Annotated in this window: 52 protein-coding genes (1 of these 52 running past the window's edge); 24 read left to right on the forward strand and 28 right to left on the reverse strand. The window is 58.5% G+C overall.

Translation table 11 applies throughout. The features are described 5' to 3' along the window. Positions 1 to 257 (forward strand): hypothetical protein (locus tag AEYBE204_RS40535; RefSeq protein ID WP_035441369.1); only part of this gene is annotated, 257 nt, incomplete at its 5' end. 10 nt (positions 258 to 267) lie between these two features. On the opposite strand, the gene AEYBE204_RS20990 is transcribed toward AEYBE204_RS40535, so the two are convergent. The 4 genes from AEYBE204_RS20990 to AEYBE204_RS21015 form a co-directional block, all read right to left on the reverse strand. Beyond that, on the reverse strand, positions 268 to 1488 hold the full coding sequence (locus tag AEYBE204_RS20990; RefSeq protein ID WP_155908164.1) for a hypothetical protein: 1221 nt from the start codon (positions 1486 to 1488) through the stop codon (positions 268 to 270). A gap of 130 nt (positions 1489 to 1618) precedes the next feature. After that, positions 1619 to 3976 (reverse strand): lipopolysaccharide assembly protein LapB, encoded by a 2358-nt coding sequence (locus AEYBE204_RS40170; protein WP_155908166.1) that lies wholly within the window; start codon positions 3974 to 3976, stop codon positions 1619 to 1621. A 67-nt stretch (positions 3977 to 4043) separates the two neighbouring features. Beyond that, entirely contained in the window at positions 4044 to 4799 is a 756-nt protein-coding gene (locus tag AEYBE204_RS21010) for an ABC transporter ATP-binding protein (RefSeq protein ID WP_023460320.1), read from the reverse strand. A 10-nt stretch (positions 4800 to 4809) separates the two neighbouring features. Then, a complete protein-coding gene (locus tag AEYBE204_RS21015) occupies positions 4810 to 5607 on the reverse strand; it encodes an ABC transporter permease (RefSeq protein ID WP_023460321.1) in 798 nt (265 codons plus the stop codon). A gap of 136 nt (positions 5608 to 5743) precedes the next feature. Here AEYBE204_RS21015 and AEYBE204_RS21020 point away from each other — a divergent pair, with 136 nt between their 5' ends. Together AEYBE204_RS21020 and AEYBE204_RS39285 are read left to right on the forward strand one after the other, a co-directional pair. Continuing rightward, a complete protein-coding gene (locus tag AEYBE204_RS21020; RefSeq protein ID WP_031229443.1) occupies positions 5744 to 6964 on the forward strand; it encodes an HAD-IIIA family hydrolase in 1221 nt (406 codons plus the stop codon). A gap of 87 nt (positions 6965 to 7051) precedes the next feature. Further along, positions 7052 to 10183: a glycosyltransferase gene (locus AEYBE204_RS39285; RefSeq protein ID WP_023460323.1), complete on the forward strand. Its 3132-nt coding sequence runs from the start codon at positions 7052 to 7054 to the stop codon at positions 10181 to 10183. 71 nt (positions 10184 to 10254) lie between these two features. Here AEYBE204_RS39285 and AEYBE204_RS21025 read toward each other — a convergent pair whose 3' ends face one another. From AEYBE204_RS21025 to AEYBE204_RS21055, 7 genes are all read right to left on the reverse strand, one after another. After that, on the reverse strand, positions 10255 to 11214 hold the full coding sequence (locus AEYBE204_RS21025) for a GDP-mannose 4,6-dehydratase (protein ID WP_023460324.1): 960 nt from the start codon (positions 11212 to 11214) through the stop codon (positions 10255 to 10257). 4 nt (positions 11215 to 11218) lie between these two features. Continuing rightward, entirely contained in the window at positions 11219 to 12259 is a 1041-nt protein-coding gene (locus AEYBE204_RS21030; RefSeq protein WP_023460325.1) for a dehydrogenase, read from the reverse strand. A gap of 90 nt (positions 12260 to 12349) precedes the next feature. Continuing rightward, positions 12350 to 13954: a sulfotransferase domain-containing protein gene (locus AEYBE204_RS21035; RefSeq protein WP_023460326.1), complete on the reverse strand. Its 1605-nt coding sequence runs from the start codon at positions 13952 to 13954 to the stop codon at positions 12350 to 12352. A 119-nt stretch (positions 13955 to 14073) separates the two neighbouring features. Continuing rightward, a complete protein-coding gene (gene cysN / locus AEYBE204_RS21040; protein ID WP_023460327.1) occupies positions 14074 to 15996 on the reverse strand; it encodes a sulfate adenylyltransferase subunit CysN in 1923 nt (640 codons plus the stop codon). After that, positions 15996 to 16907 (reverse strand): sulfate adenylyltransferase subunit CysD, encoded by a 912-nt coding sequence (gene cysD / locus AEYBE204_RS21045; RefSeq protein WP_023460328.1) that lies wholly within the window; start codon positions 16905 to 16907, stop codon positions 15996 to 15998. Before cysD ends, cysN begins: the two co-directional genes overlap by 1 nt. 186 nt (positions 16908 to 17093) lie before the next feature. After that, the gene (locus tag AEYBE204_RS21050) at positions 17094 to 18599 is read right to left on the reverse strand and encodes a phosphomannomutase/phosphoglucomutase (protein WP_023460329.1); all 1506 of its coding nucleotides are present in this window, start codon (positions 18597 to 18599) and stop codon (positions 17094 to 17096) included. 33 nt (positions 18600 to 18632) lie between these two features. After that, a complete protein-coding gene (locus AEYBE204_RS21055) occupies positions 18633 to 19508 on the reverse strand; it encodes a UTP--glucose-1-phosphate uridylyltransferase (RefSeq protein WP_031229448.1) in 876 nt (291 codons plus the stop codon). A gap of 253 nt (positions 19509 to 19761) precedes the next feature. Here AEYBE204_RS21055 and AEYBE204_RS0119700 point away from each other — a divergent pair, with 253 nt between their 5' ends. After that, positions 19762 to 20928 (forward strand): glycosyltransferase family 4 protein, encoded by a 1167-nt coding sequence (locus AEYBE204_RS0119700; RefSeq protein WP_023460331.1) that lies wholly within the window; start codon positions 19762 to 19764, stop codon positions 20926 to 20928. On the opposite strand, the gene AEYBE204_RS21060 is transcribed toward AEYBE204_RS0119700, so the two are convergent. From AEYBE204_RS21060 to AEYBE204_RS21090, 7 genes are all read right to left on the reverse strand, one after another. Further along, positions 20925 to 21923, reverse strand: a complete 999-nt coding sequence (locus AEYBE204_RS21060; RefSeq protein WP_023460332.1) for an SIS domain-containing protein — start codon at positions 21921 to 21923, stop codon at positions 20925 to 20927. The two genes, AEYBE204_RS0119700 and AEYBE204_RS21060, sit on opposite strands and share 4 nt — an antisense overlap. A 4-nt stretch (positions 21924 to 21927) precedes the next feature. Further along, on the reverse strand, positions 21928 to 22659 hold the full coding sequence (locus tag AEYBE204_RS21065; protein ID WP_023460333.1) for a 3-deoxy-manno-octulosonate cytidylyltransferase: 732 nt from the start codon (positions 22657 to 22659) through the stop codon (positions 21928 to 21930). Beyond that, a complete protein-coding gene (kdsA, locus tag AEYBE204_RS21070) occupies positions 22659 to 23507 on the reverse strand; it encodes a 3-deoxy-8-phosphooctulonate synthase (RefSeq protein WP_023460334.1) in 849 nt (282 codons plus the stop codon). The genes AEYBE204_RS21065 and kdsA overlap by 1 nt, the downstream gene beginning before the upstream one ends. Positions 23508 to 23585: 78 nt before the next feature. Continuing rightward, positions 23586 to 24377: a 3'(2'),5'-bisphosphate nucleotidase CysQ gene (gene cysQ / locus AEYBE204_RS21075; protein WP_023460335.1), complete on the reverse strand. Its 792-nt coding sequence runs from the start codon at positions 24375 to 24377 to the stop codon at positions 23586 to 23588. Then, complete coding sequence (locus AEYBE204_RS21080; protein WP_023460336.1) at positions 24374 to 25696, reverse strand: UDP-glucose/GDP-mannose dehydrogenase family protein; 1323 nt, start codon at positions 25694 to 25696, stop codon at positions 24374 to 24376. The genes cysQ and AEYBE204_RS21080 overlap by 4 nt, the downstream gene beginning before the upstream one ends. 96 nt (positions 25697 to 25792) lie before the next feature. Further along, entirely contained in the window at positions 25793 to 26953 is a 1161-nt protein-coding gene (locus tag AEYBE204_RS21085) for an AGE family epimerase/isomerase (RefSeq protein ID WP_023460337.1), read from the reverse strand. Positions 26954 to 26971: 18 nt separating this feature from the next. Next, positions 26972 to 27958: a serine/threonine dehydratase gene (locus AEYBE204_RS21090; protein WP_023460338.1), complete on the reverse strand. Its 987-nt coding sequence runs from the start codon at positions 27956 to 27958 to the stop codon at positions 26972 to 26974. A 74-nt stretch (positions 27959 to 28032) separates the two neighbouring features. Between AEYBE204_RS21090 and AEYBE204_RS21095 the strand changes: the two genes are divergently transcribed. Next, positions 28033 to 28578, forward strand: coding sequence for a hypothetical protein (locus AEYBE204_RS21095; RefSeq protein ID WP_155908168.1), 546 nt, complete (start codon positions 28033 to 28035; stop codon positions 28576 to 28578). A gap of 10 nt (positions 28579 to 28588) precedes the next feature. Here AEYBE204_RS21095 and AEYBE204_RS39290 read toward each other — a convergent pair whose 3' ends face one another. Further along, positions 28589 to 29539: an NUDIX domain-containing protein gene (locus AEYBE204_RS39290; RefSeq protein WP_023460340.1), complete on the reverse strand. Its 951-nt coding sequence runs from the start codon at positions 29537 to 29539 to the stop codon at positions 28589 to 28591. 293 nt (positions 29540 to 29832) lie between these two features. On the opposite strand from AEYBE204_RS39290, the gene AEYBE204_RS21100 reads away from it, so the two are divergent. The 7 genes from AEYBE204_RS21100 to AEYBE204_RS21130 all read left to right on the forward strand — a co-directional run bounded on the left by AEYBE204_RS21100 (position 29833) and on the right by AEYBE204_RS21130 (position 35602). Further along, positions 29833 to 30453, forward strand: a complete 621-nt coding sequence (locus AEYBE204_RS21100) for a ribonuclease D (RefSeq protein ID WP_023460341.1) — start codon at positions 29833 to 29835, stop codon at positions 30451 to 30453. Between the two features lie 12 nt (positions 30454 to 30465). Next, positions 30466 to 31137 (forward strand): LPS export ABC transporter periplasmic protein LptC, encoded by a 672-nt coding sequence (gene lptC / locus AEYBE204_RS21105; RefSeq protein ID WP_023460342.1) that lies wholly within the window; start codon positions 30466 to 30468, stop codon positions 31135 to 31137. A gap of 41 nt (positions 31138 to 31178) precedes the next feature. Further along, positions 31179 to 31709, forward strand: coding sequence for a lipopolysaccharide transport periplasmic protein LptA (gene lptA, locus AEYBE204_RS21110; RefSeq protein WP_023460343.1), 531 nt, complete (start codon positions 31179 to 31181; stop codon positions 31707 to 31709). Between the two features lie 3 nt (positions 31710 to 31712). Further along, positions 31713 to 32501, forward strand: a complete 789-nt coding sequence (gene lptB / locus AEYBE204_RS21115) for an LPS export ABC transporter ATP-binding protein (protein WP_023460344.1) — start codon at positions 31713 to 31715, stop codon at positions 32499 to 32501. A gap of 60 nt (positions 32502 to 32561) precedes the next feature. Next, positions 32562 to 34076 (forward strand): RNA polymerase factor sigma-54, encoded by a 1515-nt coding sequence (gene rpoN / locus AEYBE204_RS21120; protein WP_023460345.1) that lies wholly within the window; start codon positions 32562 to 32564, stop codon positions 34074 to 34076. 266 nt (positions 34077 to 34342) lie between these two features. After that, positions 34343 to 34960 carry a ribosome hibernation-promoting factor, HPF/YfiA family gene (gene hpf, locus AEYBE204_RS21125; protein ID WP_023460346.1) on the forward strand — a complete coding sequence of 206 codons (618 nt, stop codon included), beginning with the start codon at positions 34343 to 34345 and terminating at the stop codon, positions 34958 to 34960. A gap of 171 nt (positions 34961 to 35131) precedes the next feature. Next, a complete protein-coding gene (locus AEYBE204_RS21130) occupies positions 35132 to 35602 on the forward strand; it encodes a PTS sugar transporter subunit IIA (RefSeq protein WP_023460347.1) in 471 nt (156 codons plus the stop codon). Here the strand turns inward: AEYBE204_RS21130 and AEYBE204_RS21135 are convergent. Next, entirely contained in the window at positions 35599 to 36018 is a 420-nt protein-coding gene (locus tag AEYBE204_RS21135; RefSeq protein ID WP_023460348.1) for an Hsp20 family protein, read from the reverse strand. The genes AEYBE204_RS21130 and AEYBE204_RS21135 overlap by 4 nt on opposite strands. A 112-nt stretch (positions 36019 to 36130) precedes the next feature. Here AEYBE204_RS21135 and AEYBE204_RS21140 point away from each other — a divergent pair, with 112 nt between their 5' ends. Further along, positions 36131 to 36598 carry a hypothetical protein gene (locus AEYBE204_RS21140; RefSeq protein WP_023460349.1) on the forward strand — a complete coding sequence of 156 codons (468 nt, stop codon included), beginning with the start codon at positions 36131 to 36133 and terminating at the stop codon, positions 36596 to 36598. On the opposite strand, the gene AEYBE204_RS21145 is transcribed toward AEYBE204_RS21140, so the two are convergent. Then, entirely contained in the window at positions 36595 to 37500 is a 906-nt protein-coding gene (locus AEYBE204_RS21145) for a hydrogen peroxide-inducible genes activator (protein WP_023460350.1), read from the reverse strand. The genes AEYBE204_RS21140 and AEYBE204_RS21145 overlap by 4 nt on opposite strands. A gap of 130 nt (positions 37501 to 37630) precedes the next feature. Here AEYBE204_RS21145 and AEYBE204_RS21150 point away from each other — a divergent pair, with 130 nt between their 5' ends. Further along, positions 37631 to 38179, forward strand: coding sequence for a peroxiredoxin (locus AEYBE204_RS21150; protein ID WP_023460351.1), 549 nt, complete (start codon positions 37631 to 37633; stop codon positions 38177 to 38179). A 280-nt stretch (positions 38180 to 38459) separates the two neighbouring features. Beyond that, positions 38460 to 38993 (forward strand): carboxymuconolactone decarboxylase family protein, encoded by a 534-nt coding sequence (locus tag AEYBE204_RS21155; RefSeq protein WP_023460352.1) that lies wholly within the window; start codon positions 38460 to 38462, stop codon positions 38991 to 38993. Here AEYBE204_RS21155 and rimO read toward each other — a convergent pair whose 3' ends face one another. From rimO to AEYBE204_RS21170, 3 genes are all read right to left on the reverse strand, one after another. Then, entirely contained in the window at positions 38994 to 40406 is a 1413-nt protein-coding gene (gene rimO, locus AEYBE204_RS21160; RefSeq protein ID WP_023460353.1) for a 30S ribosomal protein S12 methylthiotransferase RimO, read from the reverse strand. A gap of 80 nt (positions 40407 to 40486) precedes the next feature. Then, positions 40487 to 41359 carry a hypothetical protein gene (locus AEYBE204_RS21165; protein ID WP_023460354.1) on the reverse strand — a complete coding sequence of 291 codons (873 nt, stop codon included), beginning with the start codon at positions 41357 to 41359 and terminating at the stop codon, positions 40487 to 40489. A 2-nt stretch (positions 41360 to 41361) separates the two neighbouring features. Continuing rightward, a complete protein-coding gene (locus tag AEYBE204_RS21170; RefSeq protein WP_023460355.1) occupies positions 41362 to 42135 on the reverse strand; it encodes a hypothetical protein in 774 nt (257 codons plus the stop codon). Positions 42136 to 42320: 185 nt separating this feature from the next. Between AEYBE204_RS21170 and fsa the strand changes: the two genes are divergently transcribed. Genes fsa through AEYBE204_RS39295 form a run of 4 tightly spaced genes read left to right on the forward strand, consistent with a single transcriptional unit; the run spans position 42321 to position 46320 of the window. Further along, the gene (gene fsa / locus AEYBE204_RS21175; RefSeq protein ID WP_023460356.1) at positions 42321 to 42974 is read left to right on the forward strand and encodes a fructose-6-phosphate aldolase; all 654 of its coding nucleotides are present in this window, start codon (positions 42321 to 42323) and stop codon (positions 42972 to 42974) included. A 49-nt stretch (positions 42975 to 43023) separates the two neighbouring features. Next, complete coding sequence (locus AEYBE204_RS21180; RefSeq protein ID WP_023460357.1) at positions 43024 to 43908, forward strand: SDR family oxidoreductase; 885 nt, start codon at positions 43024 to 43026, stop codon at positions 43906 to 43908. Beyond that, entirely contained in the window at positions 43899 to 45128 is a 1230-nt protein-coding gene (locus tag AEYBE204_RS21185; RefSeq protein WP_023460358.1) for a class I SAM-dependent methyltransferase, read from the forward strand. The genes AEYBE204_RS21180 and AEYBE204_RS21185 overlap by 10 nt, the downstream gene beginning before the upstream one ends. Before the next feature lie 7 nt (positions 45129 to 45135). Then, positions 45136 to 46320, forward strand: coding sequence for a glycosyltransferase family 2 protein (locus AEYBE204_RS39295; RefSeq protein ID WP_023460359.1), 1185 nt, complete (start codon positions 45136 to 45138; stop codon positions 46318 to 46320). An 8-nt stretch (positions 46321 to 46328) separates the two neighbouring features. Here the strand turns inward: AEYBE204_RS39295 and glmM are convergent, their stop codons facing one another. Next, the gene (gene glmM / locus AEYBE204_RS21190; protein WP_023460360.1) at positions 46329 to 47954 is read right to left on the reverse strand and encodes a phosphoglucosamine mutase; all 1626 of its coding nucleotides are present in this window, start codon (positions 47952 to 47954) and stop codon (positions 46329 to 46331) included. 184 nt (positions 47955 to 48138) lie between these two features. On the opposite strand from glmM, the gene glmS reads away from it, so the two are divergent. Then, a complete protein-coding gene (gene glmS / locus AEYBE204_RS21195) occupies positions 48139 to 49977 on the forward strand; it encodes a glutamine--fructose-6-phosphate transaminase (isomerizing) (protein WP_023460361.1) in 1839 nt (612 codons plus the stop codon). Positions 49978 to 49980: 3 nt separating this feature from the next. Here the strand turns inward: glmS and AEYBE204_RS21200 are convergent, their stop codons facing one another. Beyond that, positions 49981 to 51111 (reverse strand): hypothetical protein, encoded by a 1131-nt coding sequence (locus AEYBE204_RS21200; RefSeq protein ID WP_023460362.1) that lies wholly within the window; start codon positions 51109 to 51111, stop codon positions 49981 to 49983. Positions 51112 to 51317: 206 nt separating this feature from the next. Here AEYBE204_RS21200 and AEYBE204_RS21205 point away from each other — a divergent pair, with 206 nt between their 5' ends. Then, positions 51318 to 52301, forward strand: coding sequence for a class 1 fructose-bisphosphatase (locus AEYBE204_RS21205; protein ID WP_023460363.1), 984 nt, complete (start codon positions 51318 to 51320; stop codon positions 52299 to 52301). A 303-nt stretch (positions 52302 to 52604) separates the two neighbouring features. Here the strand turns inward: AEYBE204_RS21205 and AEYBE204_RS21210 are convergent, their stop codons facing one another. Continuing rightward, the gene (locus AEYBE204_RS21210) at positions 52605 to 53702 is read right to left on the reverse strand and encodes an NAD(P)/FAD-dependent oxidoreductase (RefSeq protein WP_023460364.1); all 1098 of its coding nucleotides are present in this window, start codon (positions 53700 to 53702) and stop codon (positions 52605 to 52607) included. A 128-nt stretch (positions 53703 to 53830) separates the two neighbouring features. Between AEYBE204_RS21210 and gcvA the strand changes: the two genes are divergently transcribed. Then, entirely contained in the window at positions 53831 to 54793 is a 963-nt protein-coding gene (gene gcvA, locus AEYBE204_RS21215) for a transcriptional regulator GcvA (RefSeq protein WP_023460365.1), read from the forward strand. A 137-nt stretch (positions 54794 to 54930) separates the two neighbouring features. On the opposite strand, the gene AEYBE204_RS21220 is transcribed toward gcvA, so the two are convergent. Next, complete coding sequence (locus AEYBE204_RS21220) at positions 54931 to 55938, reverse strand: cysteine synthase A (RefSeq protein WP_023460366.1); 1008 nt, start codon at positions 55936 to 55938, stop codon at positions 54931 to 54933. A gap of 245 nt (positions 55939 to 56183) precedes the next feature. Between AEYBE204_RS21220 and thrB the strand changes: the two genes are divergently transcribed. Together thrB and AEYBE204_RS21230 are read left to right on the forward strand one after the other, a co-directional pair. Beyond that, positions 56184 to 57152: a homoserine kinase gene (thrB, locus tag AEYBE204_RS21225; RefSeq protein ID WP_023460367.1), complete on the forward strand. Its 969-nt coding sequence runs from the start codon at positions 56184 to 56186 to the stop codon at positions 57150 to 57152. After that, a protein-coding gene (locus tag AEYBE204_RS21230; protein ID WP_023460368.1) for a class I SAM-dependent methyltransferase crosses the window boundary here: on the forward strand, positions 57149 to 57671 show its 5' portion. The gene runs 257 nt beyond the window's last position; only the first 523 of its 780 coding nucleotides appear in the window; the start codon lies at positions 57149 to 57151; the stop codon falls past the right edge of the window. The genes thrB and AEYBE204_RS21230 overlap by 4 nt, the downstream gene beginning before the upstream one ends.

Raw genomic sequence — 57671 nt, forward strand, 5'->3', positions numbered from 1 at the left:
CCGAGCGGAATGGACTGATCAAAGCGGCAAGCGAACAAAGCGAACGTTTTACGTTAGAGCAGGTGCGCCTAAACGCGGAAACCAGTCGCGCGATGACACTGCTCGATACCTTAAGAGCTGAACACAACGCTTTGCAGCAAAGATTGGAAGCTGTGGAGCAGGCCCGCAGCCAAGCGGAAGCGCACCTCAAATCCTATCGCAACGCCGGTTTTGGCGACTTTACAAAGTGGGCCTTTGCGCCGAGCAACAAACCATAAACGAAACGACTTAAGCCGTTTCGTTTATGCCGCGCAACTGGTCAATTTCGCGGCGCATACGCGACAATTCAGCTTCCAGGTCTCGGATGGGATCGTTATCGACGGTCACATTGATCCGGTCGTGATGGCCGAACACCTTGAAATGACGCGCTTCAGGATCGGCGTTACGGTCGTATTTTGTGTCGCTATGCATTGGGAATTCAGCCAATGCCTCATGAAGCGCCTTCGCGCCTTCTACTGGCATCAGGGGGTTGGCTTGAAACGAGGCGAGATAATTATAATCCGCCGTCCGCTGAACAGCGGCCTCTAGCCGTGAAGTCACTGCAGAAGATTTGAGACCATCGGTCAAAACAGCTGTAACGACTTCTTGGGAATCAATTGTCGCCACGAAAGCCCCTTGAAGGAAATTGTAGCCGTCACCCGGCACATCTCCTTTCAGCAAGTCTTCCAGACTGATGTTTTTCAACGCTTCCGGTTGCCCCGATGAGCCGTATAGACCGAGATGGAAATAAACCGACAATAGTCGCATATAGGCGGCAAAAACATCCAGATAGAAATCCGAGCTCAGAAACACATCGATCCGTTGGCGCGACAGGTCTGCCTCACCAAACAGCAGAGGTGAATAGGCCTGAAGGTAGGCATCGAAGATAGGAAAGCCTTCGGCAAACGGTGATCGGTAAAAAAACTGCTCCGGCGCCAGTGAGGCACATATATATTCCGATGACAGATCGAAATTGGCTAACTTTAAAAGATCTTCGCGCAAACCATAGAAGGTAATGTCGTGAATGTAGTACGGGGCTATGGCAAAGGCATTCGCAACATAAATCTTATACTCGAATATCTTTGGCCATCCTTCCGGGAGGTTGATCGTCAGGTTCGCGCCAACGACCCGCTCCAGCAAATCGTCGCCTGAGGGTCCCAGATCCGGCCTCATCTTAAGAACGAAAGCCCCCCTGGGCACAGCCTGCAAGGCGTACCACCAGGTCAGGGACTGATGCAGGGTGTGACCGACCGTTCTAAGTTTTGGCTCCTCGATCTGAACGACGCGAAAGCCGCTTTTCAGCGCGAAATCGACAATATCTGGGTTCAAATCGGATTCACGACGCCACCAGCAACATACGACTCCGTCAAGGCGACCGCTGCTCAACCAGTCACGAAGTTGCTCGAGCTTTTTCACCGACTGATCGCGATTACGCAGAAGGCCGCAAAAAATTACCCAGTTTTTACGCATGACTGTTTATTGTCCTATCCAGAGCAATATATCGAAACAAAAAATCGGCGAAGCCAAAAGTGTGAGCGGTTTTCGACGACAATATCGCGACACAAATCGAAATGATGTAGCTATTTAAAGTCATTCCGATCTAGGTTGCCAGACCCTTTGGGCCATGAAAGATGCTTTTAAACCAGCGTTTGAAAAGCGATATCCTGACTTCGGATATTTTGGAAACTTGATTTTTAGACGCTTGTCGTGACGGACTATAATTACGCCAGGTGTCATCAGGTACATTAGAAAATAGCGGTCGGTCCCCCGTACGCGCCCATTGTCCCTGCCGAAAATAAGATTGCAACTCCCAGAAGAAACTCCCCTTCACGCCGTCCGGATCTGTCTTATTCAAAACGTGTTCCATGTCCCGACTGGTAAAACACTTCAGTTCTAGAATTCCTTTAGTTAGAGGATCGAGTACAGGATACTTGTACCATCCCGCATTGAACCACTCAAATTCCTTTACGATGTAATGGTCGGCAAGGATCAATGCATTCGCATTTGCCCTCTCTTCTTCTGCCGCATAATAGGTTTTGAAATCCTCGGATCGCGCTTTCAGGCCCAGGCCTAGCTGGATCTCCATGACTATAGGCGATTCGGCGTCCACTGCCGGTACGGTCCAGTAAGATTTTAACGTCTCCACTTCACCGAACATGATCAAATCAGCAGGATGGATATCCCAGGAATATTTAGATGTAAAAATATCACTGACAATTATCTTGCGAGAATTCCCTGACACTAACACTTGAGACTTAGCTCGATTTAATATGGATGGATCGTCAAAATAGAAATCCCATCGCGCAAGCAAAGTATATTTGAACTTCAAATCCACCGCTCTTTTCAATCCGATGCTGGCCATTGAAATTTGTTTATTTACATTCCCCCTATTATCTATAGTTGGAGCATCCAGGACAATAACCTCATCAAAAACTGTATTTAATTCGGCCACTAAGGCAGATTCCGTGTTTGCCCAAACCACCGCGATGAGATAATACCCTTTAAATGTAATGCGATTTGCGCGAGCCAGTTGCAGAAATTGCGAATTTAGCATTCCTCTGAAAATGACGCATGCCTCAGTGGAATAATCAACGTCCGGATTTCTGGCATCAGGGTGCACTCCCTTAAATTTAAAATAGGCTTTATTAAAAATACCGCGTCGTTCGAACCCGGCCGAGTCAGCGGGATGGTCGCTTGTAAATATTTTCACCCCGGACTCTTTAGAAAAAATGGCCTCCTCACAAGCTTTTCCAATCGAATTTGCCACAACATGAAGTTCTTTATTATTATAAAGAATTTCAATTATGCTATTGCAAAGTGATAGTACAGATTCCTTCTCTATAAGCGCCAGTGTTTCGATATCAATTTTATTAAAAAAACTTATTAGTGATTTAAAATCAACCCCACTTCGAATAGTCGATGATAGATTTATTACAAGAATCCAGTATAAACTCTCAGAAAGAAATTCCAATTGCAATTTATGAACTTTATGAAAATAAAGCTCATAACGCTCTACAAGTATCTTCGCAGATGCAAAATCCCCCCTGCTAAAAGCAAGGCAGGCCTCTTGCAGATAACGTCTTCCATCTACAGAATTGATATGCACACTATTTGTGTACATTCTTTCAAGCTCACGCCTCAATTCGACATTCGTTACTTTATGAAAATCTATAGGCGCACCGTGCGTCAAGTAATTCAATTTAGAGCTTAAATAAATAATTACATCGAGGTCGATGGATGATTCTTTAGCAAGCTCTAAAATCTCATCACAGGCGAAGGTGCAATGCCTTTCGTAGAAAAAATTAAATGCTTTTATGAACAATCCTTTATTTGGGCAAGAAACTAAAACGTCTTTATATATACGTGACGCAAACGCTTGGTTATTATTGTCAATTATAAAATCAATTAAATATATAAATACATGAAGCCTGTCTTCCGCGCTTTCAAGTTCATATATAAGAGAAACAATATCAAGAGTTAATCTTTGAAATTTTATCCTCCCCAGTAAGAATAATTTTTTTATATTTTCTGAAAAAACACCTTTTGATTGGCAAATCGATTGCAATTCTTTCAATTCTAAATAATTATTTGTATGTTCATATATTTCAGCAAGCATTTCGTACGAAGGAACATGATTTCCGTCCACCGCAATTGCTTGCCGGCAAGTATTAACTACCCCATCTATTTTTCCGAGCTTCTTATATGATTCGGCTAAATGAAAACACATCCATACAGAATTAGGAAATTTTTCGCACGCTAAAACCAATACTTCCTCGGCTTTCGAGACCATGTCTTGGGACAAATAAAATTTGCCCAGATCACTATACGCCATGTCAAAATCAGGACACGCTGTTACAAAGGCTAAAAGTATGTCTTCAGTGGCATTTTCACCTTCTGTTGATATCAGATCTTCAACATAGGCGCGTTTATCCCACACTGTATCGCCGACAATGTTCACCCTAAACCCCCGCAAAAATAAAATGCGCCCGGATATAAATTTCCGGGCGCCATACTAAAATTATATTTTAGACAGATGTCGGCTGCTTATTTTCAAAATCCCAACCGGCGACATCACCAAAATAGGCTTGATTCCCCCCATCAAGCACCAAAACCTTATTACAAACCTCTTGGACAAGGCCCCAACTATGGGTAGCGACAACCATAATGCGCGACTTCTCAAGGACTTCGTTCATTTTAGACTTTGCCTTGTCTTGGAAGCCGGCGTCACCGGCACCAATCCACTCGTCAAGCAAGAGAATATCCGGCTCAAAGTTGGTGGAGACAGCAAATACCAGGCGCGATTGCATGCCCGCCGAGTAAGTCTTTACAGGCAGATCAACGAAAGCGCCCAACTCGGAGAATTCGATGATCTCCTCCATGCGCGAAAGAATTTGCTTGGTCGTATAACCGCGGCGCCGCGCCATATGAAGGATATTTTCGCGTCCCGTGAAGGTTGCGTCGAGCCCAAGGCCAATATCGATCATAGAGGATATGCGACCCGTTACATCGACTCTGCCAACATCGGGCTCATAGATACCGGCCAGAACGCGCAACAGGGTCGTTTTTCCGGCCCCGTTATGACCTACAATGCCCATACGGTCGCCATCAGTAAGGCGGAAACTAATGTTATCCAAGGCGCGAATGTGAATCACGTCTTGTCCGCTTTTCAGCATACGCCCGCCAATGGCCATGTTCAGAACGGCATTGCGTATTGATTGTGCTTTGATAGAATATATACAATAGTCCAGGCTTACGCCACTGAGTTCAATTTTAGCAGACATTACGCCCCCTTTAAATCCAGAACGGAATACGACGGCGATTCAAGCTGAAAAACAACAGCCAGAGCAGAACTCCTGCAACCGTTATCCCCAATGCCATCCCCCAGTACTTGGCCGGCATGAACGTGCCCAGCATAGGGGAACGCACCATTTCTATAAAGGGGTAAAAGGGATTGTAATCTACGATGAACATCTTATGCGCAGGAATCATGGATGGCCGGTACATGATTGGCGACATGAACATCACTAATTGCGATAAATAAGGAAGCAAAAACCGCAAATCCTTATACCGCGCGGAAACCATCGAAACTAACGCCCCCCACGTCAACATATTAAATACGACGATCAGCATCCCGGGAACAATCGTCCAGTGCGGCAAGGTCAGCACACGCAGGAGCGCAAGAATAATGTAAAACACGACAAGATTGTGAGCGAACAGAAACAAATTTCGCGTCACCGCCTCAAAACTATAATAAGTGAACGGGTAGGCATGATTGCTGATAATGCCGCCATTCTGTACATATACCTCAGGCGCTTCGTTAAATACATGCCCGACCAGGCTGAAGGCAATCATGCCGCTCATGATCCAAGGGAAAACGACACTTAGATCCTGATTGAACAGGGCTCCAAATACAATCGCCATCGATCCGGACATGGCAATCATGGAACCCGTGTTCCAGAAAGAGCCTAAAAGCGTTCGCTTATACTTGGCTGAAATATCGTGATAAGCTTGGTAAAGCCAGACATGAGATAGTCCAATACCAGCTCTGAGATCATTAATTGCTTTAAAAAATTGATTATTCGTCGCCATAAAACGTTCCTGACAAGGAGACCTTCCCTCGTATATGACATAGCCGTAATCGGTGCAAGGCGTCATTTCGCAGTTGCGGAACACCTTCCGCTCCACTAAGAATGCGGTTATATTTCGCGCCTATCCGGATAAATTTATGTCTTTTTCCAAACAATTGGTCGTTCTGGTCGGCGGCAAGGGCACACGCCTGGGTGAGGCGACCAAGAATACGCCCAAGCCGCTGATGCCCATTACCGATACCGATGTTTTCCTCGATTACTTCCTGCGCGCCGCCGCGCGTCAGGGGTTCGACGACATTCTCATGCTGGCCGGGCATCTGGGCGAGCAGGTTCAGGCGCGCTACGACAACCGGCGGTTCGGCGAGGCCCGCATCAGCGTCCTGATCGAGCCCGAACCGATGGGCACCGGCGGCGCCTTCCGTTTCGCCAGCGAACGCCTGGCGCCCACCTTCGTGGCGGCCAATGGCGATACCCTGTTCGATACCAATATCCGCGCCCTCGATCACGTCCTGCAAAGCGACAACAGTCTCCTGGCGGCACTGGCCCTGCGTCACGTCGACAATGCCGGTCGTTACGGTTCGGTCGATTTCGACGGCAAGCGCATCGCGCAGTTCCGTGAAAAAGACCCGACCTCCGAAGCCCAGCCGGGCCACATTAATGGCGGCATCTATGCCTTGCGTCGTGATGCCATCCTGCAACTCGACGACGGCCCCTCGTCAATCGAGGCCGACCTGTTTCCGCGCCTCGCCGCCGAAGGTCGGCTGGGCGGCCTGACCTCCACGGGTTACTTCCTCGACATCGGCCTGCCGGAAACTCTGGCCACCGCGCGAAAGGATCTGCCCGCCCAAAAGCGCGCGGCCCTGTTCCTTGATCGCGACGGGGTCATCAATATCGACACCAATTATCTGCACAAGGTCGAGGATCTCGTCTGGGTCGATGGCGTAACCGAAACCATCCGTGCAGCGAACGACCGCGGGCTGGCGGTCATCGTCGTTACGAACCAGGCCGGTATCGCGCGCGGCTATTACAGCGAAGGCGACATGATCCGCCTGCACCACCATCTTCAGGATACACTGAACAGTCAGGGCGCCTTTATCGACGGCTTCTATTTCTGCCCCTATCACGAAGCGGCGGAGATCGAGCGCTACCGCATCGCCAACCATCCGGATCGCAAACCGAACCCCGGCATGATTCTCAAGGCGGCGCTCGACCATAATATCGACCTGTCAGGCTCCCTGTTGATCGGCGACAACCTATCGGATGTCGAAGCGGCGACGCGCGCCGGGGTGCGGGGCCACCTGTTTACCGGCGGCAACCTGATGTCTTTTGTTGAAGACCAGACCGAAATCCTATTATGATCCCAGCAAGGGGGCCCGCCGCACACAGGCGCGCTTCCGACCGGATATTCCTTAAAAAAATTTCAACGATTTCATGAGCGCGGCGTAATGGCTAAAAGTCCTTCCAAGAAACCGGTTTCCAAGACGCCCAAGACCAGTGTGGCAGAAAAGCCCGTCACCGCGACTGTAGCCGTTGTGAAGGCGGTCGACGTGCCGCCAAAGCCTGAAAAGCCGGCAGCCAGGCCCGCCACCAAGACGATCAAGCTCAGAACGACCAGCCAGGCCGCGACGTCCTCCGTAAAGGTGGCAAAAGCGGAAACATCGGAGGTGGAAACCCCGGCCAAAGCCGCTCCGACGCTTGAAACAAAAACGAACGCGCCTAAGATTCCGCGCAAAACGGTCGGGATCGCGCCCAGAGCTTTCGGTGCGGGCCGTTCCGTCAAGTCCGATCTCTCGGCCGATGAGATCGAACGGCGCATGACCAACATGCGCAACCGTGTGCGTGAACTGGAAGCCTCTCATGACGCTCTGGAAGAAGAAAAGCGGATTCGTGAGCGCGAGTTGATGCAGTTGCGCACGCATGTTCATAACCTCAATCTCAGCCTGATTGCCCAAAGCCAATACACTGCCCGCGCCATTATGCTGGCCACGCCGGAAAAGTCGAAAATAGAGGTAAAGAGTTCGCCCCTTACCGATCTGGGCTGGCTTATCCGCCTCACCCTGAGCAAGGGACCGGTGCGTGCTCTGCACGATTATCGTGCAGCCACCTACCTGAAATCGCATGAGCTGTTCGACGCCAGCTATTATCAGTCTCAGCTGGATACACCGCTGACCGGCAAGGATATGCTCTGGCACTATATTACCGAAGGCTTCAATGCCGGTCTCAATCCTTCGCGCAACTTCAACGTCCGCAAATATCTGGCCTTCTATCCCGATATCAAGGCCTCGGGTGTTGAACCGTTCAGCCACTATCACCGTATCGGTCACAATGAACGCCGCGTCGCCCTGCCGTCTGCGCCGATTACGCCCATGTTCGAGGGCGACAGCGTTGCGCGCTTCTATGCGCCGCAGCCGCAGCCCAAGCCGGTCTTCGTACCCGGTTCGATCGATCTCGAAGATCGTACCGGCGAGGAATGGATCACCGCCCGCAATCCGGCGGTCGACCGCAGCACGCTGGGCCTTTACGATATCCGCCCCGACGATGCCGTCCCCATAGAAGGCGCCGTCGGCGAGGCCTTCATGGAACAGTTCGACCTGCTGGGCGAAGCGCCTGACTATGCCGGAGCGGTCGCTTACCTCAACGGTCTAAAACCTAAAGCTAAAATCGTCACCGATCCGAACGAACCGGTCGACGTCTCGATCGTCATCCCCATCTATGGGCAACTGAACTACACGCTCAACTGCTTGCACTCCCTGTTGTTGCACGAAACCAAATACAGCATGGAGATCATTATCGGCGACGACCGCGGCCCCGACGAAAGCGGTGTATATCTACCGCAACTCAACTTCATCCGTTACCTGCTGCACGACGTCAACGGTGGTTTCATTCTGAACTGTAACCGTGCCGGCGAACTGGCGCATGGCGACTGGATCGTCATGCTCAATAACGACACCCGCGTGGTGCCGGAATGGCTCGACGAAATGATCGATTCGTTCGCCCTGTTCCCCAAGGCCGGGATGGTCGGCTCGAAGCTGTTCTATTCCGACGGTTCGCAACAGGAAGCGGGCGGCATCATCTGGAAGGACGGTTCGGCCTGGAACTACGGGCGTAACGACGACCCGAACCGCCCACGCTATACCTATGCCCGTCAGATCGACTATATCTCTGGCTGCTCGATTACCCTGCCGATGAAGCTCTGGCGCGAACTGGCCGGTTTCGATCCGCATTTCTGCCCGGCCTATGCCGAAGACTCCGATCTGGCGTTCCGTATCCGTCATGCTGGTTATGAAACGTGGTATCAGCCGCTGTCGCGCATCATCCACTATGAAGGCAAGACGTCGGGCACCGACGTCACGACCGGCGTTAAGGCCTATCAGGTCATCAATAAGGACAAGCTGTTCGCGCGCTGGAAAGACGATCTGAGCACGCACCGCGAAAATGCGCACGAACCCTGGCTGGAGCGCGAGCGCACCGTGGAAAAGCGTGCCCTGATCATCGACGCGACCAACCCGACGCCGTGGATGGACGCCGGATCGGTGACGACGACCACGACGATCCGCATCTATCAGGAACTGGGCTACAAGGTGCACTTCGTCCCGCAGGACAACTTCCTGTACGAACCGCGTCAGGTGAAAGCCCTGCAACGGATGGGCGTCGAATGCGCCTATGCGCCTTATGAGACGCGCTTTTCGACCTATATGCAGAAATACGGTCACCTGTTCGATATCGTTCAGGTATATCGCTTCGGGGTCGCTGAAAAGTGCCTCGACGATATTCGCAACTACGCACCGCAGGCTAAGATCGTCTTCCACAACATGGACCTGCACTTCCTCCGCCTCGAACGCGAAGCCGAGATTTCCGGCGACGAGAAGGCCATGGCCCACGCCATGGAGGTCAAGGAAAAAGAACTGGACCTCATCTCCAAGGTCGACTGCACCATCGTTCACTCGCCGGTCGAATCGGACCTGCTGAACGAACTTCTGCCCACCGCGCCGGTCGTCATCTTCCCGTACATGACCGACTATGTTGGGACCAAGATCGGCTTCGACGCGCGCAAGGACATCATGTTCCTCGGCGGTTACGGCCACGGTCCAAACATCGATGCCGTCGAATATTTCGTCAAGGAAGTCTGGCCGTTGATAAAGGACGAGCTTCCGGAGGCGAAATATCTCGCCGTGGGGGCCAAACCGACCGACAGTATGAAAGCCCTGGCCGACGACCGCATTATAATCACCGGCATGGTCGAAGATCTGGCCCCGTGGTTCGACCGCTGTCGCGTCTTTGCCGCAACTATACGGTACGGTGCGGGCGTCAAGGGCAAGGTATCAACCTCGATGGCGCACGGCGTCCCCGTCGTCGCTACCGATTGCGCCGCCGAAGGCATGTACCTGACCGATGGCGAAAGCGTGCTGATCGCCAATACGCCGCAAGAGTTCGCCCAGAAGATCAAGAAGCTCTACAAAGACAAGAAGGGCTGGGAAAAGATGTCGAGCGACTCGCTGGCCTTCGCTCAGGAATACAATTCCTTCGATATGGGCGTCCGGACGGTCAAGCGTATTATCGACATCGTGGAGGCCTGATCTTAGAGATCAAAACCAAAAAAGGGCGGCCTCTGCAAAGGCCGCCCTTTTTATGTGCTCTGATGTCGCTCTCAGACCTTCGACAACTCGTACTCGAAGACCGTCTTGATCGTATCGCGGAAGTCGATCTGGGGCGACCAGCCGGTATCACGGGAAATCTTCTCCCGGCTGCCAAAGATAACCGCTTCATCGGTCGGACGCAGCAGCGCCGGATCGACTTCGGGCTCGAAGGCCACGCCCGCCGCCGCGCTGAACAGATCGACAATCTGAGCGATCGAAACCAACTCGTGATTGCAGATATTATAAGCCTCACCCGGATGCCCCTTGGCACCCAGAGTGAGAAGGGCGGCGATCAGGTCCTTCACGTCGAGAATGGCGCGCTGGCTCTTGAGATTGCCAACGATCAGCTTGGTGCCCCCCGTCTTCACCAGCTTTGCACAGCGGCGGGCGAAATCCGAGACGACGTCGTCACGCTTGCGTGGACCCGTCGTGTTGAAGATGCGGGCGCGCACACCGCGAATCTTGTTGGAATACCAGTATTGCAGGGTCAACAAGTCCTGCCCCACCTTGCTGACGCCGTAAGGATGCATGGGCATCAGTTCGGCGCCTTCCTTGATCGGCACGTTTTCTGGCGTCAGGCTGGCACCGTATTCGGCCGAAGAACAGGCAACGACGACCACCGGATCATAGTCGGGATCGTTTTCGCGAATGGCCTTAATCGATTCGAACAGGTTGATCGTACCGTGGACATTAACGTCGAAGGTTTCTTCCGGCTGTGCCCAGGAACGCACCGGCAGGCTTTGCGCCGCCAGATGATAGATTTCCGTCGGACGCTGCTTACGGATAAGGGCTTCCAACTGCGAACGATAGCGCACATCGATCTCGATCAGCTCGTCCTTAAAGCGGATTTCGTCGAAATTGACCGTCGGTCGGTAATAGGTGCCGACCACTTCGACCTGCTGATCCTTAAGCAGTTCGAACATATGCGACCCGACCATGCCCGCGGCACCGGTAATCAGAACTTTTCTCATTAAATTATCCCTTGCTGGTCCAGGTCGTCACGCCCTCGACGATGAGTTTCGCGATCACCGGCGTGGCGGTCGTACGCGTCTTGATAAGTTCCTGAAGCGTGTGGCGTCGGTCCGGATCGACGATGAACATGGCGAAACCGCCGCCACCGGCCCCGGACAACTTGCCCGACATGGCGCCATTGCCCAGCACAAGGCTGAATAGCTCTTCTACTTCCCGCGTCGATACGGCTGGCGATGTCCGCTTCTTGGCTTCCCAGCCGCTTTGCAGGATGTCGGCCACCTTGCGCATACTGCCGAACAGCAGCGCTTCTTTCATCTGGGTCGCTTCCAGCTTGAGCTGGTGCATGGCGTCGAGCGAACTGCCGCCCGAACTGACCGATTTCGACTGAGCATTGATGATCTTGGCCGACTCGCGCGACGCCCCGGTAAAGGTCATCAGGATCGAGGACTCAAGCTCATTATGGACGTGCGAGCGGATGCGCAGCGGGTTGACGACCACGCGCTCGTCAGCGCTGAATTCCATGAAGTTGAAGCCGCCGAAGGTGGCTGCGTACTGATCCTGACGACCGCCGCTGAGGCCGAGATCGACGCGCTCGATATCAAAAGCCAAACGGGCGATTTCGTATTCGCCGAGCGGAATGGACAGCAGTTCACAGAAGGCCGCGACCATGGCCACCACCAAAGCCGAGGACGAGCCCAGACCCGACCCCATCGGGGCATCAACGTGGGTCGACAGAACCAGCGGAATGGGCTTGCCGCCATTATACTGCGTCATGATGCGGTTATAGACGCCGCGGTGCAGGGCCAGTTTCGCCGCATCGGGGATCAGGGCGTCGCCGTCGAAACTTTCCACCGTATTGAGGTCGATCGAATTGAACACAACCTTGCCATCGGGCGACGGCTTGAGGCTGGCATAGGCATATTTGTCGATGGTGACGTTAAGGATGGCACCGCCGTAGGTGTCGCAATAGGGCGAAACGTCCGTCCCGCCGCCGGCAAGGCCCAAACGCAGCGGCGCGCGCGACCTGATGATATGGTTGAACATAAATCCCCGATCCCGGTAATTTTTAAGCGAATAAAATGTCAGGCAGAAAAATAATCTACGTTCAAGGATTAGCCAAATTCACGCCTGAATTCAATGGGCCTTGCGTCGCTCCCGACGCAATCGAATTAAGTACAGGCGCTTGCGCCGCTCCATCGCATCCTCGCGGATGACGCGGCGCAAAATCACCGGTGCGGCGGGTTCTACCGATTGGACGGGTTCCGCCTGAATGCGGGCGACGGGCAGGGTGCCGTATCCTTTCACCGGCACGCGACCGAACTGCGCCGGCGGTGAAATATAGCCGATATCCGTCAGATTACGCCGCATGATCTTGGTCATCAGCTTGGTTTCGTCGTCCTTGAAATAGCGCTTGTACCCGCCGACCTCTCCGGTCTGACGCGGCTTGTCCGCGCCCCGCGTATTTTGCGGCATGGCCTCCAGACGATGCTTTTGATTTAAGCCTCTTATCTGCTCCCCCAAAACCGGCTTGCCGAGATACTGAATCAGCAGCTTGATCATCACCTCTCCGTTCTGACGCCCATGCTCGTATTTGAGATTGAGCACCGTGCGCGGGTGCAACGTCTGAACGTGGCGCATCATGTCGATCTGCATGTTCCAGACATGGGCATACCAGGCGATGGCATAGCGCCGCTGAGCGACATCCGTCGATTCCGCCAAGGTCGCCGAAGCGAACGGCGAAAAGCGCGACTTCATCACGTCGCGTCCGTCGCGCCTGAGCAGGATCATGGCCGAGTCCGGCATCCACAGCGAGACAAGGTCGGCGATCTGCGTGTCATTCGGACATTTCAGAACGGCGTGACTGTACCAGCCGACGCCGTATTCGCGGACGACCTGCTCGCAAATGGCCGAGACAAACACCTGTTGCAACAAGGCGAGGCTGTGGGGAGCCCATATGGCGTTGCGTTCCATCGACTTGGCCGCCAGTTGACGCGAAAAGACGGCGGACTCCCGGCCGGGCGGGATATCCGTGCCAAACTCGGTCCCGCGCACATGCGATTTAAAGGGGTTGTCCCGCCAGAAGTCTTTCAACCCGCCGAAAACATACTCCGGGTCCCATTCCAGTATCCCCAGCATACGCGGCAGAGCCGGTTCATCGATGACGGCAACGTCCCCCAGGCTCCAGAAAATCTCGCCCAGCCACGTGGTTCCCGACCGGGCGATGGAAAAGAGCCATACCAGTTTGGACGTCATCGAACGTTCGAACACCGGGCGGTCGACGGCATAAAGCGAATAGACGCCTAAACTCTCTGGCAATGTCCCGCCATCCGGCAACACCAGACGCACGCTCAATTCAGCGCCCTCACGCCCCCACAGCGAAAGCGGGATCAAACAGGCCGACATAGTTTGTTGCCGATCAACCAGCAGCGTCATGGCGGGCAGGCTTACGCCGCCAACCGAAAGGACAACACGCACCTCAGGAGAGGTTGAAAATACCGCGTTGCGCAGCTTGATCTGAAACAGGATATCCGAAGTCGAAGCCTGAACCGACCTGACCGCATCCGCCGACAGCGAGAGGCCGAAAACCGTGTCGGTATTCAGGCGCCACTGGCGAATGTCCTTGCGCCAATCGTGCGCGCTAAAGACCACATCCGGTTCCAGCGCAATGACGCCATCCGGCATATAGGTCTGCGGGCGCCAGTCGAGGCCCGCATCGAAAGAGATAGCGTCGTCCAGCATGGTGCGTGCCTTCGGAGTCTAAAAACCAAAGGAAAACACGCAGGGGGCGAGTTGGCAATGCGCCACCTTTCGCACATGCGAAAAGACGCATCAACTTGCTGTGAGTTAAAAATCAGAACTTAGATCACATAAGTCGGTTCGGTCGGCAGATACCCTTCGTCATAGAGCCATGCGAAGATGCGTTCGGCGGCGGCTTCGGGCGTTTCACCATCTTTGCCGACCACGATTTCCGGGTTTTCCGGCGTCTCATAGGGGCTGTCGATGCCGGTGAAGTTCGGGATCTCGCCCGCACGGGCCTTCTTGTACAGGCCCTTCACGTCGCGCGCCTCGGCCACCGCCAGCGGCGTCGCGACATAGATTTCAACAAATTCGCCCGCTTCGAGCAGGTCGCGCGCCAGTCTGCGCTCGGCCCGGAACGGTGAAATGAACGATACGAGTGTGATCAGACCGGCTTCGGTCATCAGCTTGGACACCTCGGCGACGCGGCGGATGTTTTCCACGCGGTCGGCATCCGAAAAGCCGAGGTCTTTGTTCAGACCGTGGCGGACATTGTCGCCATCGAGCAGAGTGGTGTGATAGCCGAGGCTCAGCAACTTCTTTTCAACCAGATTGGCGATGGTCGATTTGCCCGCACCCGACAGACCAGTGAACCACAAAACCGCCGGCTTCTGCCGTTTGATGTCGGCGCGGGCGGCTTTGGACACCTCCAGCGCTTGCCAGTGGACGTTCGTCGCCCGACGCAGCGCATGATCGACCATGCCCGCGCCCAGCGTCAGGTTCGAGATACGATCGATGAGGATGAACGCCCCCGTCGCCTTATTATCCGCATACGGATCGAAGGCGATCGGCGACTGCGTGGCGATCAGAACCGTGGCCACTTCGTTGAGTTTCAGCGTCTTGGCCGCCAGCTTCTCGAACGAGTTGACGTCGGTCTTGTAGCGGATTTCCGTGATCGTCGCCGATACGGTCTTTGCGCCGATCTTGAGCAGATAGGGACGTCCCGGCAGCAACTCGTCTTCGTTCATCCAGATCAGACTTGCCTGAAACTGTTCGCAGACCTCAGGCCGTGCGTCCGGCGCGGTCAGGATATCGCCGCGCGAAATATCAATCTCGTCTTCCAGCGTCAGGGTCACCGCCTGATCGGCCCCGGCGACGGGCAGGTCGCCATCATAGGTGACGATCGACTTGACGCGCGACGACTTGCCCGAATTGGCGACGACGACCTCATCACCCGGACGGATGGTCCCCGACGAGATAGTGCCGGAGAAACCGCGGAAATTGAGGTTCGGACGGTTGACCCACTGCACAGGCAGGCGGAACGGCTTCTGCGTCTCGTCACGGTCGATCTCGACCGTTTCCAGATGCTCGACCAGAGTCGGGCCGTCGTACCAGTTCAGATTTTCGCTGCGGTCCAGCACATTGTCGCCAAAGCGCGCCGACAGAGGAATCGACACCAAAGTCTCAAAGCCAAAATCGGCGGCGAAGGCGCGGTAATCGGCCGTGATCTGCTCATAGACCTCTGCCGAATAGTTCATCAGATCGATCTTGTTGACCGCCAGAATGACGTGTTTGATGCCGAGCAGCGACACGATGAACGAGTGGCGGCGCGTCTGTGGCAGGATGCCCTTGCGCGCGTCGATCAGGATGACGGCGAGGTCGGAGTTCGACGCCCCCGTCGCCATATTGCGCGTATATTGTTCATGGCCCGGCGTGTCGGCGACGATGAACTTGCGCTTTTCCGTCGTGAAGAAGCGGTAGGCGACATCGATGGTGATGCCCTGCTCGCGCTCGGCCTGCAAGCCATCGACCAGCAGCGCCAGATCGATCTCTTCGCCGACCGTGCCGAAGCGCTTGGAGTCCTTCTCAAGGCCCGCTAGTTGATCCTCGAAGATCAGTTTGGTGTCGTAGAGCAACCGCCCGATCAGGGTCGATTTACCGTCATCGACGCTGCCGCAGGTCAGGAAACGCAGCAGAGATTTCTTTTCATGCGTCGCCAGATAGTCGGTGAACACGCTCGTATCGATTTTCTCAGGCGCGCCCATCAGAAATATCCCTCACGCTTTTTCTTTTCCATCGATCCGGCTTCATCGTGATCGATCAGGCGGCCGGACCGTTCCGAGGTCCGCGCCACCAGCATTTCCGCCACGATCTCTTCCAGAGTCGTCGCCTCGGATTCGATGGCCGCCGTCAGCGGATAGCAGCCCAGCGTGCGGAAGCGGACGTTTTTGATCTGCGGCGTCTCGCCATTGAGCGGTAAGCGCTCGTCATCGACCATGATCCACTGCCCGCCGCGATGGACGACCGGGCGCGGGGCCGAGAAGTACAGCGGCACGATGGGGATATTTTCCAGCAGGATATATTGCCAGATGTCGAGTTCGGTCCAGTTCGACAGCGGGAAGACGCGGATCGACTCGCCCGGCTTGATGCGGGCATTGTACAGGTTCCACAGTTCTGGACGCTGGTTCTTGGGGTCCCAGCCGTGGTTCTGCGTGCGGAACGAGAAGATGCGCTCCTTGGCACGCGACTTTTCCTCGTCACGGCGCGCGCCGCCGAAGGCCGCGTCGAAGCCATGCTCGGTCAGGGCCTGCTTGAGCGCGTCGGTCTTCATGATATTGGTATAGGTGTTCGAGCCGTGGTCGAACGGATTGATATTGTCCCGCACGCCATCGGGATTGGTATGCTTGAGCAGTTTCAGCCCCAGACGTTCCGCGGTCTCGTCGCGGAACTTCGTCATCTCGCGAAACTTCCACGTCGTATCCACGTGCAACAACGGGAACGGCAGGGTCGAGGGGTGAAACGCCTTCAGCGCCAGATGCAGCATGACCGACGAGTCCTTGCCGATCGAATAGAGCATGACGGGGTTTTTGAACTCCGCCGCCACTTCGCGCATGATGAAGATCGACTCGGCCTCAAGCCGGCGCAGGTGCGTCAAACGATCCGGGGTAATAGCCATGCCTCGTACACAGTCTCCGTCGCGACGGAGTGGTGCATCCGGTCGCCTTGTTATGAAGGCGGTTTTTACGGTTTGAACGCCGGACTCACAAACGTAAAAGCATGGTCTGACAGTTCAGGACTTCTAATCAATAGAAACGCCCGACCGGCGTGACCGATCGGGCGCGTTCTATGCGATGCAGGAAACCTAGATTTCCTGATTGTAGCTGCCGACTTCCGGATGGGCGGCCAGACGCGGCTTCACTTCCTTGCGGAACAGGTCGCGCATGTCGTCGGCAGAGTTGAGGCTTTCAACCACGACCACCAGTTCCGGCTTGTTCGACGAGGCGCGGACCAGCACCCACGAACCGTCTTCGAGGTGGACGCGCGCGCCGTTGACCGTGATGACCTCGACGATCTTGCGGCCGAGAATCTCGCCCCCCTTGGCGTGCAGATCGACATATTCCTGCACGATCTTTTCCAGTACCTGATACTTCACCTCGTCGCCACAGTGCGGCGACATGGTCAGCGAGGTATAGGCGACCGGCAGGGCATCTTTCAGTTCACTGAGCGACTTGTCCGGATTGCGATCCAGCATGGCCAGAACAGCCGCGGCGGCGACGATACCGTCGTCGTAGCCCAGGCCGATCGGGCTGTTGAAGAAGAAGTGGCCCGACTTCTCGAAGCCCGCCAGCGCCTTCAGTTCCGAGGTCTTGCGCTTGATATAGGAGTGGCCGGTCTTCCAGTAGACGGTCGTCGCGCCATTGGCCTTGAGGATTTCGTCGGTCTTGTACAGACCCGTCGATTTCACATCGACGACGAAGGTCGCATCCTTGTGCAGGGCTGACAGATCGCGCGCCAGCATCAGGCCGATCTTGTCGGCGAAGATTTCCTCGCCGGTATTGTCCACCACACCGCAGCGGTCGCCGTCGCCGTCGAAACCGAGCGCCAGATCGGCACCGTATTCTTTCACGGCCTTGGCCATTTCCATCAGCATGTGATGGTCTTCCGGGTTCGGATTATATTTAGGGAAGGTGTTGTCGAGGACGGTATCCATCTCGATCACTTCCGCGCCCATCGCCCGCAGGGCTTGCGGTGCAAACGCGCCCGCCGTGCCGTTGCCGCAGGCGCAGATGACCTTGAGCTTGCGCTTGAGCTGGGCCTTGGAGGCGACGTCGGCCTGATAGCGCTCCTGCACGCCCTGCACCAGCTTGAGCGAGCCGCCGGGACGTTCGACGCCGGCGCCGGCCATGATGATGTCCTTCATGCGACCGATTTCGTCCGGGCCGAAGGTCAGCGGCGCCTGACAGCCCATCTTGACACCGGTCCAGCCGTTCTCGTTGTGCGAGGCGGTGACCATCGCCACGCACGGCGCGTCGAGGTCGAACTGCGCAAAATAGGCGATCGGTGACAGGCACAGACCAATGTCGAGGACTTCGCAACCGGCCTGAATCAGACCGATGATCAGGGCGTTCTTGATGTTGATCGAATAGGAGCGGTAGTCGTGACCGACAACGATGCGCGGCTTGACGCCCCGCTCGTGGATATAGCTACCGAGACCAAGGCCCAGCGCCTGAATGCCGAGGAGGTTGATTTCCTTACCGAAGACCCAGCGGGCGTCGTATTCGCGGAAACCGGTCGTTTTGACGAAGGCTTCGGTCTCGAATTCAAAGGTATTGGGCACCAGATCGGTGCGCGGCAAAAGCACGGTCATAAAATCTATCCGATAAAAAAATAAGGTTTTCTATTAGGCAAAATAAGGGGTCAATATGGCCCGCGCCGCCTCGCCCAGATCAGGACGTTTTAGCGCCAGAGCGACGTTGGCTTGTAGCAGACCGATCTTGTCGCCGCAATCATAGGTCACACCGTCATATTCCAGCGCATGGAAACTTTGCGTCTTCATCAACTCGGCCATGGAATCGGTGAGCTGAATTTCGCCGCCGGCCCCAGGCGCCTGTGCCGATAGAAGCCCGAAAACTTCCGGTTGCAGGACGTAGCGGCCCGAGACGATGAGATTCGACGGCGCCGTGCCCTTGGCGGGCTTTTCAACCATGCCGGTCATACGATTGAGTTTATCCGCACCCTTTTGAACGGCGACGACGCCGTACTTATGCGTTTCGGACTCTGGCACGGCTTCGACCAGAATAATATTCCCACCGACCTTGTCATAGGCCTCGATCGCCTGAGTCAGGGCGGGCGTATTAGCGTCCATGACCATGTCGGGCAACAGCACGGCAAAAGGTTCGTTGCCGATGATGTCGCGTGCGCAGTTCACGGCATGGCCCAGCCCCAGCGGCTGCATCTGCCGGACAAAGCTCATTTCACCGGACTTGGGCAGTTCATCGAGCAACTGTTGCAGGAGGGCGTCCTTGCCCTTGGCGGCCAGTTGCGCTTCCAGTTCGAACTGGTGATCGAAATAGTCTTCGATCGCCCCTTTTTGTCGTCCCGTCACGAATACGAAATGCTCGATGCCTGCGGCACGGGCTTCGGCGACGATGTAGGACAGGATCGGTCGGTCGACGATATTCAACAGTTCTTTGGGGATGACTTTTGTGCCTGGCAATACACGGGTGCCAAAACCGGCCACCGGGATAATCGCTTTACGAACTTTCGGATGTGACACCAAGTGCCTCCTGATTGATAGCGTGGCGACGTTAGCGTCTAAATACACAGGTGCAAGACAAAATGTGGTCTGGTTACACGCTCTCCCTGTGGGTAGCGCACTATGTCTTAGAGCGCAGTCTGAAAAGTGTGTAACGGTTTTCGGAATCAAATGCGCGACAAAACAAACCCTTAGAGCACGGTGCAGATCCAACCGAACCGGCACCGTGCTCTAAGGATTTACAGCCTGCCGGAGCGGCCTGTATGGTGGCGTCATGCTGTCCTTCGCGTCCGCCTTGCTGAGTTATATCCACCGTCTCGGATTTGCTTTCCGGCTGAAGCGGGCCGTCCGGGGATGGTCGTCGGCACGGGCTATGCCGCGCCCGGCAACCGACAGGGTATGCGTCACGGGCTTCTTCAGCGAGCCACTGGGGATCGGGCGGGCCGGACATCTGACGGCGGATGCGCTGGAGGCCGCCGGATATGCCGTCTCACGTGAAAATCTGCGCCCTTTGCACCGAAAACTCCTGACACGCACACCCGAAGCCTTTGCCGCACCCGCACCGGTGTGGATCATCCACGCCAACCCGCCCGAAGCCCGCATCGCCCTGTTCGCCCGTGATCCGGCGCAGTGGGCAAGCATGTATCGTATTGGCTACTGGGTGTGGGAAAGCGATCTGGCTCCGGCGGACTGGGTAGAGGCGGCCCGATGGTTCCACGAAATCTGGGTGCCCAGCGCCTTTGCCCGTGACGCCTTCGTCAAGGCGTTTGCCCGCGCGGGTGTGGATGAGGCTCACAAGCTGAAAGTCATGCCGCATCCGGTGCCGTTAAAGCACATTGCCGAAAGACCTGAAGGCCCCGTAACGGCCCTGACCCTGTTCGATCCGCGCAGCGATTGGGAACGCAAGAACCCCGAAGGCACGATCCGGGCGTGGGTAGAAGCCTTTCCCGATCCCACGGACGCGCGCCTGATCGTCAAGACCTATGCCGGGGCCGAGCATCATCTCAATTTCAAGCGCTTGCAGGATTTGGCCAGAGGACGGGCGGATATAATTTTCCGCTGCGAGACGCTTGATGATACCGACACGCAGGCCCTTATCGCCGAGGCGGACCTGCTCATCTCTCTGCACAGAGGCGAAGGCTTCGGCCTGCCGTTGGCCGAGGCGATGGCGGCAGGTGTGCCGGTGATCGCCACCGGCTGGTCGGGCAATATGCAGTTCATGGACACGGAGACGGCGCGGCTGATCTCCTGCCACTTGACCCCCGCCAATGCGCGCTACAATGGACCCGATGCCCAGTGGGCCGAGCCGGATATTAGCGAGGCGGCGCGCACTGTGAAACAGCTTTGCGAATCAACGGAAGAACGTCGCGCGCTTGGCCTGAAAGGCAGGAACGCTATTGCGACTCTGCATACCGACTGGAGCAAAACCAACCTGTTTTAGGCCACGCCCGCGCGCAGGATTTCGTGCAGATGCACGACGCCGATAGGCTGCTCGCTTTCGACGACGAACATACCAGTGATGCTTTTGGCGTTCATATCGGCCAGCAATTGCGAGGCCAGGGTGTCCGGCGTAGTGACGCGCGGCGATTTCGTCATCACTTCGGCTACCGGACGATCGGCAAAGCCCTCACGGAAGGCGCGGCGCAGGTCGCCATCGGTCAGGATACCGGTCAGGCGGCCCTCAGCGTCCTGAACCCCGGTCATGCCGTACCGCTTAGACGACATTTCGACGATGGCCTGAGACAGGAGAACCGTTTCTGCCACCAGCGGCATGGCTTCGCCGCCGTGCATCAGGTCGCGCACCTTGAGCAGACGCGAGCCCAGCTTGCCGCCGGGATGATATTGCCGGAAATCCTGCGCCGTAAAACCACGCAGCGACAATAGCGCCACGGCGATCGCATCACCCATAGCCAGTTGCATGGTCGTCGAGGTCGTCGGCGCCAGCCCGTTTGGACAGGCTTCCGGCATTTTTGGCAGGACCAGCGGGTAGTCGGCCGCAGCCCCCAAAGCACTGGTCGCACCGGCGGTAATAGCGATCAAAGGCACATTGAAACGGCGCGTATAGGCGATGATATCGGCCAGTTCCGGCGCTTCACCTGACCACGACAGCGCCAGAACGACATCGTCCTCACCGACCATGCCCAGATCGCCGTGACTGGCTTCGGCGGGGTGAACGAAGTGCGACGTCACACCGGTCGAGGCGAGCGTGGCGGCGATTTTGCGACCGATATGGCCCGACTTGCCCATGCCGGTGACGATGACGCGTCCGCGTTTCGTCTGTGCCCGGAGGATCGTATCCACAGTCCGTTCGAACACCTGCCCCAGTTCACCGTCCAGCGCCTCGCGCAGGGCAGCCAGACCCTGAGCCTCGATCTCGATGGTCTGTTGCGCGGCTTGCAGGGCCGAGGTCGCTTCGATCGCGGTTTCCAACGGCATGCGTTTAATCCTTCGCCAGCATAAGGCGCGCCCGGTCGAGATCGGCAGCGGTATCGACCCCCAGCGGCACCTCATCGACTTCGACGGCATCGATACGCATCCCGGCCTCAAGCGCCCGCAATTGCTCAAGCTTTTCGCGCAGTTCCAGCGGCGACGGCGGCAGCTTGACGAAGCGCTCCAGCGCCGAGCGCCGCCAGCCATAGAGGCCGATATGGTGGTAAAGCGGCCCCTCACCCCACGGCGCGGTGGTGCGCGTGAAATAGAGGGCACGGAAGCGGCGTTCGCCGATCGGGGTGCCGACCATCTTGACCACCGACGAGGCGGTGCGCTCTTCTTCGGAATGGATCACCGCTACGGCGGTCGAGACATCGACTTCCGGCGTCTCCAGCGGCTTGAGGATGGCGCGGATCGTCTCCGGCGTCACCGTCGGAAGGTCGCCCTGCACATTGAGCAGCGCATCATATTCCGCATCCGGATCGATGTTCGTGATGGCCTCGAAAATCCGGTCGGAGCCCGACGGATGATCCACCCGCGTCATCACCGCATTGCCGCCGACGGCGCGGATCGCCTCGGCGATCTCCACCGTATCGGTCGCCACCCACACGGGCGCGACCTCGGCTTCGACTGCGCGCCGCCACACGGCTACGATCATCGGCTCGCCGTTGAGGTCGGCCACCGGTTTATTGGGCAGCCGGGTCGAGGCCATGCGCGCCGGAATGAGGATGATCGGCTTCATCAGGCGGTGCGCGCCGTGATGGCCTTGGCCACCTGATCGAGCGCCATCAGATCGCGCATCAGGCCTTCGAACGCGGCCAGCGGCACCATGTTGGGGCCGTCAGACGGCGCACGGTCCGGGTCCGGGTGCGTCTCGATGAACAGGCCCGCTACGCCCACGGCAACCGCCGCCCGCGCCAGCACCGGCACGAATTCACGCTGCCCGCCGGATGAGCCGCCAAGGCCACCGGGTTGCTGCACCGAGTGCGTGGCGTCGAAGATCACCGGCGCGCCGGTCTGGGCCATGATCGGAAGGCCACGGAAGTCCGACACGAGCGTGTTATAACCGAAGCTCGTCCCGCGATCGCAGAGCAGCACATTGGGGTTGCCGCCGCCATTGACGATCTTGTCCAGCACGTTCTTCATGTCCCAGGGGGCGAGAAACTGACCCTTCTTGACGTTGATGGCGCGACCCGTCGCCGCGGCCGCCAGCAACAGATCTGTCTGACGGCAGAGGAAGGCCGGGATTTGTAGTACGTCGACGGCTTCGGCGACCGGGGCGCACTGATGGGCATCGTGGACGTCAGTCAGAACGGCCAAGCCGAGCGTCTCGCGGATTTCATTGAAGATCGGCAGGGCGTCTTTCAGACCGATACCGCGCTGGGCATTGGCGGAGGTGCGGTTGGCCTTGTCGAACGAGGTTTTGAAGATCAGGCCGAAACCGAGACGCTCAGAAATCTCTTTCAGCGCCGAGGCGACTTCGAGGGCGTGGTCGCGGCTTTCCAGCTGGCAGGGGCCAGCAATGACCGAAATCGGCAGGTGATTGCCGAATTTGGCCGACTTTAATTCGACGACGGAATTGGCTTCCATAAGATGTACTCCGTTAAACGGCTCTGCCGCTATCCTGCGCCAGAAGTGGCGCTTGCAGCCTGAAAATGCAAGTCTGGATTAGCTAATGGCCGGATCGCCGAAGGCGACGAAGTGCGGGTTAGCGAAGTCGGTTTCGCCGTCGCGCCCGCGCTTGCCGTAGCCGAGCGGCTGACCGTCCAGCGTTTCGACGCGCCCCCCCGCCGCACGCAATACGGCATCACCCGCCGCCGTGTCCCACTCCATCGTCCGGCCCATGCGCGGATAGATGTCTGCGGCCCCTTCGGCCAGTCGGCAGAACTTCAGCGACGATCCCGCCGCGACAAAGGCCTTGACCGCAAAGCGTTTCAAATAGGCCTGCGTCTCATCGCCGCCGTGCGACCGGCTGCCGATGGCGACTACGCCATCACCCGCCGTGCGCACGCGGATCGCCTCTGTCTCGCCGACGACACCGTCCGTGACCACCGCCTTGAAGGCACCGTCGGCGTCACCCCAGAAAATTTCATTGAGCGCCGGGGCATAGACCACGCCCTGCACCGGGACACCGTTTTCTATCAGGGCGATATTGACGGTAAATTCGCCGTTTTTAGAGACGAACTCCTTGGTTCCGTCCAGAGGATCGACCAACCAGAAGAGACCGTCCGTATGCGGAATACGTCCAGCGGCAGCCTCTTCCTCGGCCACGACCGGCACGTCCGGCGCGAGGTTTTTCAAACCGTCGAGAATGATGGCTTCCGCCGCCTGATCGGCCAGGGTCACCGGTGACTCGTCGCCCTTGGTGATAACAGCGAAATCGGTGGCATAGATGCGCAGGATTTCCGTCCCGGCGGCCACGGCCAGCGCGTTCAGCGCCTGAAGGTCAAACCGGCTCACGCCTTAACTTCCTCGTTAGGACGCCCGATGCAGTAATAGGTGAAGCCGTGACGGCTGACCTCGTCCTTGCGATAGATATTGCGCAGATCGACCAGCAGCGGCTGGGTCAGAAGCGTCTTGAACCGGCTGAGGTTTAGGGCGCGGAACTCGTTCCATTCCGTCACGATGACGGCCACATCGGCGCCGGTGGCGGCATCGTAGGCGTCATCGCAGTAGGTGATGTCCGGCATGATCTTTTTGGCATTGTCCATGCCTTCCGGATCGAAGGCCCGCACGATGGCCCCGGCGTCCTGAAGGGCCTGCACGATGGTGATGGCCGGAGAATCGCGCATGTCGTCGGTTTCCGGCTTGAAGGTCAGGCCCAGCACCGCGACCGTCTTGCCGCGCGCTTCGCCGCCCAGCGCCTTGATCACCTTGCGCGCCATAGCCCGCTTGCGGTCGTCATTGATGGCGACCGTCGTCTCGATCAGACGCACCGGGCTTTCAAAATCCTGCGCCGTCTTGACGAGCGCCAGCGTATCCTTTGGGAAGCACGAGCCGCCGTAGCCCGGTCCGGCATTGAGGAATTTGGTGCCGATGCGGTTATCGAGGCCGATGCCGCGCGCCACTTCCTGCACATTGGCCCCCACGGCCTCGGACAGATCGGCGATCTCGTTGATGAAGGTGATCTTCATCGCCAGAAACGCGTTGGCGGCGTATTTGATCAGTTCCGAGGTGCGGCGCTTGGTGAACATCAAGGGCGCGGCATTGAGCGACAGCGGGCGATAGACTTCCGACATCACCTGACGGGCGCGTTCGTCCTCGATGCCGATCACCACGCGGTCGGGGCGCATGAAGTCGTCGATGGCCGCGCCTTCGCGCAGGAATTCAGGGTTGGAGACGACCGCCACATCGGCGTTCGGATTGGCCTCGCGGATGATGCGCTCGACCTCGTCACCGGTACCGACGGGCACGGTCGATTTGGTGACCACGACGGTGAACCCCTCGAGCGCTTCGGCGATGTCCTTTGCGGCGGCATAGACGTAGGACAGATCAGCGTGACCGTCACCGCGACGCGACGGGGTGCCTACGCCAATAAAGACGACATCGGATTGCGCTACCGCATCCTTGATATCGGTGGTGAAGCTGAGGCGGCCGCCCTTGACATTGGCCGCGACCATTTCGGCCAGACCGGGCTCGAAGATCGGGATCTGCCCGTTCTTGAGCGCGGCGATCTTGGCCTCGTCCTTGTCCATGCAGATCACGTCGTGGCCGAATTCGGCGAAACAGACCCCGGAAACGAGCCCGACATAGCCCGAGCCGATCATCGTAATCTTCATGACACTTCCTCAGTAAACAGAGGAGGTCGGTGTAAAATCAATTTGTAACCAAAACAAGACACTCAGGCCTACAAACTGTTTCATGATCGACTTGCGTCAAGGTTTTACGCTCAACATCTCATCGATGCCGCAGATGATGTGGTACAGGCTCGACGCCGGAGCGGGTTCATCAACAAAAGTCCCGTCGGGATTCATCTTGTCGAGATAGAGCCCCGCCACCTTCGTATCGAGATAAAGCTCCAGCCCTTCGGCGGCGGTGATCAGAGTCTCGATATAACCGGCTTTTTCGTCCGGTGAGGCCGCCACCGACGACAGGGCGACATAGGCCTTCATCCGTTCGGTTTGGGCCCACAGGCGCGCCTTGCGATCCTTGGGCGAAAAATCGTCCCACAGCTCGAACATGGTCACATTGCGGTCGTGATCGGTGCCAAAGGTTTCGGCGATCTCGACCAGACGTTTGGCTGGAGCGATAAACTTATCGTCGCCGGAAATCTGTGCCCAACGGACCAGCAGCCACGCCCATTCGAACTGATGCCCCGGCTCGATGATGCGGCCCATCTCGCCTTCGAGCGGGTTCCAGTCACCGTCGAAATATTCGCGCAAACTGCCGTTTTCCGGGTGCAGGAACTTGTCGAGGCACAGTTGCGCGATTTCGGCGGCGATGTCCTTCCAGACGCTGTCGCCCCCGGCTTCGATCCAGGCCAGAGACGCCTCGAACATATGCATGTGCGGGTTGGTCTTGAGCGGCAAGGTACGGGGACTGGATTCCTCGAACCCGCGCACCGGGTGCTTGTAGGTCGTCAGCAGAGTATCGCGGATGCGCACCGCCTTGGCTTCGAGCGAGCGATCGTGCGGGCGCACCTTGAAGGCCGAGGCATAACCCAGCAGCGCGAAAGCGTGGTCATAGAAATCGAACTCGCCCTTCACCACCTCGCCCTGCGGCGTCAGGACGGCATAGACCATGCCCTCCGGCGTCGCCGCCGGTCCCGACAGCCAGTCGAGCCCCGCATCTATGACGGCATCCGTGTCGCCGTCATAGCCCATCTTTTGCGCCAGCGCATAGGAATAGACCTGACGGGCCGCCACCCGGGTGCGGCGGTTGACGTCGACCGGACGACCATCGAGCCCGATCGTCTCATATATCCCGCCCTTTTCGCGATCGACGCCGACATCGCGCCAGATCGGCAAGGCATTATCGAACAGCCAGAGTTTGAGGGAATCCTGCCGCGCGGCCAGACGGGCATTGAGTTCGGACATGGGGAGGCTCCTAAGCGATTACAGCTTAGGAAAGCCCTGCAAATAATCAGTTTTCCATATCTGAGTCTGGGTTTCCGGCGCGATATTGCCGCCCGACAGTATGACCAGCACCGTGCGCGGCGCCTCCTGGGTCCTCAGCCAGCGCACGACACCGGCCATGTTCATCGCCGAGGTCGGCTCGATCACCGATTTGAGCAGGTGCGTCAGCCACTGCGTCCAGTAAAGGATATCCTCTTCCGACACCTCATAGAGGCCGTCGAGCTGCTTGAGATAGTGCAGGGTGCGCGGCGATACCGACAGCGTGCGCACGCCATCGGCGACCGTCATCGGCGTGTCGCTGAGCTTGACGATTTCCCCGCTGCGCAGGGTCTGCGCCGCATCATTGGCGATCAAAGGCTCGGTGGCAAAGACCTTCGCTTCCGGTCGCGCCAGCCGCGTCGCCAGCCACGTCCCGGACATCAGCCCCCCGCCGCCGCAGGGCGCGAAGACCGCATCGGCTTCCACACCGTCCTGTAAGGCCTCAAGGCAGGCCGTACCCTGACCTGCGATGACATAGGGGTTGTCGTAGGGGTGGATAAAGGCTGCGCCCGCATCGATCAGGGCCGCGACCGAGGCCTCGGCGATCTGCCGCGTTTCCGTCACCACCACCTCGGCCCCACAGGCGCGGGTGGCGGCGATCTTGATCCGCGAGGCCTGTTTTGGAATAAAAATCGTCGCCCTGACGCCCAGTTCGCGCGCCGCATAGGCTACGGCCTGCGCGTGATTGCCGGACGAAAAAGCGCAGACATGTTCGGGCAACCGGCCCTCTTCGCGTAAGCGCAGAAGCGTGTTCATCGCCCCGCGCAGCTTGAACGCCCCGATCTTTTGCAGGTTTTCGGCCTTAAAGACAATCCGATGGCCCAGGGCCCGGTTCAGGGTTTCGGACGACAGCAATGGCGTGCGATGGACGCGCCCGGCGATGCGCGCCTGCGCTTCGGCAACATCGTGGGGAAAAATATCGCTCATGGAATCAAAACGTTCCGGTTGTAAAAACGAAGCCAATCTGTAGGTTGCGGTGTCATCGCATATTTGGAGGGGGAATGACAATGCGTCCGCAGGATATCGCCTACATCGCCAGCCGTCTTTTTGCCGTCTATCTGCTGTTTCAGCTGTTACCCTTCGTCGCCGCCGTGTTTCAGCTGTCCGCGATGGGCGAGGTGACGACCGATTTTCGCTTCTTTGCCAGCTACGCCATGATCCCGATCATGATGGCTGTGGCCTTTTACATCTTCTGGAACCGGGCGGATATGGTCAGCCAGGCCCTGACGCCAGGGACGAAGACGCCCCCGGACGCCGGGTCAGAAGCGCCTTCCGAGCGCACGGAATGGCAGAATCTGGTGTTTCTCGGCGTCGGGCTCTATTGTCTCGTTTCGGCTATGGCCGACGCGGCAGGCCTGATCAATCACACCCTGTGGTACGCGCCGCACGAAGAATTGCAGGACACGGTCGCGTTCAAGCAAAAACTGTTCGACTATATCCTGTTGTATGGCGTCATGTATCTATTTGCCGCCATTGTGTTCCTGTTCTTCCCTCAAGGCGTCATGGCGGGCATCGTGAAAATCCGTACCCTGACAACCAAGGCCTAGATCGAAACCGTCAGGCTAAAAAATGTTCAAGGATCAGGTAGTGATCCTCGAACATGTGCCGGCGCATCTTCAGGGCACAATCTATGCCCGTCCATTTCACCGCCGCCGCGTCGTCGCCTGCCACGATATCGGGCAGGTCGAGACCGCTCAGGTCGAAACAGAAGGCATGGGTGATGGTGCGTCCCCGCGCACTGCGGTGGGGCTGATCGAAGACACGTTGGCCTTTCAATCGGGCGCGACCGTCCTCCGGCAACAGACGAAGCCCCGTTTCTTCGTGCAGTTCGCGCAGGGCGGCCTCGAACAGGGTTTCCCCCTTGTCGAGGAACCCGCCCGGTAAAGCCCACTGACCACGTCCCGGCAAACCGCCGCGCTTGATCAACAACACCTTCCCGTCATGCAGGATCAGGGTATCGACCGTGACAAACACCGGCGGATAGGGCGCCGCCGCCCAGTCCTGTTTATATTTTACCAGATAGGCCTGCTCCTCGGCCAGAGTGGCGAAGGCGGGACTGGCGGCCACCTCGGCCATGATCCGTCGCATCGCGTCCGACACACCGTCGGCCGTCCGCCCCTCCAGCCATGCGGTGCGGATCGCATCGCTTTCAGCCTCGACCGCATCGATCGGAAAGATCGCCGAAACCGGCACCTCGCTTTTATAATCGGTATCGAACGGCAGAAGCACGGTCAGGGCCGATCCCGTCAAAGCCTCGATCTGCGCCAGACGCGCCTCCGCTGTCAGGACTTCGGGCAAAGCCACCGCATCATACCCTTCGGCTTTCAGCAGGGTGAGGCGTTCGTCCGCCGTGAACGGGTAGCGCGCCGAGCGCGGCATGTCGTCGCCAACGACCACGACCTGCACGCGTTCGGCGCGTGAGGCCATCGACTCTATCGCCGCTCGGTGCAGATCGCAAAAGGGCTGAAAGCGGCCAATCACCAGCATCAGGTCGTAGCGGTCGGACATGACGGTTCTCCTTGATCCTGAAGAGGTCAAGCACGCGCGCAGGGTCGATGCAACCTGAATCCGTGCGCATCACCGGCAAGTTTATCGAACAGTTTGTCGTACTGGGCGAGTGCCTTCGATTGACCTTGCTCGCGTCTTGGCTTAGGCCATAAGCTATTGTTTCGCGTGATCTGTCCGCATCAAGGCACATTGGCTGCGCCGAACGGCGTTTCCAAAAAGTGTGCAACGGTTTTTGGACTCAAATGCGCACCTACATCATTCTGTAACGCTTTCCGATTTCAAGGACCACCGGCGTGACCATCCACTACCACGAGGGCGACCTGCCCGCCGATCTCGACCTGGGCGCCATCGTCGCCATCGATTCCGAAACCATGGGCCTGCGTTTCCGCCGCGACGACCTGTGCGTCGTTCAGCTGTCCGCGGGCGACGGCGATGCGCATGTGGTGCGCCTGAACCGCCCTGCCTACGACTGCCCCCACCTCAAGGCGCTGCTGACCGACCCCAGGGTCTTGAAGCTGTTCCACTTCGGGCGCTTCGATATCGGCATGTTCGAGCTGCACCTGGGCGTGACGACGACGCCGGTCTACTGCACCAAGATCGCGTCCAAGCTGGCGCGCACCTATACCGACCGCCACGGCCTCAAGGATCTGGTCCGCGAACTGATCAGCGTCGATATTTCCAAGGCTCAGCAAAGCTCGGACTGGGGTGCGGCGACCCTGTCGCCCGAACAGCTGGCCTATGCGGCGTCGGATGTGCTGCACCTGCACGCCTTGAAAAACCGGCTCGATCTTATGCTGGAACGCGAAGGACGCACCCAGCTGGCACAGGCCTGTTTCGACTTTTTACCGCAGCGCGTCAAACTGGATTTGGCAGGTTGGGAAGATACTGATATCTTCGCGCATTCCTGGAGCTAAGAAAGCCCCCTCATGCCGCAGGCTACCGATCATCTTCTGCCCGCCGACCTCGATCAGAACGAGTCCGTCTATCGTCTGAATCGCCAGGCTCTGGCGTGGAAAAAGCGTTCGCGCAAGATCGCGGGCCTGCGTCTGCTGTTTCCGGCTCTGATCATCGGGCTGGTCGTCCTGATCGTCGTATGGATCGTCGCCCAGAGCATCATCAATTCGATGAACGTCTATAATACGACGGGCGACGACATCCGCATGACCAATCCGCTCTATATGGACCGCAGCGACGACGGCGACCGCTTCGAGCTGCGCGGCGTCGAGGCCGTGCGCAAGGGTCGCAATTCGTCGACCGTGCTGCTGACCGCGCCACGACTGGAAATCCGTTCTGAAAACAGCCGCCCGTCCAACCTTGAGGCCGCCGCCGGTGTCTATGACGACCAGAAGCGTACCTTTCAGGTCAATAAGGATGTTCGCCTGCGATCGGGCGGCGGTTTTACCCTGACCACTCAGGCGGCCAGCGTCGATCTGCAACGCTCGGTCGTGACCGGAAATGCACCGGTGCAGGGTGAATGGGCCAGCGGCACGGTGTCCGGACAATCGTTTCAGGTTCTGGACAATGGTAATCGCGTAATATTCAGGGGTAAGGGCGACGCTCAGGTCACCGGCACCCTGTCCGAAAAGGCTTCGGATTAACAAGATTTTTTGAGGCAGACATGTTTTTGAGGATTATGGGTATGACGATTAATATCCGGACGATCGCCGCCATGGCGGCCAGTGTGGGCCTGATGGGTGGCGTGGCCCATGCGCAGTTTGTGCCGACCAGCGAAAAACCCGTCGCTTACGGCGCCGACACGATGGATGCGGATAGTAACAAACACACCGTCAATTTCGTGGGTCGCGTCGAATTTCTTCAGGACGACAGTCGCCTGCGCGCCGATGGCGTACGGGTCAATTACGCCCAGAACCCGACGACCGGCAAATGGGACGATGTGTCGAGCGTCGAAGCCAACGGCAATGTCTACTATGTGACGGGCGATCAGGTTATGACCGGTGCCAAGGCCGTCTATACCAAGAGCACCGACACCCTCGTCCTGACCGGCGATGTCGTGCTCAAACAGGGTCAGAACGTCATGCAGGGCAGCCGCCTCGTCTATAATGTCGGTGCCGGTAAATCGACCATGGACGGCGCCCCGACGGGCGGCAGCAAGGGCCGGGTCCGCGGCGTCTTCTACCCCGAATCTTCACCCGCGAAGAAGAAGCCCTGATCCATGTCTACGGTAAACCTTCTCCCGGAAACGGGTCTGACTGATTCCACCTTCGACACGGTACCCGATTCAGCCACCGGCCTGCGCGTCGAAGGCATCGGCAAGTCCTATAAGGACCGCGCCGTCGTCAAAACGGTGTCCCTGTCCCTGCGTCGCGGCGAAGCCGTGGGCCTGCTCGGACCCAACGGTGCGGGCAAGACGACCTGTTTCTACATGATCACCGGCCTGGTTGAGCCCGACTACGGCACGATCAGCCTCGATGGTCACGACATCACCAGCCAGCCGATGTATCAGCGTGCACGGATGGGCCTCGGCTACCTGCCGCAGGAATCGTCGATCTTTCGTGGCATGACGGTCGAACAGAATTTGCTGGCCGTACTGGAACTGAGTGAGAAGAACAAGGTCAAGGTCGAGGCCGAGGTCACCCGTCTGCTCGAAGAACTGCACATCACCCACATCCGCAAATCGCCGGCCACGGCGCTGTCGGGCGGGGAGCGCCGCCGCGTGGAAATTGCCCGCGCCTTGGCCGGTAAGCCGTCCTTCATCCTGCTCGACGAACCTTTCGCCGGGATCGATCCGCTGGCCATCGCCGATATCCGCGACGTGATCGGTTACCTCAAGGCGCGCGGCATCGGCATCCTGATCACCGACCACAATGTTCGCGAAACGCTCGACATCATCGACCGCGCCTCGATCATCCACTCGGGCGAAGTGCTGTTCGAAGGCACGCCGGATGAAATCCGTCACAACCCGGAAGTTCGCCGCGTCTATCTCGGTGAGACGTTCGCCTAAATAATACCGTTCTTTCAGCGGTTAACCTTATTTAAGGTGTTAACGCTTAGCGTCGGTCCCATGTCATTAGGGCAACGCTTAGAAATCAGACAGGGTCAGGGGCTGGTCATCACGCCCCAGTTGCAGCAGGCTATCAAGCTTCTGCAATTGTCGAACCTTGAGCTGGAAGCGGTCGTCGAGGCCGAGCTTGAGCGCAACCCCCTGCTTCAGCGCGAAGACGCCGACCCGATCGGCGACTCCGGCGACGCCGAGGCCTCCGACGGCCCGCGCGAAGAGCGCGGCGAACTGGAACTGACCGACCGAGATACGGCCCAGGCCAATTCCGACATGGATGCCTCGACCGGCGATATGTATGGCGACGACGAACCGACCGTGCGCGAACGCGAACCGGCCGCAGCCGAGATGGGCGACGGTCCGATGGTCGACTGGAGCCGCGCCGGTAAGGGCGGCGGCTTCGACGGCGACGATGAAACGCTGGAACGCGCCCTTAAACGCGAAAAATCTCTCAGTGAACATTTGACCGATCAGGCCCTGATCGCGGGCTTTACCCCGCCCGAAATGGCCGTCGCGCAAATCCTGATCGACGGCGTCGATGATGGCGGCTACCTCCGCGCTGATCTGAACGAGATCGCCGATCGTCTCGGCTGCGACATGGCCCTTATCGAAAAGGTGCTGGGCGTCTGTCAGGGCTTCGAGCCGACCGGCGTCATGGCGCGCTCGGTGCCGGAATGCCTGAAACTGCAATTGATCGAGCGCAATCGCTTCGATCCGGCAATGGCCGCGATGATCGACAATCTGGAGCTTCTGGCGCGCCGAGATCTGAGCGCGCTACGCAAGGTCTGCGGTGTCGATGACGAAGACCTGACCGAGATGATCCGCGAACTGAAGGCCCTGACACCGCGTCCCGGTGCGGCCTTCGGCGCGGAACCTTCGGCGGGCGTGGTGCCGGACGTTTTTGTCCGTCAGGACCCGTCCGGCGGCTGGCGCGTCGATCTCAATTCGGACACCCTGCCCCGCGTCCTGATCGACCAGAAATATCACGCCAAGGTGTCCGGCTCCGCGCGCTCGACCGACGAAAAATCCTATCTGACCGAATGCCTCAATCAGGCCAACTGGCTGATCAAGAGCCTCGATCAACGCGCCCGCACCATCCTCAAGGTATCCTCGGAAATCGTGCGTCAGCAGGACGGCTTCTTCGTCTATGGCGTCGAATATCTGCGCCCTTTGAACCTCAAGACGGTCGCCGAAGCCGTCGGCATGCACGAATCGACTATTTCGCGCGTGACGACCAACAAATATATAGCCACGCCGCGTGGGGTTTTTGAGCTGAAGTTCTTCTTCACCTCGTCGATCAATTCCTCGGACGGCACCTCGGCGCATTCCGCAGAGTCGGTGCGTCACAAGATCAAGTCGCTGATCGACGGGGAGAAGGTCTCCGGCGAAATCCTGTCGGACGACCGTATCGTTGAAATCCTCAACGAGGCCGGTGTCGATATCGCGCGCCGCACGGTGGCTAAATATCGCGAAGCCCTGCGCATCCCCTCTTCGGTCGAACGCAAGCGACAAACGCGCTGAGACAGACGCCGTGAGACGGGCGCACAACGCCTGATACCGATTGCATCCCCTTACCGTGAAATTAATCATAATATTCAAGGGGAATGGCGCGACTTTACGGCGCAGCCCCTACACAATTTCTTGATTATGCATCCCCGCTCAGAGGCGTACAGTCAATAGTCCCCGCGCCTTTCGGCCTAATGCCGGATTGGCGGGTGCCGTTGCCGCCGACCCCTCCAGATCGGCGGCCTGGTTCTTTTTTGGTAAGAACGGAGCGACATATCGCTATGCAAATCCAAGTCAACGGAAAACAGGTCGAAGTCGGTGCCGCCCTCAAGGAGCGCATCGAAACGGAACTCAATGCCGGCGTCACCAAGTATTTCGACCGCGAAGGCGGCAATGCCGAGGTGACCATTTCCAAGCAGGGCCATCTGTTCAAGGCCGATTGCTGGGTGCGACTGGCCTCGGGTCAGACCCTGATCTCGCACGCCTTCGGCGGCGATGCCCATGCGGCCTTCGATGGCACGCTCGACAATATGGAAAAGCGCATCCGCCGCTATAAGCGCCGCCTCAAGGACCATCATCCGACCAATCAGCCGACCAAACACGAAATGGCCCCCCTGACCGTCATTCAGGGCTACGATGTCGACGATGAGGACGAGATCGACGACGGCATGGACCACGCCAGCGACCCGCAGCCGATGGTCATTGCCGAAACCGAAGCCCCGATCCGCACGCTCAGCGTGTCTCAGGCGGTGGCGGAACTGGACCTGTCCAACTATCCGGTCATCATGTTCCGCAACGCCAAGCACGGTGGGTTGTCGGTGATCTATCGCCGCCCGGACGGTAACATCGGCTGGATCGACCCGGAACGCACCACGGCCAAGCTGGCCAAGAGCGCCTGAAACAGCATAAAAAATTGATAAAAACGGATTCGAGGCACGGTTGACTTGGGTTAACCGTGCCTGTAAGGGCTTGCGCGGTCGCGTATCGTCGATATTGACGCCCAATCGACGCCCAAATCGACGAATGACCGCGCAGTGCGCCTGCGTCCGCCTGTAGCCTATGGATGTGTAATGTTCCTTACCGACGTGCTTGAGCGGAACGGCGTGGCCGGACCGGTCAGCGCCAATTCCAAGCGTCATGCCCTGCAAACCGTGGCCGAACTGGCCGAACGGGGGTTGGGCATAGATTCCGATATCATCTTTCAGGGTTTGCTCGACCGCGAAAAGCTCAGTTCGACCGGCGTGGGCCTGGGCGTGGCTGTACCGCACGCAACGCTGAAAGGCCTGACGCGTATGCATGGCGTCTTTGTGCGCCTGGACACCCCGATCGATTTCGAATCGATCGACGACGTGCCGGTGGATCTGATTTTCGCTCTGTTCGCGCCGGAGGATGCCGGTTCGGAGCATCTGCGCGCGCTCGCGAAGGTTTCGCGCGTCCTGCGTCAGAAACCCCTGCGCGACGCCTTGCGCAAGGTCGATAATGCCGACGCGCTCTATGCCCTGCTCAATCAGGACCACGCCCAGAATACCAGCGCCGCCTAAACCGTTATAGGGATGATGCGCACCTCGTCCGACGGTTCCGGCCGGATCAGGTCGATGTGCAGCAGCCCGTACTCCAGTCGCGCCCCGGCAACATCGAAGCCCTGCCCCACCACGAAGCTGCGTGAAAAGCCACGTTGGGCTATGCCGCGATGGATGAATTCGCGCGACGAGGCCTCATCACCTTTCACGCCCTCCTTCATCGCCTGAAGCGTCAGATGTTGCCCCTGAAGCGACAGGCGCAATTGATCCTGCGTAAAGCCTGCCACGGCCACAGACAAACGCAAATGGTTGGCGTTCAGGGCCTCGACATTATAGGGCGGATAGTTATCTGCGGTGCGACTGACACGTTCGATCAACCCGCGGGTCTGGTCGAAGCCCAGCAGGAATGGACTGTCAAAGACTACGAACCGTGACATATGCGCCCCTAACCACACCTGTTCCGGATATGAGGTGTGGTTTCAGAGGGTTCAAGGCGCAGGACGCAAATTGACAGTGGATCAGCCCTAGATAAAAAGCTAGGTTCTCCGCATGAACCTGAACGACCCGCTTGAAACGCCCCTGATCGATGTACAGTGGAGCGGCACGATTCTGAACATCCATACCATCGGCCTGATGCTGGTCACCCCGTTCTGGGGCGCCTTCATGGTGATGGACGGCAAGGGCCTGACCCTGCTGGTCCTGTTCGTGCTTCTGGGGGGTATGATCGGGCTGTCGCTGGTGAAGAAGCCGCTGTTCCGCTATGACCCGGATAAGCGCATCTTCATCGCCCCGGACAATCAGACCCTGCCGCTGGATCAGGTTGACACGATAGAGATGGATGCCCGCGACATCTACTTCATCCCGAAATCGCATACCCACGAAGGCTGGCATCTGGCGCAACGCTGCTGGGTACTCAGCCCGCGCCGTGTGCTCAAGGCCCATGCCGAAACCTATGGCTGGCCTCTGAAAGACATCGCCAATCCGGTCGTGCGCTTCGGCTGCTGGATCGTGCCTTAAGACCTGAGAGTTTCAGCTAACAGTTTCGCCTCCGGCGCCCGCGACGAACCTGCGCGCCAGATGACGACGATATCGCGATAGGCCTGATCGCCGGTCAGCGGGCGTACGATCACTGTATTGTCGCTCAGAAGCCCAGACTGCGCCGCCATCGCCGGCAACAACGAAACGCCAAGACCCGATCCGACCATCTGCACCAGCGTATTGAGCGACGTCGCGGCGAAACCACCGCTGAGTGATTGGTTGACATCTGATGCTCCCGGCGCGTTCCACTGACACGCAGCCAGCGCGTGTTCGCGCAGACAGTGGCCGTCTTCGAGCAGGATCAGTTCTTCGGATTTCAGCGCTTCGGGCGTGATCGTTGTCTGCTGCGCCAAAGGGTGATTGGCCGGCGTCGCCGCCAAAATCTCGTCCTTGCAGATGAAGACGTGGTCGAGCCCCGTCAGATCATACGGCAAGGCGATGACCGCCGCATCCAGCGCCCCACTTTTCAGACTAGCGATCAGGCGCGCAGTCTGATCTTCGCGCAGAAACAGGCGCAGTTGCGGAAAGGCCTCACGCAATTTCAGCAAGGCTTTCGGCAACAAAAACGGCGCGACCGTCGGGATGACCCCCAGCCGGAATCGTCCGCTCAGGGGTCGTGTCGCGCCCTGCGCTGCCTCGACCAAATCTTCGGCCCGCGCCAGAATGTCCTCGGCGCGTTTCAGCGTTTCTTCGCCGATAGCGGTGAGAATCACCTGACCGCGCGCCCGGTCGATAAGTCGCACCCCCAGAACCTTTTCCAGTTCGGAGATACCTGACGACAAGGCGGGTTGCGACACGAAGGCCGCCTCGGCAGCGGCGACGAAACTTTTGTGTTCATTCAAAAGCTTCAGATATTGCAGTTGGCGGAGGGTCGGGAGCATGACAGCCATATAAGCTGAATTTATATAAAATTCAAAAACAATTAATTAGATTTCTTTCCCAGTCCCAGCTATGAGCTTGCCATCGGCGTTTCCGGACGACCGAACCCATTTTCAAAACGGAGAATTTCATATGATCGGTGTTGGCGAAACCCTGCCTGACTTCAAGATCGTCGGCGTAAAGCCCGGCTTCAACAACCACGAAGAAAACGGTGCCTCGGCGTTTGAAGACGTCACCAACGAGTCGTTCGCCGGCAAGTGGAAAGTGATTTTCTTCTATCCGAAGGATTTCACCTTCGTCTGCCCGACCGAAATCGCCGCCTTCGCCCGTCTGGCGCGTGACTTCGAAGACCGCGACACCGTCGTCCTCGGCGGTTCGACCGACAACGAGTTCTGCAAGCTGGCCTGGCGCCGCGACCACGCCGACCTGAACAAGCTGCCCATCTATCAGTTCGCCGACAACGGCGGCGTCTTCGCCTCGGCGCTCGGCGTCCTCGACAAGAATGCCCACGTCGCTCTGCGTGCGACCTTCATCGTCGATCCGGACAACACGGTTCAGCACATCACCGTCAACGGCCTGAACGTCGGCCGTTCGCCGGAAGAAACCCTGCGCATCCTCGACGGTCTGCAAACGGACGAACTGTGCCCGTGCAACCGCACCGTCGGTGGAGCAACTCTGTAAGCTGAAACGCTTTTAACGACGAATGGGCGGCGTGTGTTTCGGCGTATGCCGCCCTTTTTGCGCCTACCTCCCTCCTCCCTGTGCGTAAGCATGGGGACCGGGCCGCCGGTGCGGGTGGCAGGCTGCGGAGCAGACTGACGGAGGGGGATGACTCCGAATGTCTGAACGCGCTGAGAAGTCTGGCGTAATCCCCCTCCGTCTCCTCGTTTCACTCGGAGCCACCTCCCCACTGCGTAGGGAGGAGAGAGTAAAATTAGCTCTGAATTTAAGGATAACCCAAATGTCTATCGACGCCCTGCGCGACCTGATCCCCGCCTATGCCAAGGATTTGTCGCTGAACCTGTCCTCGCTTGCCGCCGAAACCGTCCTGACCGACCAACAGAAGTGGGGCACCTTCGTTGCCACCGCCTATGCCGTGGGCGTGCCGGAAGTGGTGCAGAACCTCGAAGCTGCCGCTACCACGAGCCTGACGCCGGAAGCGCTGACCGCCGCCAAGGCCGCTGCCGCTATCATGGGCATGAACAATGTCTATTATCGCGCGCTGCACCTGATGCACAATCAGGAATACGCCACCCTGCCCGCCAAGCTGCGCATGAACATCCTCGCCAATCCCGGCGCGCCCAAGGTCGATTTCGAGCTGTGGTCGCTGGCCGTGTCGGCCGTGAACGGCTGCGGCCTGTGCCTCGACAGCCACGAGAAAGTCCTGCGCGCCCACGACGTGACCAATGTGCAGGTGCAGGCGGCGCTGCGCATCGCGGCGACCGTCAACGCCATCTCGGCGGTGATCCGCGGCGAGAAAGCCGCCCGCGCTTAATTAAAAGCGCGAAATAATCCGGTGCGTGCGGCCGGTGGGGCGCGCGGTAGGGATGCGGTTGAGCTTCATCAGCCCTTCCGGCTCGCCCCACAGGTCGTAGGCATCGGCGCGCGTCACCCGTGCCTTGGCGAATTCACCGGCTTTCAGGCCGGTAAAGCCCTTCAGATAGATGTGGCCGTCGATTTCCGGCGCATCGCCTTTGGTGCGGGCTACGGCCACGCCATCGGCGCGGATATCGTCGACCAGCACATCGACCGTCTTGCCCACCTTGGCTTGCAGCTTCTGCGTCGAAATGCGCGAGGCCACCGCCATGAAGCGCGCCAGGCGATCCTGCTTGATCTCTTCCGGCACGTGGTCCGGCAAATCGCGCGCCGCAGCCCCTTCGACGTTCTCATAGGCAAAGGCACCGACGCGGTCGATCTGCGCCACTTCGAGCCAGTCGAGCAGCAGGTTGAAATCGGCCTCGGTTTCACCGGGGAAGCCCACCACGAAAGTCGAACGCAAGGTCAAATCCGGGCAGATTTCGCGCCAGCTCAGGATACGGTCTAGCGTCTTGTCCTGATTGCCGGGACGGCGCATGGCTTTCAGCACCTTGGGCGAGGCATGCTGGAACGGGATATCGAGATAGGGCAGGATCTTGCCTTCCGCCATCAGCGGAATGACGCTGTTGACGTGCGGATAGGGATAGACATAGTGCATCCGGACCCAGATGCCGAGTTCACCTAAGCCCCGTGACAGATCCTCGAACGAGGCCTTGTAATAGTCGCCGCGCCACTGCCCTTCGGCGTAGCGGATATCGAGCCCGTAGGCGGAGGTGTCCTGCGACACGACCAGCAGTTCCTTGACGCCGTTCGCGGCCAGCACCTCGGCTTCGCGCAGGACGTCGGCGACCGGACGCGAGGCCAGATCACCGCGCAGGGACGGGATGATACAGAAGGAACAGCGGTGATCGCAGCCTTCGGAAATCTTCAGATAGGCATAGTGTTTCGGCGTCAATCGGACACCCGGATCGTTCTCAGGAACCAAAGGCCGGAATGGATCGGGCTTGGCCGGGACGATGCGGCGCACCGCGTCCATGACGTCGTCGTACTGATGCGCGCCGGTGACCGCCGCGACATTAGGGAAACGCGCGCGGATCAGGTCAGCCTCGGCCCCCAGACAGCCGGTAACCACGACCTTGCCGTTTTCGGCCAAAGCCTCGCCGATGGCGTTCAGGCTCTCATCCCGCGCCGAATCAAGAAAACCGCAGGTATTGACGACCACCACATCAGCCCCGGCATATTCCGCCGCGGTGGCATAGCCCTCGCTCTTGAGCTTTGTCAGGATGCGTTCGGAATCGACCAGCGCCTTGGGGCAGCCGAGCGAAACGAAACCGACTTTCGGGGCATCAGATGTAGCGGGGGATTGGGACAAGGCGGCACTCGGCAATTGGGGAGAAGCGCGGCGTCATACACGCAAATCCCCCGCTTGACCAACAAAACCTGAATCCTGGCCTATTGGGCCATCTGAAACTGGATAACCACCGTCTTGTTCACACCGGCCGCAGGCGCCGTATCGCTTGAATTGCCGATAGAGACCACGCGCAAGAGCGGCTCACCGCCCGCCGGATGGTTGGTCAATTTACCCAGAACCGGCTGAGCCGCCATCAATGCTTTATGGAAGACGACCGAGCGCTCCAGCGACAGGGCCTGGGCCGCGCGTCCTTCTGCGGTTGCGGCATTGATATTGGCCGTCCCGAGAATGACAACCGCCGACATTTTCTCATCGCCCTCGCAATTGCTGGCCGGGGCGCCATAGGCAAAGCAGGGCAGACGCTGAGCCAGTGACGCTGCCGTCTCGGCAACCATGGTCTGTCCTTCGGAACTGAGATTGGCGGTACCTGGCACAAACAGACGATCGGCATCATAGACCGTGCTGCCGTCGGTCAGGCTGACGGCGGCGGTGACGTTCTTGCGTTGAAGGTCGCCGCTCAGTGCCGCGCTGAACATTGCCTGCGCCGCCTCAACCTTCTCTTTCTTTTCGTCGGCCGGATTGACGGGCACGGTGCCTGTGTAAGCAAAACAGCGCTTGTCGGTACCCGTGCCGTCTTCGGTCAGAACCTGACCGGGGATGCAGACGACGTGGGTATCGTAATCGATCTCCAGCATGACGGTTTTCGATTCCAGATTTTTGGCGACTTGAAGCAAAGCCGTCGTCTGGGCGTCCTTGGCCGACGTCAGCTCGGTCGTCGTCGCCTGAAAATGCAGGGCGAAATAGGCCAGCATGATGATGAAGATGAACAGGACGCCAACCATAAGATCGGTCATGGAGACGTAATAGCTTTCGCCTTCTTCCAGTTCGTCGGCGCGTCTATGCCTGAAGCGCATGATCAGGCCGCCTTCGTCGGGTCAAGCGCGATTTCGAGACGCTTGAGGCTTTTGAGTTGTTCCAGAGATACCTTTTCGGGCGGCATGAACTGCACGCAGCTATCGAGCGTGATGAAGAAGCTGGCTTCGACCGATTCGATCGCCTTGCGGCGGAAGCGCGCCACGACGCGCAGGATGATCGAGGCCAGAACCCCGGCGATCGAGGTCCAGAACTTGGTAGCGGCGATGGCCAGAAGCCCCATCAGGGCCGACTGCATGGCTGCACCGCCACCTTCGCCGCCCGACATGGCCGCCGTGGCTTCCGACAACGCCGCGACGATACCGAGAAAGGTCACTACCAGACCGACGGCGACAAGGATATTGGCCCACCATTCCAGCGAGCGCGCCGGCTCGTCAAGACGATCAAAGGCTTCGGCGGCCCGAATCGAGGTCAGAAACCCGTGGCCTTCATTATCGACCAGCAGGCTGCGGTAATTGGCCCAACCCAGGACCAGCGCTGCCGAGGCCTTGCCGTCTTCGGCTGTCCCGGAAAAACGCACATCCAGTTTTGAGAACTGCTCGTGAAACGCCTTGCGCATATTGCTCCCCTGGAGCGCGCCGAGCAGGTTCCAGCGGTCGCGAATATCGTTCATCAGGGGGCGGTATTCCCGAAACCCGGAATAGACGATCAGGCCGATGCCGAACAGCAGGATGCCGCCAGCCATGACCAGCGCAACACCAGGCGATCCGAACAGTGCAACGACAAGTCCGGTAACGGGATCAAGCTTTGTAGTCATGAAATCTCCTGTGTCCGCAGAGCCCTTTCAAGGGTGTTGCGGCTAAACCTGCCTCGGTCGCCCTCAAGCGACGCAATTGCGCACAACCTATTGTCCGCCTCGGCCTTCGACAAGTGAATTAGACAAAAAACTTGGAATGCCTTTGCAGGCCCGATATAGAAACGAAACAAAACCGGAGAGACCCCATGTTGATTTTCGCCGATACCGCCGACACCCAGCTTCTGGCCGAACTGAATGAAACCGGTCTGATCGATGGCGTGACGACCAACCCGACGATTATCGCCAAGTCGGGCCGCAACATGGCCGAGGTGATCAAGGAAATCTGCGATATCGTCGATGGGCCGATCTCCGCCGAAGTCGCCGCCACGCAATTCCGCCAGATGGTCGCCGAAGGTGAAAAACTGGCTCAGATCGCCGACAACGTGGTGATCAAGGTGCCGCTGACGGTCGATGGCCTCAAGGCAACCAAGGTGTTTTCGGAACAGGGTCTGATGACCAATGTCACCCTGTGTTTCTCAGTGTCGCAGGCGCTGCTGGCAGCCAAGGCCGGGGCGACTTTCGTTTCGCCGTTCGTCGGACGGCTCGATGACCGTGGCGAAGACGGGATGCAACTGATCCGCGACATTCGTCAGGTCTTCAATAATTACGACTTCGAAACCGCGATTCTGGCAGCGTCGCTCCGCAACACCACCCACGTCGCTCAGGCCGCCATCGCCGGTTCGGATTGCGCCACCCTGCCACCCGCCGTCATTCAGGCCATGTTCCAGCACGACCTGACCGACAAGGGCCTTGAGACGTTCCTTGCCGACTGGGCGAAGACGGGTCAGAGCATCCTTTAGGAACCAAGCGTCCGCAAGTCCGCCCGACCCTGCCCGGAGACCTGTTCCTATGCCCAAAACCTTCCTGATTCTCGGGGCAGCCGGATATGTGGGCTCCGCTCTTTCCCCCTATCTGAGAGCGTTGGGCCATACCGTCGTCGGCTGCGATATCCGTCCGGGTGAGGCGGCCCGTTACGACCGCTTCGTACAGACCCGATATCAGGATCTGGATGACACCGTCCTCACCGGTTGCGATATCGTTCTGTGGTTCGCCGGACATAGCTCCGTGAAAATATCGCAGGACGACCCGTGGGGCAGCTTCGAGAACAACGTCTTCGATCTGGCGCATCTCTTCAAACGGGCTGCCGCCCTGAGCAAGCCTATTATATACGCGTCATCCGCTTCGGTCCTGTCGTCCGCCGAAGACACCTATTCCCTCGTCGCGAACGAAATCAGCGCCAATCCCTACGATGCGGGAAAGCTCGCCTTCGACATGCTGATGCCGCATCTGGGCGTCAGGGCCGTGGGCCTGCGCATGGCCACCGTCAGCGGATGGTCGCCGGTCATGCGCTGGGAACTGGCCTTTAATGCTATGAACCGCACGGCGGTCGAAAAAGGCGTCGTCAATGTTCAAAATCCGTCGACCTTCCGTTCCCTGTTGTTTCTCGAAGATTTGGCCCGCTATGTCGAGCTTTTGTCCGACGAGCTGATATTGTCGCCCGACTTTACACCCCGAACCGTCGCCCTGGGCAGTTGGTCAGGTACGATCGGCCTTCTGGCGTCCGAGATCGCCGACTATTGGGCCGTACCCTTGAATTTCGGTTCTGATAGCGGCACCTATTCCTTCGTACTGAACGATCGGGAAATACGCCGCGCGATGCCTGAGACGTCGGCCTTTTACCAAAGCCTGCGTCAGCGGTGCGAACGGTTCGCCAGGGAAAATCAATGGAAGTAAAATCGCGTTCGGAGTCTTCGTCTCCCTGTCTGGCCTGCGGTACGACGGGTATGCGCACCATACTGGATTTCGGGCCGCAAGCGGCGGCGAACCTGCTATGCACCTCGCCGTCAGAAACCGTACGGCGCGAGCGGCTGGGCCTCGACTATTGCCCAGCCTGCGGCCATGCGCAGCAGACGGTCTTCTATCCGCCGAAAGACCTTTTTGAGCATTATCTCTACGCCAGTGGCACCACGCGCACGCTGGCAAGCTACTTTGACTGGCTGGCGCAAGCGATTGCCCAAGACGCCGGTATTGGTTCGACTGTGCTCGACATTGCCTCCAACGATGGCTCTTTCCTCCGCGCCCTGGCGAAGGCGGGCCTCACACCGACGGGCGTCGAGCCCGCGGCCAATCTGGTCGCCATCGCCCGGCAGGACGGGCTCGAGGTCATGGAAGGCTTTTGGCCCCAGACCGGAGCGGGGCTCAGGTTCGACCGGATCGTGGGGATGAACGTTCTGGCACATGGACCGGACCCGCTGGCCTTCCTGACGGGCGTGCAACAGGCCCTGTCACCCGGCGGCGTGGCACTGATTCAGGTGTCGCAAGCGGATATGTTTCGCAATTTCGAATTCGATACCCTCTACCACGAACACTACTCCTTCTTCTGTCCGAATTCGCTGACGACACTCGCGCGACGCGCCGGGTTCAGTGCCTTTGCTTTCATCAAAACGAATATCCACGGCGGGTCGATCCTTGCGGTTCTCGGGCAAAGCCAGACCGACGTGGACCGAACCGCCGCCTGCCTGACACAGGGCGAATATTATCTTGAAACCCTTGCCGCCACGGAACGACCCGCCGACGCCAGCGCCGACCGGTTCGCTCAGCGGGCCAACGCCACCTGCGCCTCCATCCGCGCGCTGGAAACCCTTAGCCGTGAAGCGGGCCGCACCTTCGTCCTCGTCGGTGCCGCCGCCAAGGCCATTACGGTTTTACAAGCCAGCGGCGCTCGCTTCGATCGCGTCATCGACGAAGCCCCTCTCAAGATCGGTCGCTATATTCCCGGCACGGCCTTGCAGATCGAATCTTTCGATGCGCTAATATCCATAGACGGCCCATGCACTTTTTTGATCGGCGCCTGGAATTTCAAGACCGAAATAGACGACAAGATTAAGCAACGGCGCGCCGCCCCTGATTTGAGCGCCACCTATTTTCCCACGCTATCCATAGATTTCATGTGAAAAAATTATGTTGAATCTCATTTCGCACATCAAGAACGAAGCGCGCCTGCTGCCGTTCTGGATCAAACACCATATCGACATGTTCGATACCGTGACCATTATCGACTACGCCTCAACCGACGGATCGCTGGATATCATCCGGTCTTTGGCACCACACTGGCGCATCGTCAGGTCGCAGAACCTCAACTTCGACGCCAATGACGTCGATTTCGAGGTGATGCAGATCGAATCCTATTTGTCCGGGTGGAAAATCGCCCTGAATACGACCGAGTTCCTGCTGTGTCCGAATATCCGGGAATTGATCAAAAAGGCCGAACAGGAAGGTATTTACGGCCTGACGGGCGAAGCCTTCGTCATGGTGGACAAGGACCGTTTGGGCTTCGACGGTCTGGACCCGCACCGCCGGCTTGTGGACAGTCTCCGTTACGGTTTCGACAGCCTGGATATCAATCTTGTTCGTTCGCGCTTATTGCACCGCTGGAAAACCGGCGCCTATTCTACGGGCCGTCACAACTGGTTCCGCCAACCGGTCTTCCGCACGGATGAACTGGTCTTCGCCTGGATGAGCTATGCGCCCTGGGACGAGGCCATGCTCAACCGCAAGATGGCGATCGGGCGAGAAGTGCCCGCATCCGACGTGGCGGTCGGTTTTGGCAAAAACCATCTGCGGGCGTCGAGTCAATTGGAAACGGATTTTGCCGATGCCTGTGTGCGCGCCCTTGATCTAAGCCAGATGAAGGAATGGCAACGCCTTATCTCGGAATCTTCGGAACTTCCGGAGCAAATCGAGTGGAAACGCAACCATATAGCCAAGTTCAATCCCCTTTTGAGACTGCCCCTCTTTGGTAACGCGCTGTCCAGTGAAGTCAGCGGCATTTACGACGATTTGTGGAGCGGTCCCAAAGCACGTTTTGTTATTGTGCCGAAGGCACCCGTAAATCGGATTATTGTGCGAGCTTGGGTTCCCGAAGCACTTGTCGAACTACCTGACGACACGGTGATCAGTGTGAATGGCACGGTTCTGAAACAGGTAAGGATTGATCCTCATCTGACGGAGTTTTCTATCGACACCGAGTTTTCGGCGCATGAGTCTCTTGAATTCCGGATTACGTCAAACCGAACCATGCCGGACAACCCGAACGATGACCGAGAACTCAGCTTTATATTGGCTACAATCGAACTCTCGCATTAGGTTTAAACCTAAGCCGTCATTGCCCCGGCTATCTGTTCGACCACGGCCTTGACCTGAGCGGCATCGTCGCCTTCAGCCATGACGCGGATCAGCGGTTCGGTCCCGCTGGGGCGCACCAGCACCCGGCCCGACCCTTTGAGGGTGGCTTCACCGTCGGCAATAGCCTGTTTGACCTCGGCGCGGTTCATCGGATTCTCGCCCGTAAAGCGCACGTTTTTCAGCAATTGCGGCACCGGCTCGAACTGCCGCGCCAGTTCGCTCATCGGGCGTTCGGATTCGACCATTACCGCCAGTACCTGCAAGGCCGCCATCAGGCCGTCGCCGGTCGTAGCGTGATCGAGCAGAATGACGTGGCCGGACTGTTCGCCGCCGATATTGAAGCCGCCGTCGCGCATCTTTTCCATAACGTAGCGGTCGCCGACCTTGCTGCGTTCCAGCGTCAGACCCTTCGACGTCATCAGGCGCTCAAGGCCGAGATTCGACATGACCGTCGCAACCAGCCCGCCACCTTTCAGCAGGCCCTTTTCAGCCCAGCTTTGGGCGATGATGGCCATGATCTGATCGCCGTCGACGATCTGACCCTTTTCGTCGCAGATGACCAGCCGATCGGCGTCGCCATCCAGCGCAATACCGATATCGGCGCGCAGTTCCTTGACCTTCTCTGCCATGGCCTGAGGTTTGGTCGAGCCGCACTTCTCGTTGATATTAAGACCGTCCGGCGAGACGCCGATGGTGAAAATCTCCGCCCCCAGTTCGTAAAGGGCCGCCGGGGCTGTCTTGTAGGCCGCGCCGTTGGCGCAGTCGATGACGATGCGCAGGCCCTTGAGGCGCAGGTGCTTGGGGAAGGTCGCCTTGGCGATTTCAATATAGCGATACTGCGCATCATCGACACGCTGCACCCGACCGAGGCAGTGCGGTTCAGCAATACCGTCGAGGATATTGCCGTCCATGCGCGCTTCGATGGCCAGTTCGACCTCGTCCGACAGTTTATAGCCGTCAGGGCCAAACAGCTTTATGCCATTATCCGCATACGGATTATGCGAGGCGGAGATCATCACCCCCAGATCGGCGCGCATCGAGCGCGTCATCAGGGCCACGGCGGGCGTCGGCAACGGCCCGAACAGGCGCACATCCATGCCCACCGAGGTGAACCCGGCCACCAGCGCCGGCTCGATCATATAGCCCGACAGGCGCGTATCCTTGCCGATCACCGCCAGATGCCGGCGATTGTCAGACGACATGAACATCTTCCCTGCCGCCATACCGAGGCGATAGGCGATTTCCGCCGTCATCGGAAAGCTGTTGACCCGGCCGCGTATGCCGTCGGTGCCGAAATATTTGCGCGTGCGGTTGAGTTCGGTCATGTGCGTCGCCAGTTCGTCGTTGCGATGTTTCAAAGGGTTGTAGCCATAGTCGGCCAGGGTGTCGCGAAATCCTGTCATCTTGGACGTCACCAGGGCGATGAAGGCGGCCTCTAACTTATCGACCGTCTCGGCACGCGGGGCCTTGGTCTGACCCGACAGGGCGCGGAAGATGCTCGATTGCGCCAGCCCGGCCACCTCGGCCACTTCGCGGATGGAAATGCCGGTGGCGTTCAGCGCCGCCTGCAACCTTTCCCACTTACTGTCGCTCATGCCGTCTCCCGGAAATACCGCTTCTTAACCGGTTTGTCGTACAAGGACATAAATGGTGACAGCGGATTTGAGACTCTTTCATAGCATTTGAAATATTAATCTGCTACTAAAAACACGCAATTTAACGCGAACCCCTGAATATTATGGCATAAATCGCCATATACAGGCTCACGGAGACGATCACATGTGCGGCATTATCGGTATTATCGGCACCTCCGAAGCGGCCCCGCGCCTGATCGAAAGCCTGAAGCGGCTGGAATATCGCGGCTACGACTCGGCGGGCATCGCCGTCGTCACCAATAATGGCACCGAACGCCGTCGCGCGGCGGGCAAGATCCGCAACCTCGAAGCCGTGGTCGATGAAAGCCCCGTCTCAGGCACGGTTGGCATCGGCCATACGCGCTGGGCGACGCACGGCGCGCCGACGGTCGCCAATGCCCACCCGCACGCTTCCGGCAAGGTGACGCTGGTTCACAACGGCATCATCGAGAACTTTGCCGAGCTTAAGGTCGAACTGATCGCCGCCGGACATGTCTTTACGTCCGACACCGACACCGAGGTCATCGCCCATCTGTTCGACGCGACGCTGCAAACGGGCTTGTCCCCTAAGGAAGCGTTCAAAGCCGTGCTGGACCGCCTGCACGGCGCCTATGCCCTGGCCATCATCGTCAACGGCGAGGCGCAAACCCTGTTTGGCGCGCGTCGCGGTTCGCCGCTGGTCGTCGGCTGGGGCGAGAACGAGATGTTCCTCGGTTCGGACGCTTTGGCCGTCGGGCCGTTCACCAACCGCGTCACCTATCTCGAAGAAGGCGACTGGGTCATCCTGTCGCAAGACAGCGCCGACATCCACGACGCCAAAGGCTTCCGCGTGAACCGCCCGATCGCCACGGTCTCGGCCTCGGCGGCCCTGGTCGAAAAGGGCTCGTTCCGCCACTTCATGGAAAAGGAAGTCCATGAACAGCCCGAAAGCTGTCAGCGGACCTTCTCGGCCTATCTCGATCCGGTCGCCCAGAGCGTCAAGGCCGACATCAAAGCCAGCGTCGATTTCACCCAAGTTACCCGCATCCAGATTATCGCCTGCGGCACCGCCTATTACGCGGGCTGCATCGCCAAATACGCCTTCGAGAAGATCGCGGGCCTGCCCGTCGATGTCGAGGTCGCCTCGGAATTCCGTTACCGCACCCCGGCCATGACGGCGGGGACGCTGGCCATGGCCGTGTCGCAGTCGGGTGAAACCGCCGACACGCTGGCGGCGTTGCGCTGGTGTAAGGCCGAAGGCTTACAAACCGCCGCGCTGGTCAATGTCCATACCTCGACCATGGCCCGCGAAGCCGACATATTGTGGCCGACCCACGCCGGCCCCGAAATCGGCGTCGCCTCGACCAAGGCCTTCACCGCTCAGGTCTCGGCGCTCCTGTCGCTGGTCGTGGCCGCCGCCGCGCAACGCGGTCGCATCGATGCGGTTGAGGAAGCGCGTCTGGTGCAGGTTCTGCTGGAAAGCCCCGGCCTGATCTCACAGGCCCTGACCATGGACTCCGAAATCTTCAAGATGACGTTTGATTTGTCGCGCGCCCGCGACGTCATCTATCTGGGGCGCGGTGCCATGTATCCTCTGGCGCTCGAAGGCGCGCTGAAGCTGAAAGAGATCAGCTATATCCACGCCGAAGGCTATGCCGCCGGGGAGCTGAAGCACGGCCCGATCGCTCTGATCGACGAAAACACACCGGTCGTGGTCATCGCGCCCGACGACGAACTGTTCGAAAAGACAGCCTCGAACGTGCAGGAAGTCGCCGCACGCGGCGGCCGCGTCATCATGATCACCGACGCCCCGCAGAAGGCTCCGGCCCTGTCCGGCGATGCCGCAAAGACGCTGAAAATCGTCACGGGCCCGACCTGCGACCCGTTCATCGCCCCGCTGGTCTATTCGGTGCCGATCCAGCTTCTGGCCTACCATACGGCGGTCCACAAGGGCACCGACGTCGATCAGCCGCGCAACCTCGCCAAGTCGGTGACGGTGGAGTAGAACCTAAAACGGCGTCAGCCGTTTAAAATCCGGACTGAGCAGATCGGCGGGCGGCATCACATCCGTTGGCTTAAGGTGCCCGCGCCGAAAAGCGAGCGGCTCCGCGGTTATCTTTTCAAGCACCGGAAAATAGCTGTCCGCATAAAATTCCAGCCGCGCCCCGTCTCTGGTCAGGCACTCATAGCCACCGCCATGTTCCGTCGTCCAGCCCTTGCGCCAACACGGCTCGTTCAGGCGCATCTGTGGCGGCTCAGTATCAGGGTTGTCCGACGCATAGGGTTCGATTTCGACGCTGTGATCAATGGACAACTCGAATATACCCTGCGCGTCCTGCCGCACGATTATTGCGCCCCACCGACTTTTGTACGTCCGTGTAATTTCACCTGTCGCATCGATCCGATCCTGCACCTCGATGCCACCTAAATGCCTGACGGTAGATGTCCAGCTTTCAGACTGGTCCAGTGGCAAGGTCTGTGTCCAGCGCAATCTGGTTTCATGGTTTTGCGTACCTTTTGGGTCAGGCAACCATTCTCCCCATGTCGATAAAAGCGTTATATCCGCAGGCAAGACCATATCCTCGACCGGAGGTGTAAGGCGCTTGATTTTCGTTGCCCGAGCCTCGCTCCCCCCATAGGCGTCCTGAGTCTTATACCAAAGAATGATGCCATCCTGTGTGGCGCAAAAGGTCTCTGTCATTTCATCCCGTTGCAGACGCCAGACTGCACAGGTTTCCCCCAGCACCTTATCGGTCCCTTCTGTCCGTACGGGTGTTGGTAAATCATTGTCGCGCAAAGCATTGTATACGAGATAGGCGAAATCATTTTTCCTGTACTCGCCATAGCGCGACCTGAAACGCCCATAACGCCAAATTTCGTGGCGCTTCACGTTTATAAGCACGCTTTCCCGTGCGCCAAATAACCCCACCCGATCCAGATATGTACCCCCTACCCACTCTTTACGGCGCTGAACCACGATGCGATCCGATGCATCTAGGTAGCCGCTGATACGCATTTCCACCACATGATCAACGGCATCCGGCATGGCATACAGGACCTCGACCGGATCATCCAAAAGCTTTGCTTCGGCTGTCGCCGCACAAAGCCAGATTATCAGCGTCCATAAAATCCATTTCATAGTTCTGGCCCCTCCATTCAACAATCCTAGCGCATTCTCTTAATGGCCGGAAGGCCGATCAATCGCGTGACCACCCGGCAAGCTTGCACCAAACGAAAGGGCCTGATAGGTCGTTGCGGATAATTCCCAACTTTCTTGTCGCGCATTTGATTCCAAAAACCGCTACACACTTTTTGGAATGCGCTAATAATACCGGACCTCATTTCATGACCCAGACCTTAAGCCAGTATCTCGACGCGGCCAAATTACCGATCAGCCCCGAACTCAACCGCCTGATCCTCGCCATGGCCGCCTCGTGCGCCGAACTGAGCGACATCATCGGCACCAGCTCGCTGAACAATCTGCAAGGGGCGCTGGATCAGGAAAACGTGCAGGGCGAGGTGCAGAAGAAGCTCGACGTGCTGTCGAACGAGTTGTTCATCCAGCCCGAGCGCTGGCACGGCACGGTCGCGGGCATCGCCTCCGAGGAAATGGACACGCTGATTCAGGTGGACGCCAAGGGCGACTATTTGCTGATCTTCGATCCGGTCGACGGTTCCAGCAATCTCGACGTCAACGGCACGGTCGGCACGATCTTTTCGATCCTCGATGCCCCGAAAACCGGTGCCGATCTGACCGAGGCCGATTTCCTGCGTCCCGGCAGCGAACAGGTCGCGGGCGGTTACGTTCTGTATGGCCCGGAAACCCAGCTGGTCCTCACCTTCGGGCAAGGCGTGGCGATCTTTGGCTATCACCGTCACAAGAACGACTGGTTCCTGATCCGCGATCAGGTGCAGATCCCGGTCTCGACGCGCGAATTCGCCATCAATGCCTCGAACCACCGCCACTGGCACCCGCCGGTCCGTCGCTATATCGACGAATGTCTGGCCGGTAAGGACGGCGTGCGCGGGACGGATTTCAACATGCGCTGGCTGGCCTCGATGGTAGGCGACGTGCACCGCGTCATTTCGCGCGGCGGCATCTTCATGTACCCCAGCGACACGCGTCCGAATGTCAGCAACGGTAAGCTGCGCGTGCTGTACGAAGCCAATCCGATCGCCTTCCTGATCGAACAGGCCGGCGGCGCGGCGATCAACGGCCCGGATCGTATCCTCGATCAGATGCCGGGGAAGCTGCACCAGCGGACGAGCGTGATTCTGGGGTCGCGCGAAGAGGTGGAACGCGTCCAAAGCTATTTCCGCGAAGCGTAAGCTTTGAAATTGGATATGAAAACCCCGCCTCAGATCAGTCTGAGGCGGGGTTTTCATATTCTATACCTCCCTGCCTTTGGCGAGGAGGGGGACCGCACGAGCCTGCCGTTAGGCAGGTGAGATGTGGTGGTGGTGGCCTTCGCCGTCGCACCCTCGCGCTCATCGGGCCAGCCGATTTATGCGCGGTATTTACGCGAGCCCCCCACCGTCTGCGAAACCTTTGGTTTCGCATCCACCTCCCCCAGCACGCTGGGGGAGTATGAAAGTATGAGCCAACTAACGGGTGCAGGGGCGAGCCCCTGCTTACTTAACCCCAAGCTTCTTTTGCAGGTCCGACGACGAGGTTGTGTACTGGAAGCGCAACTTCTTGTCCGGATAGACGTAGCGGAAGACCTGTTGCGCCGCCAGCGCGCCTTCGTGGAAGCCCGACAGGATAAGCTTCAGCTTGCCCGGATAGTAGTTGATGTCACCGATGGCGAAAATTTGCTTCGTCGAGGTCTCGAACTTCTCGGTATCGACCGGGATCAGGTTCTCGTGCAGGTTCAGGCCGAATTCGGCGACCGGACCTAACTTCATGGTCAGACCAAAGAACGGCAGGAAGGCGTCGGCTTCAAGGTGAATCTCGTTGCCGTCGTTGTCCTCGACCGTCACGGCATCGAGCGCATGGCCGGTTTCACCGCGGAGCGCGGTGGCCTGACCGATGACGAGGTCCATAGCGCCCTCTTCGACCAGCTTGCGCATCTGAGCCACGCTGTGCGGGGCGGCGCGGAAGTCGTCGCGGCGGTGCATCAGGGTAACGCGTTCCGCGATCGGTTGCAGATTGAGCGTCCAGTCGAGCGCCGAGTCGCCGCCGCCGGAGATTACGATCTTCTTGCCGCGGAAGGCGTCCATCTTGCGCACGGCGTAGTGGACCCCAAGGCCCGCGCCGAGGTTTTCGAAGCCGTCGATGCCGGGGATCGGCGGCTTTTTCGGTTGGAACGACCCCCCGCCCGCAGCGATCAGGATGCAGCGCGCGACGATCGAAGTCTTCTGATCCGTCGTCACCTTCCACTTGAAGGTACCGTCCTCCTGTTCCAGTTTTTCGACAGCCACGGCCATCTCACCAAGGTGATATTTGGCACCGAACGGCGCGATCTGTTCCAGCAGGCGATCGGTGATTTCCTGACCGGTGATGATCGGCCACGCCGGGATGTCGTAGATCGGCTTTTCGGGATAAAGCTCGGCGCACTGACCGCCGACCTTGTCCAGAATGTCGATAACGTGGGCCTTGATGTCGAGCAGGCCCAGTTCGAAAATACTAAACAGGCCGACGGGGCCAGCACCGATCACGACGACGTCGGTTTCCCAGGATTGACCGGCGTCCAACACTTCGATGGCCTTCGATGGGTTCGCGTCACTCATTTTTTGTCTCCGAAACGCAAGGATTAGATTTATTAAACAGAGGATGCGGTATATAGGGCCGCATCTGAGGGTTTTTACAGAAAGATCAGTCAGGCTATCCGATAGTCTAAACTGATGCGGGAGTCATTATGTCGCGTGACCGTTTGCCGCCACTGTCGGCGCTGCGTGTGTTTGAAGCCGCCGCGCGCCACGAAAGCTTCAAGCACGCCGCCGAAGAACTGTTCGTCACGCCCGGCGCGGTGTCGCAGCAGATTCGTTTGCTGGAAGAGCATGTCGGCGTCGAACTGTTCGTGCGCGACGGCCGCCGGGTAGTCCTTAGCGACGCGGGCAAGGCCTCGTCGATCATCCTCAAGGAAGCCTTCGAGAAGATGTTCGAGGCGACCCGTGTCATGCGTCAGACCCAGCAGAAGGGCCGCGTCACGGTTTCCGTCGCCCCGTCCTTTGCCGCCAAGTGGCTTATGCCGCGTCTGGGCGACTTTTCCGCCGCCAATCCCGACATCGACGTCTGGGTGTCCGCCGACATGGCGACAACCGACTTCGCCGTGTCCGACGTCGATCTGGCCATCCGCTACGGCACCGGCAACTACAACAACGTCAATGTCGAGCATCTGCTGGTCGAGGCTGTCCTGCCGGTCTGCTCGCCTGCCCTGTTCGACGCCGCGCCCATCCGCAAGCCCGCCGACCTGATGCATCACACGCTGCTGCACGATGTCAGTTCCGACCTCGACCCGTCCGATCCCGACTGGGCGATGTGGCTGAAAGGACATGGCGTTGACGGTGTCGATCCGTCGCGCGGCCCGCGCTTCAATCAGAGCCACATGGTCATCGAGGCCGCCGTCGCCGGTCGCGGCGTGGCGCTCGCCAAACGTACCATCGCCGAGGCCGATTTGCGCGCCGGTCGCCTGCGCGGCCTGTTCAACGAAAAGGACGCCCCGGTCAGCTTCGGTTACCATCTGGTGTGGCCGCAGACGCGCGAGCCGTCGCTGGCCCAGACGCGATTCATGGACTGGCTGCGCGCTCAGGCCCGCGACGGTGGTCACGCGACCGCCAGCCCGCAAGACCGTCCGGTCTTTGCGGCGCAGGGAATCTAAGTGCTTTCCCTTCTCCCCCGTGGGGAGAAGGTGGCGCAAAGCGCCGGATGAGGGGGAAACCACAAGCGCGTGACTTGCCCCCTCACCCCAACCCTCTCCCCATAGGGGAGAGGGGGCTAATGCGCGGATTTCTAAATTCACCCCTCGCTCCACGGCGGTGTCGGCAGGCCCTTGGAGGCCAGAAACTCGGCGTTGAATATCTTCGAAGCATAGCGGTTGCCGTAGTCACACAGCACAGTGGCGATGGTCTTGCCGGGGCCGATCTCTTTCGCCAGCTTGATCGCACCAGCGACGTTGAGCGCCGACGAACCGCCGACGACCAGACCCTCGTAGCGGTCGAGATCGAACAGCACCGGCAGCCACTCTTCGTCGGCGACCTGATAGCTATAGTCCGGCGTAAAGCCTTCGAGATTGGCCGTGATGCGGCCCTGACCGATGCCCTCGGTGATCGAAGTGCCTTCGGATTTCAGTTCACCGGTCGTGTAGTAGCTGTACAGCGCCGCGCCGTACGGATCGGCCAGACCGATCTTGATATCGGGGTTGAACCCGCGCAGGCCCATACCGACGCCCGCAAGCGTCCCGCCCGACCCGACCGCGCAGATAAAGGCGTCGATCTTACCGCCGGTCTGGGCCCAGATTTCCGGCGCCGTGGCGTCGATATGGGCGTTGCGGTTGGCGACATTGTCGAACTGGTTGGCCCAAATGGCCCCGCCCGGTTCAGTCTTTGCCAGTTCTTCGGCCAGACGCCCGGAATAGCGGACATAGTTGTCCGGGTTGGAATAGGGCACGGCATCGACTTCGATGAGCTTCGCGCCCAGCATACGGATGGCGTCCTTCTTTTCCTGCGCCTGCGTGCGCGGAATGACGATGACCGCCTTATAGCCCAGCGCATTGGCGACCATAGCCAGACCGATGCCGGTATTGCCCGCCGTACCCTCGACGATAGTACCGCCGGGTTTCAGCAGGCCCTTCTTTTCCGCGTCGCGGATAATCCACAGGGCGGCGCGATCCTTGATCGACTGACCCGGATTGAGGAACTCCGCCTTGGCCAGAATCTCGCAGCCTGTCTGCTCCGACGCGCGGTTGAGACGGATCAGGGGCGTATCGCCGACAAGGTCGAGCACGGAGGATACGGTTTTGGCCACGGAAAACTCCTTTGAAGTCGGTTTGCGCTATTGGATTTACACCGCAATCCCAAGCGATAGATTCTCACCCGGTGGTTTAGCGCGACTTACAGATATGGTGATGGCCTTATAGAGCAAGGGTTTGACAGCGGTCAACGCGACCGCACAAAGTTTGCGAATGGCTTGCAAAATCTCATGTCCCTATTGTCGAAAGGGGATTGCCTCGCCTATAGCAGGGCTAACGCGAATAAGGGCACCTGGGGCGCATGGCCGTATTTACAAAAGTATCTCTGGACGAGGCCCGCGCCTATCTGAGCCAGTACCAGATCGGCGACCTGCTCCACCTCGAAGGGATCGAGGAAGGCGTCTCCAACACCAATTTCAAGGTCGAGACGACAACGGGTCTCTATGCCCTGACCCTGTTCGAGGCGGCGACGCCCGAAGAGGACCTGCCCTATTTCATGGACTATACGCTGCATCTGGACCGAAAGGGCTATCCCGCACCGGGGCCAGCCATCATGCGGTCGGGCGAGAGCATCGGGCGCATCAACGGTAAATCCTGCGCCCTGATCAAGTGGCTGCCCGGACGCTGGCCGCGCAATCCCGATGTGCGGCACGCCGCGTCGGCGGGGGAGTATCTGGCGAAGCTGCACACCGCAGGTGCCGACTTCCCCCAGCACCGCGACAATTCGATGGGGATCGCGGTGTGGGACCACCTGATCGCACGCTGCGAGCCGCGCGCGGCGCAATCGGCGCGTGCCGAAGCCATTCTGGCCGATTTCCGCGCCGAAGTGGCGTATCTGAAAACCGTATGGCCGGAAACGCTCGAAAAAGGCGCGATCCATGCCGACTATTTCACCGACAACGTCCTGATGGACGACGACGGTCAGGTCACCGGCGTCATCGACTATTATTACGCCTGCACCGATTTCTACGCCTACGATCTGGCGGTGTCGTTCAATGCGTGGGGCTTCACGCCCGGTGGCCAAGCCATCCCTGAAATGATAAGCGCCTTCGTCAAGGCCTATCACAAAGAGCGCCCGTTGTCGGACGCCGAAATCGCCGCCCTGCCGCTGTTTGCGCGAGGGTCGTCGGTGCGGTTTACACTGACGCGGCTTTATGATCTTTTGAATCACGACCCCAGTTGGGTGGTGAAGCCGAAAGACCCGGAAGCCTTCTACCGTCGGCTGGAATATCATCGGGCGATCGAAGCCGGAGAGGATTACTTCAAATGAGCCCGGCGCGCAGTACGGACGACCATTGGGAACGTTGGGGCCGTGAAGACCCCTACTACGGCGTCTATGCCCATGACTCCATGCGGCGGGAACGGCTGACCGCCGACGCGCTTGATCATTTCTTTGCCTCAGGACAAACGCATATCGAAGGCGTTTTCGCCTACGTCCGGCGCTATATTGATCCGGCCTTCTCCCCCCGGCGCGGCCTGGATTTCGGCTGCGGCACCGGACGGCTGGTCATCCCTATGGCAGGCCTGATGGACGAAGTGGCCGGCATGGATATTTCCTCGTCCATGCTCGATGAGGCACGTCGCAACATCGACGCTCGCGACCTGCACAATGTTCATCTGCTCAAATCGGATGACGCGCTGTCGCAACTCAGCGGTAGCTATGATTTCATCCATTCCTATATCGTTTTCCAGCACATCCCCCCGGAACGTGGACAGGTGCTGTTTCAGCGTCTGGTCAAACATCTGGCGCCCGGCGGGGTAGGGGCGCTGCACATCCTGTTCGGCAAGA

Source organism: Asticcacaulis sp. YBE204 (assembly GCF_000495855.1).
GTDB lineage: Bacteria > Pseudomonadota > Alphaproteobacteria > Caulobacterales > Caulobacteraceae > Asticcacaulis.

Coding starts and splice junctions, on each gene's coding strand:
- AEYBE204_RS21180 (WP_023460357.1), top strand. CDS start 43,024: ATGCCCAAAACCTTCCTGATTCTCGGGGCAGCCGGATATGTGGGCTCC.
- AEYBE204_RS0119700 (WP_023460331.1), top strand. CDS start 19,762: ATGCTGTCCTTCGCGTCCGCCTTGCTGAGTTATATCCACCGTCTCGGA.
- AEYBE204_RS21185 (WP_023460358.1), top strand. CDS start 43,899: ATGGAAGTAAAATCGCGTTCGGAGTCTTCGTCTCCCTGTCTGGCCTGC.
- lptB (WP_023460344.1), top strand. CDS start 31,713: ATGTCTACGGTAAACCTTCTCCCGGAAACGGGTCTGACTGATTCCACC.
- AEYBE204_RS21020 (WP_031229443.1), top strand. CDS start 5,744: ATGTCTTTTTCCAAACAATTGGTCGTTCTGGTCGGCGGCAAGGGCACA.
- AEYBE204_RS39295 (WP_023460359.1), top strand. CDS start 45,136: ATGTTGAATCTCATTTCGCACATCAAGAACGAAGCGCGCCTGCTGCCG.
- AEYBE204_RS20990 (WP_155908164.1), bottom strand. CDS start 1,488: ATGCGTAAAAACTGGGTAATTTTTTGCGGCCTTCTGCGTAATCGCGAT.
- gcvA (WP_023460365.1), top strand. CDS start 53,831: ATGTCGCGTGACCGTTTGCCGCCACTGTCGGCGCTGCGTGTGTTTGAA.
- fsa (WP_023460356.1), top strand. CDS start 42,321: ATGTTGATTTTCGCCGATACCGCCGACACCCAGCTTCTGGCCGAACTG.
- AEYBE204_RS21210 (WP_023460364.1), bottom strand. CDS start 53,702: ATGAGTGACGCGAACCCATCGAAGGCCATCGAAGTGTTGGACGCCGGT.
- kdsA (WP_023460334.1), bottom strand. CDS start 23,507: ATGGAAGCCAATTCCGTCGTCGAATTAAAGTCGGCCAAATTCGGCAAT.
- AEYBE204_RS21015 (WP_023460321.1), bottom strand. CDS start 5,607: ATGGCGACGAATAATCAATTTTTTAAAGCAATTAATGATCTCAGAGCT.
- hpf (WP_023460346.1), top strand. CDS start 34,343: ATGCAAATCCAAGTCAACGGAAAACAGGTCGAAGTCGGTGCCGCCCTC.
- cysN (WP_023460327.1), bottom strand. CDS start 15,996: ATGGGCGCGCCTGAGAAAATCGATACGAGCGTGTTCACCGACTATCTG.
- AEYBE204_RS39285 (WP_023460323.1), top strand. CDS start 7,052: ATGGCTAAAAGTCCTTCCAAGAAACCGGTTTCCAAGACGCCCAAGACC.
- AEYBE204_RS21010 (WP_023460320.1), bottom strand. CDS start 4,799: ATGTCTGCTAAAATTGAACTCAGTGGCGTAAGCCTGGACTATTGTATA.
- AEYBE204_RS21140 (WP_023460349.1), top strand. CDS start 36,131: ATGAACCTGAACGACCCGCTTGAAACGCCCCTGATCGATGTACAGTGG.
- lptA (WP_023460343.1), top strand. CDS start 31,179: ATGACGATTAATATCCGGACGATCGCCGCCATGGCGGCCAGTGTGGGC.
- AEYBE204_RS21145 (WP_023460350.1), bottom strand. CDS start 37,500: ATGCTCCCGACCCTCCGCCAACTGCAATATCTGAAGCTTTTGAATGAA.
- AEYBE204_RS21025 (WP_023460324.1), bottom strand. CDS start 11,214: ATGAGAAAAGTTCTGATTACCGGTGCCGCGGGCATGGTCGGGTCGCAT.
- AEYBE204_RS21150 (WP_023460351.1), top strand. CDS start 37,631: ATGATCGGTGTTGGCGAAACCCTGCCTGACTTCAAGATCGTCGGCGTA.
- glmS (WP_023460361.1), top strand. CDS start 48,139: ATGTGCGGCATTATCGGTATTATCGGCACCTCCGAAGCGGCCCCGCGC.
- AEYBE204_RS21090 (WP_023460338.1), bottom strand. CDS start 27,958: ATGAGCGATATTTTTCCCCACGATGTTGCCGAAGCGCAGGCGCGCATC.
- AEYBE204_RS21095 (WP_155908168.1), top strand. CDS start 28,033: ATGACAATGCGTCCGCAGGATATCGCCTACATCGCCAGCCGTCTTTTT.
- AEYBE204_RS21080 (WP_023460336.1), bottom strand. CDS start 25,696: ATGAAGATTACGATGATCGGCTCGGGCTATGTCGGGCTCGTTTCCGGG.
- AEYBE204_RS21135 (WP_023460348.1), bottom strand. CDS start 36,018: ATGTCACGGTTCGTAGTCTTTGACAGTCCATTCCTGCTGGGCTTCGAC.
- AEYBE204_RS21085 (WP_023460337.1), bottom strand. CDS start 26,953: ATGTCCGAACTCAATGCCCGTCTGGCCGCGCGGCAGGATTCCCTCAAA.
- thrB (WP_023460367.1), top strand. CDS start 56,184: ATGGCCGTATTTACAAAAGTATCTCTGGACGAGGCCCGCGCCTATCTG.
- AEYBE204_RS21030 (WP_023460325.1), bottom strand. CDS start 12,259: ATGTTCAACCATATCATCAGGTCGCGCGCGCCGCTGCGTTTGGGCCTT.
- AEYBE204_RS21200 (WP_023460362.1), bottom strand. CDS start 51,111: ATGAAATGGATTTTATGGACGCTGATAATCTGGCTTTGTGCGGCGACA.
- cysD (WP_023460328.1), bottom strand. CDS start 16,907: ATGGCTATTACCCCGGATCGTTTGACGCACCTGCGCCGGCTTGAGGCC.
- lptC (WP_023460342.1), top strand. CDS start 30,466: ATGCCGCAGGCTACCGATCATCTTCTGCCCGCCGACCTCGATCAGAAC.
- AEYBE204_RS21155 (WP_023460352.1), top strand. CDS start 38,460: ATGTCTATCGACGCCCTGCGCGACCTGATCCCCGCCTATGCCAAGGAT.
- glmM (WP_023460360.1), bottom strand. CDS start 47,954: ATGAGCGACAGTAAGTGGGAAAGGTTGCAGGCGGCGCTGAACGCCACC.
- AEYBE204_RS21060 (WP_023460332.1), bottom strand. CDS start 21,923: ATGCCGTTGGAAACCGCGATCGAAGCGACCTCGGCCCTGCAAGCCGCG.
- AEYBE204_RS21130 (WP_023460347.1), top strand. CDS start 35,132: ATGTTCCTTACCGACGTGCTTGAGCGGAACGGCGTGGCCGGACCGGTC.
- AEYBE204_RS21035 (WP_023460326.1), bottom strand. CDS start 13,954: ATGCTGGACGACGCTATCTCTTTCGATGCGGGCCTCGACTGGCGCCCG.
- AEYBE204_RS21205 (WP_023460363.1), top strand. CDS start 51,318: ATGACCCAGACCTTAAGCCAGTATCTCGACGCGGCCAAATTACCGATC.
- rpoN (WP_023460345.1), top strand. CDS start 32,562: ATGTCATTAGGGCAACGCTTAGAAATCAGACAGGGTCAGGGGCTGGTC.
- AEYBE204_RS21050 (WP_023460329.1), bottom strand. CDS start 18,599: ATGACCGTGCTTTTGCCGCGCACCGATCTGGTGCCCAATACCTTTGAA.
- AEYBE204_RS21065 (WP_023460333.1), bottom strand. CDS start 22,659: ATGAAGCCGATCATCCTCATTCCGGCGCGCATGGCCTCGACCCGGCTG.
- AEYBE204_RS39290 (WP_023460340.1), bottom strand. CDS start 29,539: ATGTCCGACCGCTACGACCTGATGCTGGTGATTGGCCGCTTTCAGCCC.
- AEYBE204_RS21165 (WP_023460354.1), bottom strand. CDS start 41,359: ATGCGCTTCAGGCATAGACGCGCCGACGAACTGGAAGAAGGCGAAAGC.
- AEYBE204_RS21170 (WP_023460355.1), bottom strand. CDS start 42,135: ATGACTACAAAGCTTGATCCCGTTACCGGACTTGTCGTTGCACTGTTC.